Source organism: Nitrosomonas sp. TNE100 (assembly GCF_055387135.1).
Window position 1 is genome coordinate 641280 of the sequence record NZ_AP040997.1, and the last position, 57250, is coordinate 698529.

The 57250-nt window shown below is 47.6% G+C and carries 57 protein-coding genes and 1 pseudogene (2 of these 58 only partly in view); 28 read left to right on the top strand and 30 right to left on the bottom strand.

Going from position 1 to position 57250, the window contains the following annotated elements:
• The 3 genes from flhC to ACZ5EJ_RS03135 all read left to right on the top strand — a co-directional run.
• Positions 1 to 370: the 3' portion of a flagellar transcriptional regulator FlhC gene (gene flhC / locus ACZ5EJ_RS03125; protein WP_011633827.1), read on the top strand. 206 nt of this gene lie to the left of the window's left edge; only the last 370 of its 576 coding nucleotides appear in the window; the start codon falls outside the window, past its left edge; it ends in the stop codon at positions 368 to 370.
• A gap of 278 nt (positions 371 to 648) precedes the next feature.
• On the top strand, positions 649 to 2178 hold the full coding sequence (gene murJ / locus ACZ5EJ_RS03130) for a murein biosynthesis integral membrane protein MurJ (RefSeq protein WP_464557436.1): 1530 nt from the start codon (positions 649 to 651) through the stop codon (positions 2176 to 2178).
• 182 nt (positions 2179 to 2360) lie between these two features.
• Positions 2361 to 2588, top strand: a complete 228-nt coding sequence (locus ACZ5EJ_RS03135) for a hypothetical protein (RefSeq protein ID WP_074927350.1) — start codon at positions 2361 to 2363, stop codon at positions 2586 to 2588.
• A 322-nt stretch (positions 2589 to 2910) separates the two neighbouring features.
• On the opposite strand, the gene bamC is transcribed toward ACZ5EJ_RS03135, so the two are convergent.
• The 5 genes from bamC to ACZ5EJ_RS03160 form a co-directional block, all read right to left on the bottom strand.
• The gene (gene bamC, locus ACZ5EJ_RS03140; RefSeq protein ID WP_464557439.1) at positions 2911 to 4071 is read right to left on the bottom strand and encodes an outer membrane protein assembly factor BamC; all 1161 of its coding nucleotides are present in this window, start codon (positions 4069 to 4071) and stop codon (positions 2911 to 2913) included.
• Positions 4072 to 4080: 9 nt separating this feature from the next.
• Entirely contained in the window at positions 4081 to 4959 is an 879-nt protein-coding gene (gene dapA / locus ACZ5EJ_RS03145; RefSeq protein WP_011633830.1) for a 4-hydroxy-tetrahydrodipicolinate synthase, read from the bottom strand.
• Between the two features lie 90 nt (positions 4960 to 5049).
• A complete protein-coding gene (gene clpB, locus ACZ5EJ_RS03150; RefSeq protein ID WP_074456237.1) occupies positions 5050 to 7641 on the bottom strand; it encodes an ATP-dependent chaperone ClpB in 2592 nt (863 codons plus the stop codon).
• Between the two features lie 318 nt (positions 7642 to 7959).
• Positions 7960 to 8118, bottom strand: coding sequence for a hypothetical protein (locus ACZ5EJ_RS03155; RefSeq protein ID WP_176752604.1), 159 nt, complete (start codon positions 8116 to 8118; stop codon positions 7960 to 7962).
• 16 nt (positions 8119 to 8134) lie between these two features.
• Positions 8135 to 9628, bottom strand: a complete 1494-nt coding sequence (locus tag ACZ5EJ_RS03160) for an FMN-binding glutamate synthase family protein (RefSeq protein WP_464557442.1) — start codon at positions 9626 to 9628, stop codon at positions 8135 to 8137.
• A gap of 39 nt (positions 9629 to 9667) precedes the next feature.
• Here ACZ5EJ_RS03160 and nadC point away from each other — a divergent pair, with 39 nt between their 5' ends.
• The gene (gene nadC, locus ACZ5EJ_RS03165; RefSeq protein WP_049753086.1) at positions 9668 to 10564 is read left to right on the top strand and encodes a carboxylating nicotinate-nucleotide diphosphorylase; all 897 of its coding nucleotides are present in this window, start codon (positions 9668 to 9670) and stop codon (positions 10562 to 10564) included.
• On the opposite strand, the gene ACZ5EJ_RS03170 is transcribed toward nadC, so the two are convergent.
• Positions 10504 to 11130: a phosphoribosyltransferase gene (locus ACZ5EJ_RS03170; protein ID WP_074710534.1), complete on the bottom strand. Its 627-nt coding sequence runs from the start codon at positions 11128 to 11130 to the stop codon at positions 10504 to 10506. The genes nadC and ACZ5EJ_RS03170 overlap by 61 nt on opposite strands.
• A 197-nt stretch (positions 11131 to 11327) precedes the next feature.
• Between ACZ5EJ_RS03170 and ACZ5EJ_RS03175 the strand changes: the two genes are divergently transcribed.
• The gene (locus ACZ5EJ_RS03175) at positions 11328 to 12827 is read left to right on the top strand and encodes an MBOAT family O-acyltransferase (RefSeq protein WP_464557444.1); all 1500 of its coding nucleotides are present in this window, start codon (positions 11328 to 11330) and stop codon (positions 12825 to 12827) included.
• An 11-nt stretch (positions 12828 to 12838) separates the two neighbouring features.
• Positions 12839 to 14368: an alginate O-acetyltransferase AlgX-related protein gene (locus ACZ5EJ_RS03180; RefSeq protein WP_464557446.1), complete on the top strand. Its 1530-nt coding sequence runs from the start codon at positions 12839 to 12841 to the stop codon at positions 14366 to 14368.
• A 136-nt stretch (positions 14369 to 14504) separates the two neighbouring features.
• Here ACZ5EJ_RS03180 and ACZ5EJ_RS03185 read toward each other — a convergent pair whose 3' ends face one another.
• The 6 genes from ACZ5EJ_RS03185 to fliF form a co-directional block, all read right to left on the bottom strand.
• Entirely contained in the window at positions 14505 to 15779 is a 1275-nt protein-coding gene (locus tag ACZ5EJ_RS03185; protein WP_011633835.1) for a flagellar hook-length control protein FliK, read from the bottom strand.
• Between the two features lie 57 nt (positions 15780 to 15836).
• Positions 15837 to 16289 carry a flagellar export protein FliJ gene (gene fliJ, locus ACZ5EJ_RS03190; protein WP_074684860.1) on the bottom strand — a complete coding sequence of 151 codons (453 nt, stop codon included), beginning with the start codon at positions 16287 to 16289 and terminating at the stop codon, positions 15837 to 15839.
• 16 nt (positions 16290 to 16305) lie between these two features.
• The gene (gene fliI, locus ACZ5EJ_RS03195) at positions 16306 to 17712 is read right to left on the bottom strand and encodes a flagellar protein export ATPase FliI (protein WP_464557449.1); all 1407 of its coding nucleotides are present in this window, start codon (positions 17710 to 17712) and stop codon (positions 16306 to 16308) included.
• Positions 17713 to 17733: 21 nt separating this feature from the next.
• On the bottom strand, positions 17734 to 18453 hold the full coding sequence (locus ACZ5EJ_RS03200) for a FliH/SctL family protein (protein ID WP_464557451.1): 720 nt from the start codon (positions 18451 to 18453) through the stop codon (positions 17734 to 17736).
• 191 nt (positions 18454 to 18644) lie between these two features.
• A complete protein-coding gene (gene fliG / locus ACZ5EJ_RS03205) occupies positions 18645 to 19640 on the bottom strand; it encodes a flagellar motor switch protein FliG (protein WP_011633839.1) in 996 nt (331 codons plus the stop codon).
• A complete protein-coding gene (gene fliF, locus ACZ5EJ_RS03210; RefSeq protein ID WP_464557453.1) occupies positions 19630 to 21273 on the bottom strand; it encodes a flagellar basal-body MS-ring/collar protein FliF in 1644 nt (547 codons plus the stop codon). The genes fliG and fliF overlap by 11 nt, the downstream gene beginning before the upstream one ends.
• 230 nt (positions 21274 to 21503) lie before the next feature.
• Between fliF and ACZ5EJ_RS03215 the strand changes: the two genes are divergently transcribed.
• The 4 genes from ACZ5EJ_RS03215 to ACZ5EJ_RS03230 are packed head-to-tail and all read left to right on the top strand — an operon-like array spanning position 21504 to position 25266.
• Complete coding sequence (locus ACZ5EJ_RS03215) at positions 21504 to 22748, top strand: sensor histidine kinase (protein ID WP_464557455.1); 1245 nt, start codon at positions 21504 to 21506, stop codon at positions 22746 to 22748.
• Between the two features lie 3 nt (positions 22749 to 22751).
• A complete protein-coding gene (locus ACZ5EJ_RS03220) occupies positions 22752 to 24065 on the top strand; it encodes a sigma-54-dependent transcriptional regulator (RefSeq protein WP_464557457.1) in 1314 nt (437 codons plus the stop codon).
• A 27-nt stretch (positions 24066 to 24092) separates the two neighbouring features.
• A complete protein-coding gene (gene fliE / locus ACZ5EJ_RS03225) occupies positions 24093 to 24422 on the top strand; it encodes a flagellar hook-basal body complex protein FliE (protein ID WP_074456230.1) in 330 nt (109 codons plus the stop codon).
• Positions 24423 to 24456: 34 nt separating this feature from the next.
• Positions 24457 to 25266: a flagellar brake protein gene (locus tag ACZ5EJ_RS03230; RefSeq protein ID WP_074456229.1), complete on the top strand. Its 810-nt coding sequence runs from the start codon at positions 24457 to 24459 to the stop codon at positions 25264 to 25266.
• Positions 25267 to 25286: 20 nt separating this feature from the next.
• Here ACZ5EJ_RS03230 and ACZ5EJ_RS03235 read toward each other — a convergent pair whose 3' ends face one another.
• A complete protein-coding gene (locus tag ACZ5EJ_RS03235; protein WP_464557460.1) occupies positions 25287 to 25628 on the bottom strand; it encodes an EscU/YscU/HrcU family type III secretion system export apparatus switch protein in 342 nt (113 codons plus the stop codon).
• On the bottom strand, positions 25615 to 26640 hold the full coding sequence (gene fliK, locus ACZ5EJ_RS03240; protein WP_464557462.1) for a flagellar hook-length control protein FliK: 1026 nt from the start codon (positions 26638 to 26640) through the stop codon (positions 25615 to 25617). The genes ACZ5EJ_RS03235 and fliK overlap by 14 nt, the downstream gene beginning before the upstream one ends.
• Before the next feature lie 356 nt (positions 26641 to 26996).
• On the opposite strand from fliK, the gene ACZ5EJ_RS03245 reads away from it, so the two are divergent.
• Together ACZ5EJ_RS03245 and ACZ5EJ_RS03250 are read left to right on the top strand one after the other, a co-directional pair.
• Entirely contained in the window at positions 26997 to 27389 is a 393-nt protein-coding gene (locus ACZ5EJ_RS03245) for a helix-turn-helix domain-containing protein (protein ID WP_464557464.1), read from the top strand.
• Between the two features lie 21 nt (positions 27390 to 27410).
• Positions 27411 to 27683: pseudogene (locus tag ACZ5EJ_RS03250) on the top strand (transposase); the annotation flags it as partial.
• A 47-nt stretch (positions 27684 to 27730) separates the two neighbouring features.
• Here the strand turns inward: ACZ5EJ_RS03250 and ACZ5EJ_RS03255 are convergent.
• Together ACZ5EJ_RS03255 and ACZ5EJ_RS03260 are read right to left on the bottom strand one after the other, a co-directional pair.
• On the bottom strand, positions 27731 to 28189 hold the full coding sequence (locus tag ACZ5EJ_RS03255) for a c-type cytochrome (protein WP_011633849.1): 459 nt from the start codon (positions 28187 to 28189) through the stop codon (positions 27731 to 27733).
• Positions 28190 to 28217: 28 nt separating this feature from the next.
• A complete protein-coding gene (locus ACZ5EJ_RS03260) occupies positions 28218 to 28742 on the bottom strand; it encodes a DUF411 domain-containing protein (protein ID WP_464557466.1) in 525 nt (174 codons plus the stop codon).
• Positions 28743 to 29140: 398 nt separating this feature from the next.
• On the opposite strand from ACZ5EJ_RS03260, the gene ttcA reads away from it, so the two are divergent.
• The gene (gene ttcA, locus ACZ5EJ_RS03265; RefSeq protein ID WP_464557468.1) at positions 29141 to 30082 is read left to right on the top strand and encodes a tRNA 2-thiocytidine(32) synthetase TtcA; all 942 of its coding nucleotides are present in this window, start codon (positions 29141 to 29143) and stop codon (positions 30080 to 30082) included.
• 26 nt (positions 30083 to 30108) lie between these two features.
• On the opposite strand, the gene lipA is transcribed toward ttcA, so the two are convergent.
• From lipA to ACZ5EJ_RS03290, 5 genes are all read right to left on the bottom strand, one after another.
• Positions 30109 to 31053: a lipoyl synthase gene (gene lipA, locus ACZ5EJ_RS03270; RefSeq protein ID WP_074455562.1), complete on the bottom strand. Its 945-nt coding sequence runs from the start codon at positions 31051 to 31053 to the stop codon at positions 30109 to 30111.
• Complete coding sequence (gene lipB, locus ACZ5EJ_RS03275) at positions 31043 to 31720, bottom strand: lipoyl(octanoyl) transferase LipB (protein ID WP_464557470.1); 678 nt, start codon at positions 31718 to 31720, stop codon at positions 31043 to 31045. Before lipB ends, lipA begins: the two co-directional genes overlap by 11 nt.
• A gap of 87 nt (positions 31721 to 31807) precedes the next feature.
• A complete protein-coding gene (locus tag ACZ5EJ_RS03280) occupies positions 31808 to 32071 on the bottom strand; it encodes an HP0495 family protein (RefSeq protein WP_074455560.1) in 264 nt (87 codons plus the stop codon).
• Between the two features lie 9 nt (positions 32072 to 32080).
• On the bottom strand, positions 32081 to 32941 hold the full coding sequence (locus ACZ5EJ_RS03285; protein ID WP_074455559.1) for a D-amino acid aminotransferase: 861 nt from the start codon (positions 32939 to 32941) through the stop codon (positions 32081 to 32083).
• 19 nt (positions 32942 to 32960) lie between these two features.
• The gene (locus ACZ5EJ_RS03290) at positions 32961 to 34082 is read right to left on the bottom strand and encodes a D-alanyl-D-alanine carboxypeptidase family protein (protein WP_041353704.1); all 1122 of its coding nucleotides are present in this window, start codon (positions 34080 to 34082) and stop codon (positions 32961 to 32963) included.
• Between the two features lie 143 nt (positions 34083 to 34225).
• On the opposite strand from ACZ5EJ_RS03290, the gene rplM reads away from it, so the two are divergent.
• The 5 genes from rplM to ACZ5EJ_RS03315 all read left to right on the top strand — a co-directional run bounded on the left by rplM (position 34226) and on the right by ACZ5EJ_RS03315 (position 37499).
• On the top strand, positions 34226 to 34660 hold the full coding sequence (gene rplM / locus ACZ5EJ_RS03295; protein ID WP_011633857.1) for a 50S ribosomal protein L13: 435 nt from the start codon (positions 34226 to 34228) through the stop codon (positions 34658 to 34660).
• 11 nt (positions 34661 to 34671) lie between these two features.
• Positions 34672 to 35064 carry a 30S ribosomal protein S9 gene (gene rpsI / locus ACZ5EJ_RS03300; RefSeq protein WP_074455558.1) on the top strand — a complete coding sequence of 131 codons (393 nt, stop codon included), beginning with the start codon at positions 34672 to 34674 and terminating at the stop codon, positions 35062 to 35064.
• 132 nt (positions 35065 to 35196) lie between these two features.
• A complete protein-coding gene (gene argC / locus ACZ5EJ_RS03305) occupies positions 35197 to 36225 on the top strand; it encodes an N-acetyl-gamma-glutamyl-phosphate reductase (protein ID WP_074684855.1) in 1029 nt (342 codons plus the stop codon).
• A 100-nt stretch (positions 36226 to 36325) separates the two neighbouring features.
• Positions 36326 to 37093 (top strand): DUF6776 family protein, encoded by a 768-nt coding sequence (locus ACZ5EJ_RS03310; protein ID WP_074684854.1) that lies wholly within the window; start codon positions 36326 to 36328, stop codon positions 37091 to 37093.
• On the top strand, positions 37074 to 37499 hold the full coding sequence (locus ACZ5EJ_RS03315; protein WP_074684853.1) for a bactofilin family protein: 426 nt from the start codon (positions 37074 to 37076) through the stop codon (positions 37497 to 37499). Before ACZ5EJ_RS03310 ends, ACZ5EJ_RS03315 begins: the two co-directional genes overlap by 20 nt.
• A gap of 27 nt (positions 37500 to 37526) precedes the next feature.
• Here the strand turns inward: ACZ5EJ_RS03315 and recN are convergent, their stop codons facing one another.
• Positions 37527 to 39188 (bottom strand): DNA repair protein RecN, encoded by a 1662-nt coding sequence (gene recN / locus ACZ5EJ_RS03320; RefSeq protein ID WP_074684852.1) that lies wholly within the window; start codon positions 39186 to 39188, stop codon positions 37527 to 37529.
• 9 nt (positions 39189 to 39197) lie between these two features.
• The gene (locus ACZ5EJ_RS03325; protein WP_011633863.1) at positions 39198 to 40088 is read right to left on the bottom strand and encodes an NAD kinase; all 891 of its coding nucleotides are present in this window, start codon (positions 40086 to 40088) and stop codon (positions 39198 to 39200) included.
• A 216-nt stretch (positions 40089 to 40304) separates the two neighbouring features.
• Here ACZ5EJ_RS03325 and hrcA point away from each other — a divergent pair, with 216 nt between their 5' ends.
• The 5 genes from hrcA (at position 40305) to ACZ5EJ_RS03350 (ending at position 46642) form a co-directional block, all read left to right on the top strand.
• A complete protein-coding gene (hrcA, locus tag ACZ5EJ_RS03330) occupies positions 40305 to 41321 on the top strand; it encodes a heat-inducible transcriptional repressor HrcA (protein WP_011633864.1) in 1017 nt (338 codons plus the stop codon).
• Positions 41322 to 41340: 19 nt separating this feature from the next.
• Complete coding sequence (gene hemH / locus ACZ5EJ_RS03335) at positions 41341 to 42438, top strand: ferrochelatase (protein ID WP_464557475.1); 1098 nt, start codon at positions 41341 to 41343, stop codon at positions 42436 to 42438.
• Positions 42439 to 42548: 110 nt separating this feature from the next.
• Positions 42549 to 43340, top strand: a complete 792-nt coding sequence (locus ACZ5EJ_RS03340; protein ID WP_011633866.1) for a M48 family metallopeptidase — start codon at positions 42549 to 42551, stop codon at positions 43338 to 43340.
• 119 nt (positions 43341 to 43459) lie between these two features.
• Entirely contained in the window at positions 43460 to 44332 is an 873-nt protein-coding gene (locus ACZ5EJ_RS03345; protein WP_011633867.1) for a phosphoribulokinase, read from the top strand.
• 63 nt (positions 44333 to 44395) lie between these two features.
• On the top strand, positions 44396 to 46642 hold the full coding sequence (locus ACZ5EJ_RS03350) for a UvrD-helicase domain-containing protein (protein WP_464557478.1): 2247 nt from the start codon (positions 44396 to 44398) through the stop codon (positions 46640 to 46642).
• Between the two features lie 6 nt (positions 46643 to 46648).
• On the opposite strand, the gene ACZ5EJ_RS03355 is transcribed toward ACZ5EJ_RS03350, so the two are convergent.
• The 4 genes from ACZ5EJ_RS03355 to ACZ5EJ_RS03370 all read right to left on the bottom strand — a co-directional run bounded on the left by ACZ5EJ_RS03355 (position 46649) and on the right by ACZ5EJ_RS03370 (position 49735).
• Entirely contained in the window at positions 46649 to 47440 is a 792-nt protein-coding gene (locus ACZ5EJ_RS03355; RefSeq protein WP_011633869.1) for a BPSS1780 family membrane protein, read from the bottom strand.
• Between the two features lie 90 nt (positions 47441 to 47530).
• Complete coding sequence (locus tag ACZ5EJ_RS03360) at positions 47531 to 48481, bottom strand: homoserine kinase (protein ID WP_074455550.1); 951 nt, start codon at positions 48479 to 48481, stop codon at positions 47531 to 47533.
• Positions 48482 to 48574: 93 nt separating this feature from the next.
• On the bottom strand, positions 48575 to 48955 hold the full coding sequence (locus ACZ5EJ_RS03365) for a DUF2782 domain-containing protein (protein ID WP_074455549.1): 381 nt from the start codon (positions 48953 to 48955) through the stop codon (positions 48575 to 48577).
• A gap of 60 nt (positions 48956 to 49015) precedes the next feature.
• A complete protein-coding gene (locus ACZ5EJ_RS03370; protein ID WP_011633872.1) occupies positions 49016 to 49735 on the bottom strand; it encodes an LOG family protein in 720 nt (239 codons plus the stop codon).
• 15 nt (positions 49736 to 49750) lie between these two features.
• Between ACZ5EJ_RS03370 and polA the strand changes: the two genes are divergently transcribed.
• Both polA and ACZ5EJ_RS03380 read left to right on the top strand, forming a co-directional pair.
• Positions 49751 to 52471: a DNA polymerase I gene (polA, locus tag ACZ5EJ_RS03375; RefSeq protein ID WP_464557481.1), complete on the top strand. Its 2721-nt coding sequence runs from the start codon at positions 49751 to 49753 to the stop codon at positions 52469 to 52471.
• 122 nt (positions 52472 to 52593) lie between these two features.
• Positions 52594 to 53781 carry a DesA family fatty acid desaturase gene (locus ACZ5EJ_RS03380; RefSeq protein WP_074684847.1) on the top strand — a complete coding sequence of 396 codons (1188 nt, stop codon included), beginning with the start codon at positions 52594 to 52596 and terminating at the stop codon, positions 53779 to 53781.
• 82 nt (positions 53782 to 53863) lie between these two features.
• On the opposite strand, the gene rpmG is transcribed toward ACZ5EJ_RS03380, so the two are convergent.
• The 3 genes from rpmG to radC form a co-directional block, all read right to left on the bottom strand.
• Positions 53864 to 54019 carry a 50S ribosomal protein L33 gene (gene rpmG, locus ACZ5EJ_RS03385; protein WP_011633875.1) on the bottom strand — a complete coding sequence of 52 codons (156 nt, stop codon included), beginning with the start codon at positions 54017 to 54019 and terminating at the stop codon, positions 53864 to 53866.
• 40 nt (positions 54020 to 54059) lie between these two features.
• Complete coding sequence (gene rpmB, locus ACZ5EJ_RS03390; protein ID WP_011633876.1) at positions 54060 to 54296, bottom strand: 50S ribosomal protein L28; 237 nt, start codon at positions 54294 to 54296, stop codon at positions 54060 to 54062.
• Between the two features lie 68 nt (positions 54297 to 54364).
• A complete protein-coding gene (gene radC / locus ACZ5EJ_RS03395) occupies positions 54365 to 55039 on the bottom strand; it encodes a RadC family protein (RefSeq protein ID WP_011633877.1) in 675 nt (224 codons plus the stop codon).
• A gap of 133 nt (positions 55040 to 55172) precedes the next feature.
• Between radC and coaBC the strand changes: the two genes are divergently transcribed.
• The 3 genes from coaBC to ACZ5EJ_RS03410 form a co-directional block, all read left to right on the top strand.
• The gene (gene coaBC / locus ACZ5EJ_RS03400; RefSeq protein ID WP_011633878.1) at positions 55173 to 56378 is read left to right on the top strand and encodes a bifunctional phosphopantothenoylcysteine decarboxylase/phosphopantothenate--cysteine ligase CoaBC; all 1206 of its coding nucleotides are present in this window, start codon (positions 55173 to 55175) and stop codon (positions 56376 to 56378) included.
• A gap of 9 nt (positions 56379 to 56387) precedes the next feature.
• Entirely contained in the window at positions 56388 to 56837 is a 450-nt protein-coding gene (gene dut / locus ACZ5EJ_RS03405) for a dUTP diphosphatase (RefSeq protein WP_011633879.1), read from the top strand.
• Between the two features lie 74 nt (positions 56838 to 56911).
• Positions 56912 to 57250: the 5' portion of a DUF192 domain-containing protein gene (locus tag ACZ5EJ_RS03410; RefSeq protein ID WP_242500200.1), read on the top strand. The gene runs 6 nt beyond the window's last position; the window shows 339 of its 345 coding nt (coding positions 1-339); it begins with the start codon at positions 56912 to 56914; its stop codon lies off the right edge, out of view.

Sequence of the window (57250 nt, forward strand, 5' to 3'; positions counted from 1 at the left end):
TAACATGCATTCATCATTATTCATCAATATTTACAATTACATTACCCAGTACACGAATGTTCGGGACATTGATGCCATTATCAAGAGCTATCAGCTGTATCTGGAACATATCGAGGTTAACCACCTGCAGTGTATATTGAGTTTCACACGCGCATGGACATTGGTGCGTTTTGTGGAGAGTAAGGTGCTTTCTGTTACATCCTGCGTTAAATGTACCGGGAATTTCCTGGTTCACAGCCTGGATATTCAATCCAACCATGTATGTGGGCTTTGTCATGTTCCTTCACGTGCTGGTAAAACTAAGCGAGCAGCTGCGCAGAAGGCCAAAGAGGCTCAGGAAGTTGAGATCAGAGAAGCGTGTGCGGTCTGATATCTTTTTACAGCGGTTTCTGATCCGGTTTCATTGATTTTCCACAAATAGTCAGCACTTGGTTTCCCTGAATGGAGCCAGGTGCTTTACTTCAAGATCAGCCCTGAAAAGAATAGTAGAGCTTCTCTAACTATCCTTCATTCACGGTGTCAGTAAATTTCTGGTATCTCTGCATAAAATCCGGGATAATCGGCTAAAGTTAATCTTGCCTGGCCACCTGGAATCATTTCCGAAACTCAGATTCTCTAGCACTACCAATCCTGGAAACATTCTGACAATTGAACCTGCTTAAAACACTTGCCACTGTCAGTGGTATGACATTGGTTTCGCGTATCCTCGGTTTTGTACGAGATCTGATCATTGCAAGGATATTTGGCGCAGGGATAGCGACTGATGCTTTCTTCGTTGCTTTTCGCATTCCAAATCTGCTCAGGCGCTTGTTTGCGGAAGGCGCTTTCTCCCAGGCATTTGTCCCTGTTCTGGCGGAGTACAAGAATAACCGCACCAATGAACAGACCCGTGAACTCATCGATCACGTAGCCACTTTGCTCGGCGCGGCATTGTTTGTAGTGACATTGCTGGGTATTCTGGCGGCACCGCTGATTATTTATATCAGTGCCCCAGGATTTGCAGCAGCGCCGGATAAATTTACACTGACAGTCGAACTGCTTCGGGTTACCTTTCCTTATATTTTGTTTATTTCGCTGGTGGCATTGGCAGGCGGTATCCTGAATACCTACAGCCATTTTTCTGTGCCCGCTTTGACGCCGGTTTTGCTGAATCTTTCCTTTATCGGTTGTGCATTGTGGCTTGCGCCGCTGATGGATCCTCCTGTGCTGGCACTGGCCTGGGCGGTATTCATCGGCGGCATTTTGCAGCTGGCTTTTCAGATACCCTTTCTGCTGCGCTTGAAAAGAATGCCACGATTGCGTTTCAGGTTTCGTAACAGCGGAGCATGGCGTGTGCTTAAACTTATGGGGCCGGCAGTATTTGGCGTTTCCATTGGGCAAATCAGCCTGTTAATCAATACCATTTTTGCATCATTGCTGATAACCGGGAGTGTTTCATGGCTGTACTATGCTGATCGGCTGATGGAGTTTCCGGCAGGCATGCTGGGTGTGGCATTGGGTACCGTTATTCTGCCTTCATTATCACGTCACTATACGGAGAATAGCTCGGAGGAATTTTCCCATCTGCTGGACTGGGGGCTGCGTCTAACTTTTTTATTAACGCTGCCAGCCGCTGTAGCACTGGCGTTGCTTGCCATACCCCTTATAACGACATTGTTTTACTATGGTGCCTTCTCCATGGAGGATGTCTGGATGACCCGGGAAGCGCTGATCGCCTACAGCATTGGTTTGCTCGGATTGATACTGGTAAAAGTGTTGGCGCCAGGTTTTTATGCCCGGCAGAATATCAGAACTCCAGTCAAGATCGCGATTTTGACGCTTGTTGCTACACAGCTCATGAATCTTGCGTTCATTATTCCACTAAAACATGCCGGGCTCGCGCTGGCGATTGGCTTGGGTGCATGTCTTAATGCGGGCGTACTTTATTCCAAATTGCGTTCCTACGGCATTTATCAGCCTTTACCTGGATGGGGATTATTTATACTCAAAATTCTGATTGCCTTGATCGTGATGAGTATGGGGTTATGGCTGACAGCCGGGAGTAATACCGAGTGGTTTGTGCTTACAGCAACTGAGCGAGTGGTGAAACTGGGGCTAATGGTAGTGCAGGGTGGCATCAGCTATTTTGCGTGTCTATGGATATTAGGATTTCGATTACATGATTTCTCGCGGCAATAACCCAATGTATCGCTGACATACCCTGTTTTGTTTGTAGGAGTGATGTTTCAATGGGCATCCCCTCTATGGGATGCGTAAGAAGCAGATGCTTTTAACCCATTCAACTCAAGCAATAACAGTTTTATTCTACTGCTTGAGCTGAGAGATATTTTTGTTATATACTGCCGTTCGCAGCAAGGTTTATGAAATTTTTTAAAGGAACTTTAATAATGAAATTTGCTTACGCAGCTGTTATCGCTACCGCAGTTCTGCTGGTAGCATGCGGACGTCCTCATCAAGCTGTTCAAGAGTCGGAAAGAGAGAACTATGAAAAAATCATATCCGGCCAAAAAATAGAATGCGAACATGGGGTTGACGCAAATGGCAAGTGCTTGAAAGAAGGTGATACTGGTATCCCGGAAGCGCACTAAGCTAAAAAATGTATCTGTACAAAAAAACCGCCTAAAAGGCGGTTTTTTTGTACAGATACAAACTTCACCATGGAAAAATTGCAGTGAAAAACCCCCTATAAGTATCATGGTATTTTCAGATATTCACTATGTAAGCATTTTATTCTCCACGAGACGGGGGATTAAATTCGTGGAGAATAAAGGGATATACTGCACCAATCGTAGTCAAGCCAACCAAGTATGGGGTAAGTAAATATATACCTACTTGTTATGCTTGCTGTCCATTTGTATAGGATGAGCAGCGCGATCAGCTGGGTAATACTGTCGCTCTATTTACTTTACTTTACTTAAGTTGTTCGTATAACAAATTAAGAATACGTTTAGCTGTTTCTGATTCTTCAGCGATTCCATCCGTGTTAAGTACACTAACTTCACTATTTAAACTGACTTCACTTATCTTGATCTGATATTTCTCCGCTGTAGAATCTTTATCAGTGTCATTGGACCAGAAAGCCAGTTTGGAAAGTAAGCCTTTTCCCTTATCCGCTTTGTGGATTTCCTCACCGGGGCTGATATAGCGGACAAAGTAAATCCCGCTCGAACGATCCCGATCTTCCACCGTAAAGCCGATCCGATCAAGCTCAAGGCCAACTCGCCGCCACGCGCGGTCAAACGGTTCCCTTATAATCAATATACCTTTCCGGGTTTTATCCAGGAACGCCCGTTCTTCAGCTGCACTACTTGCAGCAATTTCAGCCGTTGCACGTTCTTCATCCACACCGAAACGTTGCATCAGGCGGTTCAGCATCTCTGCTTCCAGTTCGGGATCTGATTTGCGTGGCTGCCAGATAGTGCGATTGGTATTGCGATCTGCCAGCACTTCAATCATGCCCCGGTGACTGATAAAAATTTCGGTTGCGCCGGATTGATCCTGCTCCAGGCGGGTACGAAACTTGTCACGTTCAGCGGTGGAATAAAGGCTGTCAAGGAAAGTTGATAGTGCACTTCGGATAATATCCTGGGGTATTTTGGCACGGTTTTCTGCCCAGTCAGTTTCCATGATTCCCAGATCGGGTGCTTCCACCTTGAGCAGAAATCCCATATCTTGCCAGAATTCTTTGATAACCGGCCATACTGCGGCGGGTTCGCGTGGCACAACCAGCCAGCGCTGAGTACCGGAGCGTTCGATATGAATTCCATTCTGCAGCGCAGTGGCAGAGAGTACGGGTAAATTTGCCCGCTCCCTTAATAGTCCGCTCCGGGTGCTGTTGTAAGTCGAGAATGTAGCGCTGCCGGACGCATCAACATCCGGAATGGCAAATCGTTCGTTGGTTTCGGGACTGGTCAGATCAGGCGGGACTTCAAGTGGAGGAAGTTTCCCTGCCGACTTGTAATCAATCTTTTTATTTTCGGGTAGCAGGTTGCAGCCTGAAACGAGGATCGCCAGCGTAATATTTACAATCAGAAATTTTCTCAGACGTCTGTTCGGACGCTTCTTAAGCATGGTAAACCTTTAAACCGTGATACCAGCCTGCAGCATCGCTTTTCTGATCAGTTCGTGATGCTGGCTGGATAAAGCCGTCAATGGCAGGCGTATGTTTTCGTTGATCAATCCCATTTTTGCCACCGCCCATTTGACCGGGATGGGATTGGCCTCGACAAACAAATCGATATGCAGCTTGAATAATCGGGCATTGATTGCCCGTGCCTGGGCCAGATCGCCGGACAGAGCAGCAGTACACATTTCGTGCATCAATCGCGGGGCGACGTTGGCGGTAACCGAAATAATGCCGTGTCCACCGAGCAACAGCAGCGCCAGTGCTGTGGCATCATCGCCACTGTAAACAGCAAAATTATCTGGTACACGCTGCACCAAATCACATCCGCGTGCAATATTGCCAGTGGCATCCTTGATGCCAACGATACCAGGAATCTGCGCCAGCCGTAATGTGGTTTCATTACTGATATCTGCTACAGTCCGCCCCGGTACGTTATATAAAATCATCGGAATATCTACTGCTTCGGCGATTGCCTTGAAATGCTGGTACAACCCTTCCTGAGTCGGCTTGTTATAGTAAGGTGCGACGGACAGGCAGGCATCTGCGCCGGCATTCTTCGAAAACACGGTGAGCTCGATTGCTTCTCGGGTCGAATTGGCACCAGTGCCGGCGATGATCGGAATACGTCCGTCTGCATAGGAAACAGCTGTTCGAATCAGCAGATCGTGCTCATCAAAATCTACGGTGGGAGACTCCCCTGTGGTACCGACTACGACGATGCCATCCGTTCCCTGTTCGATATGAAAGTCGATCAAGGCACAGAATCTATCCAGATCCAATGCCCCGTCTTCCAACATGGGAGTGACGATCGCTACATGACTACCTCTGAACATGGCACTTTGTCTATATAAATAATAATAATCATTATTCTACCCGAAACAATCTGCTTTCATTCAATTTCAGCGATTGGCCATAAGCCAGGCTTAATGCTGTTTCGAGAACTGCATACTACCGTCACCATATTTAACCAGGATAGTATCTCCAGCAGAGAAATGACCCTCCAGCAATTCTCTGGACAGCGGATTTTCGATCTGAGACTGAATGGCACGTTTCAGAGGCCGTGCACCAAATATCGGATCAAAACCAGCCTCAGCCAGTTTTGCCAGAGCTGATTCTGAAACTACCAGTTTCATCTCCATTTGCGCCAATCGGGCTCCCAGATTACTCAACTGAATTTTGGCAATCGACTTGATGTGCGCTTCATCCAGCGAATGGAAAACAACCACCTCATCAATACGGTTAATAAACTCTGGTCGGAAATAGGTTTTAACCTCTCCCATTACTGCTTGCTTGATGGCTTGGTAATCATCGCCGCTCATCTGCTGGATCATTTGTGAACCTAAGTTGGAAGTCATGACGATGACCGTGTTTTTGAAGTCTACAGTGCGTCCCTGGCCATCCGTCATCCGACCGTCGTCCAGCACCTGCAGTAACACATTAAACACGTCCGGATGTGCTTTTTCTACTTCATCGAGCAGAATGACGGAATAAGGCTTACGTCGTATCTGTTCAGTCAGATAACCGCCTTCTTCATAGCCAACATAGCCTGGCGGCGCGCCAATCAGGCGCGCGACTGAATGCTTCTCCATGAATTCAGACATATCCACCCGGATGAGATGTTCCTCGGAATCAAACAGGAATCCTGCCAGTGCCTTGCACAACTCGGTTTTACCTACCCCAGTCGGTCCCAGAAACAAGAAAGATCCATAGGGTCGGTTGGGGTCGGATAACCCGGAACGAGAGCGCCGGATTGCGTCAGAAACCAGCCGGACAGCCTCATCCTGACCAATGACCCGTTCATGCAATTTATCTTCCATGAACAACAGTTTTTCGCGCTCGCCCTGCATCATTTTGGAAACCGGGATACCGGTTGCACGCGAAACAACCTCAGCAATTTCCTCAGCGCCCACCTGGGTTCGGAATAATTTTGGCTGTGTAGCCTCCTCGGCTGATTCATCGTGGTGCAATTGCTCTGCAAGCTGTGTTTCCAATTGCGGAATACGGCCGTATAGTAACTCTGATGCTTTTTGCAAGTCCCCCTTACGCCGTGCGGCTTCTTCTTCCCGACGCAGTTTCTCAAGCTCTTCCTTAATTTCCTGTGAACCTTTCGCGCGGGACTTTTCCGCTTTCAGTATTTCGTCCAGATCAGCGTATTCACGTTCCAGTTTTTCAATTTCCTCTTCAAGCAGTGCCAGACGTTTTTTCGAGGCCTCATCCTTTTCCTTTTTTACGGCTTCACGCTCGATCTTCAGCTGAATAAGGCGCCGATCAAGTTTATCCATGACTTCCGGCTTGGAATCCTGCTCCATGCGAATGCGTGCTGCCGCCTCGTCGATCAGATCGATTGCCTTGTCTGGCAGAAAACGGTCGGTAATGTAACGATGGGAGAGTTCGGCAGCCGCAACAATAGCTGGATCAGTAATTTCCACACCATGATGCAATTCGTATTTTTCCTGCAGCCCGCGCAGGATGGCGATCGTCGCTTCGACGCCGGGTTCGTCCACCAGTACTTTCTGGAAACGGCGTTCCAATGCGGCATCCTTTTCAACGTATTTACGGTATTCATCCAGCGTGGTTGCACCCACGCAATGCAGCTCACCGCGTGCCAATGCTGGTTTGAGCATGTTGCCGGCATCTATCGCGCCTTCTGCCTTACCAGCACCGACCATCGTATGCAGTTCATCAATGAACACGATAGTACGGCCTTCATCTTGCGCCAGCTCTTTCAGTACAGTCTTCAATCGTTCTTCAAACTCGCCACGATATTTGGCGCCGGCCAGCAGTGCTGCCATGTCCAGCGATAACACTCGCTTGTTTTTCAGTGTTTCGGGCACTTCACCATTGACGATACGTTGCGCCAACCCTTCCACAATGGCTGTTTTACCGACGCCCGGCTCACCAATCAGGACAGGGTTGTTCTTGGTACGCCGTTGCAATACCTGAATTGTCCGCCGGATTTCGTCATCCCGTCCGATCACGGGATCGAGCTTGCCCGAGCGGGCACGTTCAGTCAGATCCAGCGTGTATTTCTTCAGGGCTTCCCGGCTACCTTCTGCTTCAGCATCGGTTACCTGTTCTCCGCCGCGTACAGAATCGATCGTCTGTTCCAGTGCAGCGCGTGTAACACCGTATTGTTTCAGCAATCGTCCGGTCTCGCCTTTGTCTTCCAGTACAGCCAGCAGAAACATTTCTGAAGCAATGTACTGATCTCCTCTTTTCTGCGCCTCCTTGTCGGTCAGGTTGAGCAGATTGCCCAGATCACGAGAAATATTGATCTCCCCGCCTGTTCCTTCCACTTTTGGCAAAAGTTTCAGGCTTTGTGTCAATGCCTGGCGCAATGGTTGAACATTCACTCCGGCACGTTGCAGCAACGAGGCAATACTGCCGTCTTCTTGCTGCATCAGTGCGAGCAGAAGATGCTGCGGTTCAATATAGGGATGATCCTGCCCCAGCGCCATGCTTTGCGCATCGGCGAGAGCCTGCTGAAACTTGGTGGTGAATTTGTCGAACCGCATGTCATCTCCTGAAGTGAAGTAAAGATTGGAATGCCCTTACTATATGGCGTGGTGGCGAAATTTCAACCCAGTGGAGCGATTTGATTTTTTAACTGAAGATGAACTGGTGAAGTATTGGTTGCTGGCTGGCTAGTGATTACGGGGGGAGGCGGAAGTGATCGTCCCTTCAATTCGAATTGAAATGGTGGCTATTTGATAATTAGCCAAGAGAGGTAATTCCTTAATTTTAAGAGTGTTTCTTGATGAGCTCTCTGCCGATCCAGATGAGAGAAATCGCTCCACTACTGCTGGAAGCAGTGGAGCTGGTGATGGGCAGGTTTAATCAATTTTATTTTTGATTTCAGAAGCCTTATCTTTGGCTGCATCATAGGTTTCATTTGCTCGATTCTCGGCTGTTTGTTTCAAGCATTCAGCTTCGCTGTCCGTGCATGCTGCTTCTTTGGCGCGGTTAATTGCCTTATTGGTGGATCGTTTCACATTGTCTGTCAAGGTGCTAATGAGAGCGTTGATTTCTTATCTCCGGGTAAGGATATAGCATGTTCAGCGCAATGCTCTTCCCGGCCGTTTCCACGATGCGGATATGTTCCCGACGTAGTTCACGGGCATGCCGCAATCCGCAAGCATGGGCAATCATGCTGATTTCGTGATTAACGTTGATGGCGTAATTGGCCACTCGCAGATATTTCTCTTCCACGACCAGGCCACGTTGCAGGCGCGGGTTATTGGTAGTGATACCGGTCGGGCAGGTGTTCAGGTGACAGCGCATGGCCTGAATGCAGCCCAGGGAAAACATGAATCCCCGAGCGGTATTGACGAAATCTGCACCCGCACATAATGCCCATGCACATTTGGCAGAAGTAACCAGTTTCCCTGCGGCAACGACGCGGATACGCTGTCTCAGGCCGGATTCGATCAGAGCATCGACCACCCGCGGCAGTGCCTCGGTAATCGGCAGCCCGGCATAATCGATCAGCGCCTGTGGAGCTGCGCCGCTGCCACCTTCACCGCCATCAATTGTCAGGAAATCGGGGGCATATTCCAGCCCTCTACGCAGGATGACATCGCACAACTCATTGATGAAATGCCAGCCACCAATAGCAGTTTTGATGCCAACTGGTCGTCCGGTCAGTTCCCGGATAAAGGCAATTTGATCCAGCAGTTCTTCAATATTACCAACATCGTGATGCCGGTTGGGACTGATAGAATCCTGCCAGGGGGGAATGCCCCGGATAGCGGCAATTTCCGGGCTGACTTTGCATGCCGGCAGCATGCCGCCTTTACCTGGTTTTGCCCCTTGCGAAAGTTTGATTTCAAATGCCTTGACGGATTGGGCAATTTCCCGTGCACGGGTGGCAGAAAACTTTCCTTGCTCATCCCGGATACCGTATTTGGCTGTGCCGATTTGCATGATGATGTCGCATTTCCCTTCCAGGTGAAAAGGAGCTAATCCCCCTTCGCCTGTGCTTAGCCAGCATCCGGCCTTAGCCGCACCAAGCGAAAGCGCGCGCACAGCTGGTGCGGAAATGGCACCATAGCTCATACCGCTGATGTTGATGATGGATTGCGCCAGAAAGGGCTGGTCGCAGTAACCTTCACCAATGGACAGGGCGGGGATGGGCAGCTGATCTTCTTCCAGTATGGGAAAAGCGGCATTGACAAAAATGAGCGCCCCGGGTTCGCACAGATCGTACGAGGAGCCAAAGCCAACAGTACTTTCCATATTTTTGGCATTTTTATAGATCCAGCTCCGAGTAGCGCGATTGAATGGCATTTCATCACGATCTCCGGTAAAGAAATATTGGCGGAAATACTTTCCCTGAGTTTCAAAAAAATAGCGCAATCGCCCGATGATGGGATAATTGCGCAATATGGTGTGCTTTTTCTGGGTGGCATCGCGGATGAAAAAGATGACTATGGCACCCACGATAATTAGCCCTAAAATAGTGGCAGTACTGAAAATAATTAGATTGATCAGGCTGTCTGACATGGTGTCTGGAATGATGTTCTAAATAGATGAGTGTGAAGCATGTTGCAAAGTGAAGCAATCAGCAAGCAGGTTCGACAAGCGCTGGATGAAGATATTGGCAGTGGTGATCTGACAGCTACTCTGATCCAATCTGATCGATGTCTGCGTGCACAGGTGATCACCCGGGAAGCCATTATCATTTGTGGCATTCCGTGGTTTGATGAAAGTTTCCATCAACTATCTCCGGCCGCCAGGATTGACTGGCGTGTCAGCGAAGGGCAGCAGGTTGGCAGTGATCAAGTGTTGTGCGTACTCAATGGCAATGCGCGGGCTTTGTTGACAGCAGAGCGCACTGCCTTGAATTTTTTGCAGATGCTCTCTGCGGTGGCGACGCGTACTCGACAGTTTGTCGATGCAACTGAAGGTACGGGTGTACAGGTTGTCGATACTCGCAAAACCTTGCCAGGATTACGCTTGGCGCAGAAATATGCCGTGCGCTGCGGAGGAGGAGTCAATCATCGTGCCGGGTTGTATGACGGGATTCTGATCAAGGAAAATCACATTATTGCGGCCGGCAGTATTGAAGCTGCTTTGCGCAGAGCTGCTGAAATTGCGCCTCCAGGAGTATTCATCCAGATTGAAGTGGAAACACGGAATGAATTCATACAAGCCCTGTCTGCCGGAGCACGCATGGTTCTGCTGGATAACTTTGATCTGCCTGATCTGCGGGATGCCGTTACCTATAATCGACAATTCCTGGGCAAGCCTGCTGTACTTGAAGCCTCCGGCAACGTTACGCTTGATACTGTACGAGCGATTGCTGAAACGGGTGTGGACCGGATCTCAATCGGCAGCCTGACCAAGGATATACAGGCGACAGATTTGTCGATGCGTTTTTACGATGAAGCTTCCAGTGCAGCGATGACTTCATCGTCATTGATCTGCGGAAACAAGTGATAAAACTGGCCGACTGAATAAAATATTGCAGGTGTTTCCAGGCAGATAACCTCATCTGCAAACGGAGTAATATCAGCCAGTGTTTTGGCTGGCGCGACCGGCACAGCGCAGATCAGTTTACGCGGTTGCTGGAGGCGGACAGCGTGCAATGCTGCAATCATGGTGGATCCGGTCGCCAAGCCATCATCCACTACAATTACGATTCGGTCATGCGGATCAATTGCCGGACGAGCAGGCGTATAACGTATCCGCCGCTCATGTAACAATTCGAGCTGAGTAGCTTTTTCGGTTGCAATGTATTCGCGAGTGGCGCCACTCCGGGCGGCATGGTCAGCCAGATAAACTTGTCCATTTTCATCGATAGCGCCAATTGCAAACTCTGGATTTCCTGGTGCGCGCAGCTTGCGGACCAGCACAACATCCAGTTCACCTTCCAGTTTATTGGCAATGATGCGGGACATAGGCACCGCACCCCGTGGAATTGCCAGTATCAGCGGATTTTGTCCCTGATAAGCCTTGAGCTGCTCTGCCAACCGGATGGCGGCTGCTGTACGATCCTCAAACATTTTTTGCACCCCCACAGTACACTGGTTTTGTATCCTACATCGACAGATGTTGATTGGCGATAGTGTTGCTTGTTGCTACCTTGGCTTACTGATCAGTCGTGAAGATGGTGATAATAACGGTGAGGGTGAAAAAAGATGAAGTGCCTTTGTCTCATAGATTATAAAATGGCTCCATTTTTTGATCAGCTTGACCACAAATGATTTTTAGCTCATGGCAATTTATTCTTGTTTTTTTGCCGTTTTCTTTTTTTGTCTATTTCTGGCTTAATTACAGGCGCCTAGTTATTGCCGGAAAAATCTGGTTAGTTGTTGCGAGCTTGTTTTTCTATGCTTACTGGGATATTAGGTATCTGCCTTTAATCTTGGTATCAATTTTCCTGAATTTTGCAATTGGGACCGGGCTTGCTCAGGCACATGAGCAATCTCTACAGCGGAAGCAAAAAGTACGCCATAGAATCAATAGGAAAGTTGTGCTTGCTACGGGAATAACTGCCAATCTCCTATTACTTGGGTACTATAAATATACTGATTTCTTGCTCAGTAACGTTAATTTAACTTTCGGAACAGATTTAGAACTGCCACAAATCGTTCTTCCTTTGGCGATTAGCTTCTTTACATTTACGCAAATTGTTTATTTGGTAGATAGTTATAAAGGTGAGACGGCCGAGTATGATTTGCTGAATTACTCACTATTTGTAACCTTTTTCCCACATCTTATTGCCGGGCCAATTGTCCATCACCGGCAAATCATGCCGCAATTTTCTTCACAGTGGACTTTGATATGTAGATATTCGAATATTTTGAAAGGTTTATTTATTTTTTCAATTGGACTTTTCAAAAAGGTTGTGATTGCGGATAGCTTGGCTATCTGGGCAACCGCAGGGTTTGATGGTGGCCAGCATCTCGATTTTTTTGCTGCATGGGCAACAAGCTTATCCTACACTTTCCAGCTTTATTTTGATTTTAGTGGGTATTGTGACATGGCGATTGGCGCCTCGTTACTATTCAATATATGGCTGCCGATAAACTTTAATTCTCCTTATAAGGCGCTAGATATACAGGATTTCTGGCGACGTTGGCATATTACACTCAGTAATTTTCTTCGAGATTATCTATATATTCCTTTGGGTGGAAATCGATGTGGGAAATATCGCACTTATCTTAATATTTTTATTACATTCGTTCTGGGAGGTTTATGGCACGGTGCGACCTGGATGTTTGTAATATGGGGTGCTATGCATGGTTGTGCTCTTGTTATTCATCGGCTCTGGAAACTACTTAAATATCCATTACATTCCGCTTTGGCGTGGATTTTAACTTTTACATTTGTAAATGTTACTTGGGTATTTTTTCGCGCCAAGACTTTAGATGATGCATTTCGTGTACTACGTGGAATGGTTGATTTTTCTTCCGTGTTAGGCCATACCACAGGTGGAATTCCTGTAGCAGACTTGGCTTGGGGAGGTTGGCTGTCTGACATTTTATTGAAGTTTATGCCCGCGAGTTTTATCGGGCAATTTCCCATTTATCTGGCAATCTTCGCCACATTCATGCTAATTCCTCAAAAAAATTCAGTGGAAATGGTGAGCGAAGCCATTGGAATGAGGGAGCTTGCTTTTAGTATTGTTCTTTCTGTAACGGCAATGTATTTCATGTTGGCTGCGACTAGCTCGGTATTTCTTTACTTCAATTTTTGATTGCACAGATCGTGAAACGTAGTGTATTCATTTTCTTATCTGTAGTTTTATTTAGTCTTCTGGTTGTTCCAGCAATCAACATTTTTACTGCACCAAGTCGCGAAGCTATCAAATGGGGAGAGAGATCTTTCCTGTATAACATGGATTTCATATCAAGATGGGTAGCACTACTTCTTTACCCGGTTGGTATAAGTACAGATTCAAACCAAGTAATAATTGGTTACGATGGTTGGCTTTTCTTGGGGGATATATATGAAGAAACTCGAACAATAGATCGCCGCCCTCCATCCGCAGCGGACTATGTTTCCAGCCAAAAAATCGGAAGTGCTATAGAGTCTTGGAATGCTTATCTTTCGAGTAAGGGGGTAAAACTTTTTAGAATTATGATTGGCCCCAATAAAGGGACTATTTATCCTGAGAATTTGCCACTTTGGGCCAAGACATCCATACCTAACGCTACTGATGCCTTGCTTATCGGAGCAAATACAATTCATTGCGTTGATTTTAGAAATACTTTGTTGGAGGCCAAGGCAAACTACTCTGAGCTCTTATATTATAAAACGGACACACACTGGAATGCTCTGGGAGCAGGAATTGCTTTTCGAGCTTTTGCGCAGCAGATAGGTAAGGTTGCTCCAGAGATCCAATGGCCACCACAAAAAACCTATAAACTCAAACGAGTTGATTCTCGTGCTGGGGGCGATTTGGCAAATTTTCTCAGGCTTACCACTTATCTTTCTGATTTAGAACCTGTAATTTACACATCAAGTTTAGCGGTGGAAACTACACAATTGGACTATGACACTGGACATATCCTTCGACAAGGAGGGAATCCTCAAGTTAATGCACCGAATAAGCCGCTTCTGATTCAATCTTGTAGTGCCCTCAATCAAAAAAAAGTGCTTTGGTTAAGAGATTCTTTTGGTACTGCAATGTCACCTTTGATGGCTGCAACATTTAGTGAAGTACTTCAATTGCATTGGGCTGAAGCAATAAAACCAGGTGGAAAGTTTGTCCAATTAGTCGAGGAGTGGGAGCCGGACTATGTTTTTTTTACAGTGGTTGAACGCACCTCAAGAAATCCACAGTTTGCCTTGTACCCTCCTCCAGTTTTTGTTCCGTTAGGAAGTAAATTTAAACCAATTCAGACTACGACAGCTGTTGGATTAAATCATTTGTTACAGGGTACAACGACTGATGAGTTCCAAATTATTGGAAGTGACCCTTTCTTTGATTTTACGGTATCAGAAATAATTAAGCCTAAAGAGGTGGATTACCTCAGTATTAGTCTGAGTTGTGCTGATGGGTCACAATCGGTACCCTTACAGCTTTTCTGGTTGGTAGATGATCAACCTTATTTTGATGAAGAACACAGTACAAGGTTTTTATTTCGGACTGGACAAAATTTAATTAATCTTCATACACTGCCAAAATGGGATTCTGCTAAATCCATTACCCGAATTCGAATTGATATTGATGCTCTGGATTCTTGTACCCATTTTAAACTGGACAATCCGACTTTTGGGGAGGAAATAAGTTGACGGTCAGCTTCAGAGATTCCGGGTCGGTTTTGATAATCAGGTAAGACATATAGATACTTGAGTGTTGCTTGTGATTACTTATTGCTTCAGTAATCTTCTGTTTTGTCAGAAATTACTCAGCCTAACCAGTATCTCCCTAAGCGAACGTGTCAATGATTCCTGAGTGCCTGGTGATCAATGAAACCGGTGTATGTGTTCCGATGGAGTTGTTCGGGAAGCGGTTATTCCCGGAGGAACGAGAGGAGTTGTCCCGTTCACTTTCTGCCTGTTGCTGCGGGGTATCCGCGCTAACTGAGGTATCTGCCAGCGTAATACCGTTTTCTGCCATGATTTCGCGCAATCTGGGTAAATTGGCTTCGATGGCTTCACGTACGGCAGTATGATGCGAAACAAATTGTGCCGTAAGCTGGTGATCGTCGGATAATTGCAGTGAGATTTCTATCGGACCGAGGTGCGCCGGGTGTAATTTCAATTCTGCTGCCTGCATTCGCTGCGTTGCCAGCCAGGTGATTTTCCGGCCGAATTCTTCAGGCCAATCCGGATGTCCAAATTCTGCGGCGATAGCCGGGGCATTATTCATGGCATCAGCAGTAGCAGTATCAGTGATGCTGGTATGCATTGCTACAGGCATCATTGAAGTTGACAAGGCTTTACTACTGTCGACGAAGTTTGCCGCATCAATTGCCTGATCAAAATTAGGGGTGGAAATAGGAGCCGTATTGCTGATGCTCCTGTTTCCGTCCGACAGTTCGATGGAAGGGGTTGTGGTATTAACCTGGTTGATCGTCTGTAGCGAGCTGGCTAGGTGCTGACCATTGGAAATCCTGTTTTCTGGTTCGGCGGATGACGGATTGCCTCTCGTCAATATATCAGGCTCACTTGTAACCAGTTGCCCAGTATTTGAAATCATATACGTCATTGAGGCCGGCTGGATTCTGTCACTATCGGCAAAATCTGCCGCATCAATTACTTGATTAAAGCCATTTGTAGAAGTAGATGCCAGATTGCTGATGCCCTTGGTTACATCTGTCAGCTCAATAGGGTCAGTTGTCAATAGTAAGCTGGCTGAGTACTGCCCGGCATTCGAGGCTGTGCTTGTCGGTGGCCTAGATAATAGTTCTGCCGTTTGAATATCCGGTGTGGGCTGAGGTAGATTGATCCATTGGCTAACCGGGATAGACATCATGCCTGGCATAAGTGCATCAGTCGGTAATGCAAGCTCCAGATTTTCAGTATCGTCTTCTTCAGCGGTCGGCTTATTCTCCATCACGCTGGTCAGGATGTTGCCAAATGCCTGTTCAACCGGTTGACCGGGAGCAGAAGGGATGGAAGCACCCGGCAAAATGGTCGTCATGAGATCACTTGTTGTGACGCGCAGACCCATGTCAGGAATGGCGGGTAAATTCGGCATAGCTATCCTCGGAGAAATTTGTGCTTGTATAACAAATATCAAGCAATTTTGATGCCACTATTCCACGTTCTTTGGCCGTTTGCTGAGTGTGTGTGAAGTGTGTTCATCCAGCTGATGTTGCTCCTGCTTTTGCAGGCGCAGTTGATAATGAAGCTCGGCACGTTGCGATAAGGTGTCATATGATTTCAGTTTTTTTCGCTGATGGTGGTATTGCATGCTGCCTGCTTCCGTATGCTGTTGTGTCACCGCAACAAGGTTTTGCTGTGCCTGAATGGCGGTATCAAGCTTGCAGATAAATGCCTTGAAATTACGCCACTCGGTGGGTGTCACGCCATTACCGGCAGATTCCGTGAATTGCACCTGGTAGTTTTCCCGGTATTCGATCAGCAGCCGCAGGGTTTTTTCAGCCTCCTGTTGCTTGAAATTTAACTTTCCCAGATTAATGGCGGCATCATCCGTCTGCTTACGGGCATGTTCCAGTAACAGTTTGAGTGAATGAGAAGTGGCCATGATTCATCTTATCCGGTTACAGATTCAGGGTAGTTAGTTTGTCCATGCTTCTGGCATAGTTTTCCTGTTCGAACATGCCTTGCTGCAGGAAAGATTCGAGTGCCGGATAAAGCGCGATAGCCTGATCCAGTTGAGGATCAGTGCCACTGATATATGCGCCAACACTGATCAGATCATGGCTGCGCTGGTAGCGAGAGTACAGCGCCTTGAAACGCTGCGCCTGACCAAGCTGCTCGCGTGTTACCAAGCTGGCCATCACCCGGCTGATCGAGGACTCTATATCTATCGCCGGGTAATGACCGGCGTCGGCCAAGTGTCGTGAAAGAACAATGTGACCATCGAGAATGGCGCGTGCATTATCAGCGATGGGATCGTTTGGATCATCATTTTCGGCCAGCACGGTATAAAAGGCGGTAATTGATCCACTGCCCCGTCGGCCATTGCCAGCGCGTTCTACCAGTTGGGGCAAGCGAGCAAATACCGAGGGAGGATAACCTTTAGTGGCAGGCGGCTCGCCAATGGCAAGTGAAATCTCGCGTTGTGCCATGGCAAAGCGGGTGAGTGAATCCATGATCAGCAGCACATGCTTACCTTCATCGCGGAAATATTCAGCTATCGCTGTCGCGTAGGCAGCGCCATGCAGCCGCATTAGTGGTGAGGTATCAGCTGGAGCAGCCACGACTACCGAGCGTGCCAGACCTTCCTCGCCCAGAATGGTTTCGATGAATTCCTGTACTTCCCGGCCTCGTTCCCCGATCAGTGCTACCACGATAACATCCGCGCTGGTATAACGCGCCATCATGCCGAGCAAGACACTTTTACCCACACCACTACCGGCAAACAATCCCATGCGCTGGCCACGACCCACGCTTAATAGGGTGTTAATCGCACGCACGCCAACATCCAGTATTTTTTCGATGGGTGCCCGTTCCAGTGGATTGAATGGACGGCTGTAAAGTGGAACGTTGTGCCCGCACTGGAGTGGACCGAGCCGATCAAGTGGTTCACCGGCTCCGTTCAGGACACGTCCCAGCAGTTCCGGGCCGACACTGATGTGCTTTGCCCGGTCAGCTGCACGTCGTCGCGGATGCTGTGTCGCCCCGATGCGGGGAGGTGTACCGGTATATTCAACTGGAACTACTTTTGCGCCGGGAGTCAGCCCGTAGATATCGCCGGATGGCATCAGGAAAAGCCGTTCTCCGGAAAAGCCGACTACCTCCGCTGTAACACTGGTGCCATTTGGCAGAAAAACAATACAACTGGTCCCCACTGCCAGTTTGAGGCCGACTGCCTCCATCACTAACCCGGCCACACGGGTCAGTGTACCGCTGATGAGCAGAGGGTTGACAGGCTCAATCAGTTGTTGGCAATTCTGAATGAAGCCGCGCCAGAGCGAGGTATGTGTCGGCCCGATGGTGTCCATGATGGTGCCCGCCAGATAGCGTTATGTCAGCCAGTCTGGATCCTGGCTGAGAGCGGCCAGGGTGCGTTGCCAGCGAATAGACAGTGTAGCGTCCACTTCACAACCACCTGATTCAACCCGGCAACCACCAGGTTCAATTTGTGCATCTTCCTGGATATGCCATTTGGGGTGTGCCGGATGATCTTCCAGATGCGTGCGGATGCGGGCAGCATCATCAGGATGCAAGGTTAGCTGGATTGGCTGTGAAACAGAAGTTAGCTGACGAATTGCATCTTCAACAATCGGAAGGATCAGTTCCGGTTTGATCTGCAAAGCCTGGCCGGTGATTTTTCTGGCCAGATCAACGGCTAATGCCAGCAAATCCTGCGCCATGGTCTGGTCAATGTCTTTCACCTCCCGTGCAAACGTATTTGCCAGTGCTTGAAAGCGTTGTGCTTCTGCTGTGACTGTTTGCTTTGCCTGTTCCATGCCTTCCTGATAACCCGCTGTTTTTCCTTCCTCGTGAGCTTGCTGATAAATCTGTTCGATCTGCTCGGCAGTTGGTAAAACAATAGTGTCCTGTCTGGTTACTTCCTGATCAGATATCATCTGCTTTTCAGGCTGGTTAACTGGTTTTGTGGCCTGAGGTGTTTTTTGTGAAGATTCCGTTTTCTGTCTGGATTTAAGTGGATCAAGCGAGCCGAATTCCCACTTTTGCCAGGAGGAAAGATCTTTCTTGGGGATGACGTAGGCTGCTTCCATATCTTTGCATTTCCTTTTTCATATATGCGGTATCTGAAAAATCTGCTGCCTACCCTGTGTGGCCAGATAGATAGCAGCGCCTTTTAGTCGTGATGCCAGATGATTTCAGCCTTTTCAAGGCTTGACAGGATAAAAGGGAGAGGATTCGTAACGACGCACAATTTTCTGTTATTCACAATAAATACAGGCATCTAAAGGAAACCATCTTCTCCTCTTCCACCCAGCGCGACACGACCATCATCGGCAAGCTGGCGTAAAATCTTGAGAATTTTCTTCTGTTCAGCTTCCACTTCGGAGACACGAACCGGCCCTTTACTTTCAAGGTCTTCACGCAGCACTTCAGCGGCACGTTGCGACATGTTCCTGAAAATCTTGCTGCGCAGTTCCTCTTTTGCGCCTTTGAGTGCCGTGATGAGCGAATCCGACTGAATTTCCCGCAGCAGCAGCTGTATACCCTGGTCGTCAACCTTTAACAGATCATCGAAGACAAACATCTCATCCATGATGCGTTGCGCGATTTCTTCGTCATACTGGGTGAAATTTTCAATAACACTGTTTTCCAGGGCAGTGGGCATAAAGTTCAGGATCTCTGCCGTGGTACGGACACCGCCCATACGCGGCTTTTTGATGCTATCAGTCCCTGACAGCAGTTTACTTAGCACGCCATTTAATTCACGCAATGCAATCGGCTGCACACTGTCTAGCGTGGCAATGCGCAGCAGGACATCGTTACGCAGCCGTTCGGCAAACTGTGCGAGAATTGTGCTGGATTGATCGCGCTCCAAGTGGACTAGAATTGTGGCGATAATTTGTGGATGTTCATTCTTGATCAGCTCTGCAGCGGCAATAGCATCCATCCACTTCAGACTTTCTATGCCGCTGGTGTCATCTCCCTGGTTGATACGATCCAGCAGATTGGCTGCTTTCTCCTCTCCCAGAGCCCTGATCAGCACGTTACGCAGATAGTCGAGTCCGTCCTGTCCCAGCGAGGTTCTGTCATCAGCTTGCTGGCAGAACTCTTCCAGTACCAGTTCTATTTTTTCCCGCTTGATGTCGTTGAGAGCGGCCATGGCCTCACTCAGTTTCTGTACTTCCTTGGGGCCAAGATAGCGAAAAACCCGGGAAGCTTCTTCTTCTCCCAGCGACATCAACAGGATTGCACTTTTTAATATTCCTTCATCGTTCATTGCCGGATACCCATCCCTTGACGACGTTGGCCACAATGGCCGGTTCATTGGCAGCCAGTAATCTGGCCTTTTCCAGATTTTGTTCCAGAGTCATTACCTTGATCGTATTGATCGCAGCTTCATCCTGTTCTGAATCCTTGGTAGTTAATGCCGGAACAGGAGCAGGCGGTGGAGGAGGCAACAGATTTTTCAGAAATGGCCGGAAGATTTTTTGCAGGAAGAACAGCACAATGGCGGCAATTAGCAACTGTTTGCCAATATCTTTGGCGAGCAGAACAGTATCCGGATCTTTCCAGAGCGGCAGTTCTTCCAAAATTTCCTCTTTCAACCTGAATTGACTGTTGGTGACGGTCAATGTGTCGCCGCGAGCCTCGCTGAAACCGATGGCCTGCTTGACCAACGCCGTAATCTTTTCAATTTCTTCGCCAGAAAGCGGTTCGTTGATCGGGTTGCCTTCTTCATTCATCCTTGTGCGGTAATTGACTACCACGGCTGCTGAAAGCCGGTTGATCTGCCCGGTTGACTGGCGGATATGTGAAATGGTTTTATCCACTTCGTAGTTAGTGGTGGATTCCTTCCGGGTATCGGTAGGCGTTGTCTGAGCAGTTTCCTCCTGACCTTCTTTGGTTTCTACCGGTGCCTGGGCCGGGGCAGGGGGGCGATTTGACAGCGCACCAGGCACGCCGCCATCGGGTTGTGAAATAGAAACCGATTCGGATTTCTGCTGGCTACGAACGGCTGCAGATTCTTCTGGATTGTTGTTGGGTCGGTAAGTTTCTTCGGAACGTTCAATGCGGGAAAAATCGATATCCGCAGTCACCTGTGCATGTACATTATCCTGGCCGGTGACAGGCGTCAGAATAGCTTCAATGCGCCGGACGAAATTCTGTTCCATATCCTGTACATATTTAAGCTGGCCGGGGTCAAGCCCGGTTTCCATCTGATTTTCTTTCTGGCCGCTTAACAAATTGCCCTGCTGATCAACAACTGTGACATTTTTGACCGTCAGATCGGGAATGCTGCTGGAAACCAGATGGACGATGGCACTGACCTGTTCGGGGCTCAGCATGCGTCCATGGTGCAGGTTCAGCAGTACAGAAACACTTGGTTGTTGGCGTTCCCGGGTAAACACGCTTGGCCTGGCAATGGCCAGGTGCACTCGTGCTCCCTGCACGGCTGACAAGGACTGGATCGAGCGGGCTAGTTCGCCTTCCAGTGCGCGCTGGTAATTGACTTGTTCCAGAAACTGACTGGAGCCAAATTTCTGGTTTTCCAATATCTCGAAACCAGATAGATTGCCCTTGGGTAATCCCTGTCCTGCCAGATGCAGACGGACTTCATGCACCTGATTGACCGGAACCAGAATCGAGCCACCACTCTCGCTGAATTGGTATGGAACGTTCATCTTTTGCAGGGCATCGATGATTGCACCGCCTTCCTGTTCCGATAAGTTTGCATAAAGCACGCGGTAATCCGGTGTCTGACTCCACAGCCATGTTCCTGCGAATAGTGCGATCACGGCAGCTGCTGCCACCATCAATCCCAGCTTCTTTTGGGCCGGCAGTTGTTTGATTTTATCCAGCTGACTAAATGCCTTTTTCTCTCTCTGGATTTCTTCTTGAATAGTTGCCATGAAATCACCTCCTGCCCGGTTGATCGGGATTGACACAGCTTAACGAATATTTGAGCTGATTCTGGTTTGGCATATGAATATCGAACGTGGTTAAACGAATACCGGAATTATCAGGATATTCACCAAGCCTGAATTCCGGAACAGAGAACATTTGTTTGTGCTATTCCAACCGTAATCCGGGTAGGGGGTGGTGCTAAGCTGAGCAACGTCGAAATTGGGTTTGTTTTTCCATGAAAACAGAAGTTACTGCTACATCACTAGCCAACCATGAACAGCTCAGGCAGGCGTTTACTGTATTCAGCCAGGCCTCCAGCCAGCTTTCCGGAATCTATCGCGAATTACAGCAGCAGGTTTCCCGGTTGACTGAAGAGCTGGCGCTGGCCAATGGAGAATTGCAACGTGAGCTGGTTGCCAAGGAAGCACTTTCGCAACAGCTGGGTCAGTTGTTGACAGCACTGCCTGGTGGTGTTGTTGTGCTGGATCATCAGGACCGTATCAGCCGGGTAAATCCGGCGGCGATTCGTTTTCTGGGAGAACCATTACTGGGGATAACGTGGCAGCGGATCGAGCAGGAACGTCTGCAGCCAACTGGTCTGGCCGGGGAATGGTTGGCAGTAAAAACTGCTACTGCCGCACCTGATTTATGCAGGATCTTTATCGAAAACAGCCTCTCGGAAACCACCAGAGAAAGTATTTTGCTGCTGCATGACATCACAGAAGCCCATGTGCTACGCGAACAAAATCGCCGTAACCAGCGGCTGGCAGCAATGGGCGAGGTGGCTGCCGGCCTGGCGCATCAGTTGCGCACGCCTTTATCAACCGCATTGCTATATGCCGGACACTTGAGTGTTGAAACACTTGATGCTCAGGAACGAAGCAGCTTTGCCGCTAAAACGATAGAGCGGCTCCATTATCTTGAACATCTGATCCGTAACATGCTCCAGTTTGTAAAAGGAGAGTCTGTGCCTGCGGGGAAAGTGAAATTATCTGTGCTGTTACGTAAATTACAGCAGGTGATGGCACCTCAGATGCAGCAACGTCAGCTTCGCTTCGTGGTGGAGGATAACAGCATGGGGTCCAGCCTGAATGTGAATCGGGATGCGCTGAGTAATGCCGTAATGAATCTGCTTGATAACGCCGTGCAGATTGCGCCTGCGGGCAGCCTGATCACGCTGGTTTGTGAAACAACAATGAATGAAGCGAGGCTGATCATCAGTGACGAAGGCCCGGGAATTGATCCGGTGTTACACGAACGGGTGTTTGAGCCGTTTTTTACTACCCGGACAGAAGGAACCGGCCTGGGGTTGGCTATCGTGCATAACCTGATTCAGTCGATGCAGGGTGAAATCCGGATTGATTCAACGCCTGGTATTGGAACCCAGTTTACGATCTGCCTACCAAGAGCGGCAAAGGCACGAGCCAATAAATTTGTCCCGGCAGGTGAAATGGCAACAACTAAAAATGAGGACAGATAAAAGATGCAAAATTTGCCTGTACTGATTGTAGAAGATGATCCGGATTTGCTGGAAGCGTTGTGTGCAACCCTCAAATTGAAGGGTTACGCCAGTCTTGCCGCCAGCGGAGGTGAGCGGGCTCTTGATCTGTTACGCAGCCATCCAGTAGGGTTGGTTATCAGTGATGTACAAATGCGTCCGATGGATGGCCATACGCTGTTGCAGAATATCAGGCGAAGTCATCCGTGGATTCCGGTTGTGCTGATGACCGCTCATGGTGAGGTAGACAAGGCCGTAGCTGCAATGCGTGCTGGAGCGAGGGATTATCTGCCTAAGCCGTTTGATCCGCACAACTTGTTGGCGTATGTCGAACGTTACTTGCTGACGATCAGCAATGAGGATGAACCGAAAATTGTGGCGGAAGATCCCCGTACCTTGACATTGTTGTCATTGGCAAAGAAAGTAGCTGCGACTGATGCGACCGTAATGCTGATGGGGGAAAGTGGCAGTGGCAAGGAGGTGTTGGCCCGGTTTGTGCATCGTCATTCGTCGCGTGTATCTCAACCTTTTGTCGCAATCAATTGTGCTGCCATTCCCGAAAATCTGCTGGAAGCAACCCTGTTCGGTTATGAAAAAGGAGCGTTTACTGGCGCATTTCAGGGGCAGGCAGGAAAGTTTGAGCAGGCCAATGGTGGCACTTTGCTGCTGGATGAAATTTCGGAAATGCCACTTAGCCTTCAGGTAAAACTATTGCGTGTATTGCAAGAGCGTGAAGTGGAGCGGGTGGGCAGCAATAAAGCTGTCAAGCTCGATATTCGTCTGATTGCCACTTCCAACCGGGATATGCAGGCGTATGTGCGGGCAAGCCAATTTCGTGAGGATTTGTACTACCGGCTGAATGTTTTTCCACTAGAGATTCCTCCGTTGCGTGAACGCGTGCAGGATATTGTGCCATTGGCGCAGTATATTCTGGATAAATCCACCCAACCTGGCTGTACGTTGACAAAATCAGCCATGCTGTCTCTGGAACGGTACACCTGGCCGGGAAATGTTCGTGAGCTGGAGAATGTGATGCAACGTGCCATGATTCTAGCGACAGGGCCAATTGAGCCTGCGCATCTGAACTTACCGGAGTCGCCGATGAACAAGTCTTCCCAGGAGAATGTGCAAGGAGTAGCTGAATCCTCTCTGTGTGACATCAAATCACTTGAGCGAGATCATATTCTGCAAACACTGGCGGCTGTGAACGGTTCACGCAAACTGGCTGTACAAAAACTCGGTATTTCCGAGCGGACATTGCGTTACAAGCTGCAGCAATACCGGCTTGCCGAATGCTGATCAATTTTACAAAAGCGGAGAACAAATATGAATATTGCATCAGGGATGGATCAGATGCTGGCGCAGCTCAAGGCAACCTCGGATCTGGCAGCGGGCGGCAATAAGCCCGCCACGGTTGCGCCTGCAGCTTCCCAGGCAGATTTTGGCCAATTACTTAAGTCGGCGGTTGATCAGGTTAATACAGTGCAGCAGACTGCCAATCAACTCAGTCAGGAATTTGTGCGCGGCAATCAGGATGTCGAGCTGCACGATGTCATGATTTCCCTGCAGAAAGCCAATGTTTCCTTTCAATCCATGATTCAGGTACGCAACCGGCTGGTAACGGCTTATCAGGAAATAATGAATATGCAAGTGTAAGATCCTGGGCTGATAAAGAACAAAGGGACAGACTATGGCCATACTCCAAACATTTTCCGAGCAGGCGATCTCGCCAGCAAGAGCAAGCGATATAAAAGAGCCAGATTACAGCGTGAATTCCCGGCCGGAAATATGTTTTTTTCTGAATGGGATCATGGAGGAAAAATCTCTGATTTCACTGTACCTTGCGCGGGACAGTCACTCCGCTATTCTCTCATCCATTCTGGCGATTGATCCGCAGCAGAAGCTGTTGATAATGGATTACGGTATTAATGAAACACTCAATCAGATAGCGCTCAAAAGGGGATATCTGCGGTGTATTACCAGCCATAACCAGATCCGGATCGAATTTGATTGCGATAATCTGCAACGTGTCCAGTTTGAAGGTCGTCATGCATTCAGTGCTGATATTCCGGAATCACTGAAACGTTTGCAGCGGCGCAATTTTTACCGGGTCACTACGCCCATCACCAATCCTGCAGTTTGTACTATTCCTTTATTGCGGGCAGCAGACGAAGCGCCAGTTGTCTACAGCCTGCTGGATATCAGCTGTGGTGGCATGGCGTTGATAGATCAGCCAGATACCGATACGCTTCTGAAAGCTGGCGCAACGCTTGAACACTGCCGGATTGATTTACCAGGAGACGGTAACTTGTTCAGTTCAATTGAAGCCTCCATCCAGATCGCGTACGTCGGTACGGTTATTCTGAATAACGGAAATACTTGCCCGCGCATTGGTTGTGAATTTATCAATCTACCCGAGAAATCAAGGCTATTGATACAGCGTTACATTACAAAACTGGAGCAGCAGGCAAGAAAACTTGAAACTGAATCCGGTATTTGAAACCAGTGCCGCCGGTGTCATCAGGTGGGTGTTGTCACCATGCCGTTTTCCAGCCGATAGAGCCATGCCAGAAGCTCGGCTATGGCTACGTATAACTCCGGGGGGATGTGTTCGTCCAGGTCAACCTGCATCAGCAATGCTACCAGTTCTGCCGATTCATGCACGTATACTCCGGCTTCCTGCGCTCGGCGGATAATTTCCTCTGCAATTAGTCCTTGTCCCTTGGCAACTACCTGGGGGGCTGTCATGCCACTGTGGTAAGTGAGTGCTACCGCTCCGGGGGTGATCGCCCGTCCCGTTGTGGTGAGTGAGTCGATCGGCTCGCTTTGATTTTCTTGCTGATTCAATTCAGGATTCTTCATGCCGCTGGATCTCCATTGCGCGAATTGTTAGCCCGGTTACTTGCATGGCGTTGGCCAGTGCCATCTGTTCTTTTTTGAGTTGCTGCGTAATATTGTCAGAATCAGCATCTAGCCGGATGCGCATGCCTTGTGGATCAATCATAAGCGTGGCGGTAATTTTTCCCAGATTCGGTAAGTGCAAGTGGATACGAGTCTGCCAACGGCCGGATTTCCCGGTTATTTCGCCGTCAGCCTGCTCTTTTTCCTGATGATTACTGGGGTACTCGGTGATGTCCCATTCCATGGCCTGCCCCGGCCAGACTTCTCCTCGCCATTGGATGGTTCCAGTTTCCAGCGTGTGCAACTGTTGTTGCACCAGTGAAGCTGCCTCTGGCGTAACCAGCACTGTTGACGTTGAAGCGGTGGCTATTGTGGGGCCAGGTAATTTTCCTTGTGGTTCCTGCTGAAGTTGCTGCAATGATCGCTTGCCATTTAGCCATCTAGCTAAATGTGCTTCATAAAATAATCCACTGATTGCCAGTGCCTGCTGCAATTGGCCTGGCAGTTGTGCTTTATCTGCACTGATAACGGGTGGAGTCGGTAGTAGAGGAGCGGGGTTGCCTGCTGCTTTAGAGGTAGGCAGGCTGGGTTGACTCAGCAATTGTGCGATGAGTTTTCCGGCCGGGCTAAGCGTTGCCGGGTTACTGTTACTACCTGCTGGTGTATCAGTGTGTAACAGAAATTTTAAGCGTGGAGATTGCTCGATCAGTGTCAGTTCCAGAAGATCTCCGGTATCGACTGCAGCGGGCATACGCATTTGTAGCCATCTGCCCGCAACATTGACCATGGAATGACCATTTGCCAGCCGTTCCCCCATTTGCGCCATATACTTCTGACCCAGCGTAAAAGCTGGCGTATCGGATTGCGTTGCATCCGGCACCGGATTAACGGCACTAATCGGCCGGATCTGTGAAACCGTATCGGTAGGTGTGGCAGAAAGAATAACGGCAGGATTGACCGGGTGAGAAATCATAATGCTGCTCCGTCGTGACTGGTTTTTAAATCGGATTCAAAGAGTTCGTGCTCCAATCATATCCTGTCAGAGCAAAAAATTGCTCAACTGGTTATTGGCACTGCCGGTGGCCATGAAGATTATTATCACTTTGCGGGCTGCTTTTATTTTCACCTGCCGCATTTTTGCGAATGGTACACTTTAACCGCGGGTGCAGCGTGGCGGGTAAGGCAACGCATGGCTGACGGAACAAGGTGCTCTGCAAAAAAATTACTGAATATGGCCAATGCTCGCGCAGATGTGAGGCATTGGCTAGAGAATTTTGATTTAAATTGCATGTAATAGACTATTTTCTATCACAACTGATGGGGAAGGTTATGCATGCCTATTCACAAGATCTTCGAGATCGTATTCTGGGTGCGTTGGATCGTGGCGAAGGTCCAACGGCAATTGCCCGGCGCTTTGAGGTGAGTCGCATGTGGGTGTATCAGGTACGCAAGCGATGGAAAGAAGAGGGCCAGCGCCCTAGCTTGCCGATGGGAGGTTATCGGCGATCCCGCATTGCGCACAAGGAAGCGCAGATTCGGCAATGGATAGAAGCCACGCCGGATCTAACGCTTGTCGAGCTTAGTGAACGTTTGGCTGCGGAAGGCACTCAGATCAAAGTGCCGGCGCTATGGTATCAACTGAACAAATGGGGGTTGAGTTTTAAAAAAAACCCTGCACGCCAGCGAGCAATCGCGCACAGACGTACGTCAGGCACGAACTGAGTGGGCCCGCGAGCAAGCAGCATTATGGTGGCCGACAACCTGTCTTGTCACAAGATTTAAGGCGTCCGCGCAGCCATTGAAGCGGCAGGTGCCACGCTGCTCTACTTACCGCCGTATTCATCACCTGATCTGAATCCAATCGAGAAAATGTTCTCCAAACTCAAAGCCCTATTATGCAAAGCCGCCAAACGAACCATGGATGCCTTATGGGCGCAGATCGGCAAAGTGTTGGATCTGTTCACTCCCGAGGAGTGTGCCAACTACTTCGCTTCATGTGGATATGTAAACAAGTAAACTAAAAATGCTCTAGGGTATGAAATAGCTGAGCAGTATTACGTCTACTATTTTGGCCTGTTCTCGATTCTGGTGTACCAGCCCTGATAGACTTCATCCGGCCACAGGGATTTTATCCAGATCAGGATGTCATCAATTTCCTGATCTGTAAGGATCCCTTCCCAACCAGGCATACGACCTTCTCCCGGAGGGCCGCCGTTTAGTATAAAGCGTTTCAGTTCTTCGGTGGAATGGTGCCAGGCGTGTGCAGTGCCATTCAGTGGTGGTGGTGGGTATCTGCCATTTTCCAGTGGTTTGCGCCAATCCGGAGTGCCTTCCGCATTCTGACCGTGACACACCGCACAGTTTTTCTGGAAAAGTGTTTGGCCATGCGCAACTTGATCGGGGTCAAAATCGCGTGTGATCTGTTCCGGAGATATATCCCTGCCCAAAATACGATCTAAGGCGCTGCCTGCCGAGCGAGTGTCAGTTTGCTCTGAGCAGGCAGCAATAAGTAACAATGACATGAGCGCTACGGCTCTTGCAGGTATCACGTTATTTAAGTCTTAGAATTGATTTGGTTGTACTGTTTTCAGGTATTTTATCTGTCTGTGATTTGCCCGGACCATATCGGTTGTAGATTTCTGCTGCGCTGCGTTTGTCTCCAGGTTTTCTGATTAGCAGCACGTTATAGGCATCAACACGTCCGGTTTCCATACCCGGGGAGCCATGTGGCATTCCGGGGGCTGACAGGCCAACTGCTCTCGGGCGTTCTTTCAGTAATTGTTTGATGTCATCAACCGGAACATGCCCTTCTATGGCATAGCCATTAACCAGGGCGGTATGACACGACCCCAGTTCGGTGGAGATGCCAGCTTCTGCTCTGGCATTATCGTTACCGACATCATGGATGTTAACGGTGAATCCGTTGTCGCGCATGATATCCACCCATTTGGCACAACAGCCACAAGTTGGGCTTTTATACACTTCCATGGTTGCAGCCATTGCCGTGCTGGCGACGCCTGTTAGTGCGATGGTTAGCAGGGAACGGGTAAAGAATTTATTGAGTTGTTTTTTCATGTGCTCTCCGATATGGTTTTGCCTTGTATTCGCTTGAATTGGTTGGGACTGAACAATTAATGATAAGCGCGTATCCTGGGCATTTAGAAAAATGGAATTGTTTCTTGCGCGGTTGGACATTGATAGCGTGTATAACGTTCTCCCTGATCCCTGGCTGGCAGTCGTTACATTGTTATAATTTTTTGCTTGAGTGGTGTCGTTATTCAACAAATATGAAACCTTGAAGATATAACTATAACCGACTTTCTCATATATCCGTGATAGACAGCAGAAACAACTAATTATTGTATTGTTCAAGTGTTAATTTATACAAATGTTCTTTCCTTAACTTTGTGTGAAATAGTTACCTGGCTGATTTTTTTTGATAGCTTTCTTATTTTATTTTTCTATAAATTCATATGATTACGGATACATTTTCCAGAAAATCCGAATACAACACTAATAAGTTGCGTAAAAGGCTGAGGCGGCTTGTTGGCACGGCCATTGCCGATTTTAATATGATTGAGAGCGGTGACCGGATTATGGTGTGTTTGTCCGGTGGAAAGGATAGCTATGCGCTGCTGGATATTTTGCGCAATTTGCAAGCACATGCGCCACTGGATTTCGAACTGATTGCAGTTAATCTGGACCAGAAGCAGCCGGGTTTTCCTGAGCATGTATTGCCTGGTTATTTGTCAGAAATAAATATGCCCTTTCGTATTGTTGAACAGGATACCTATAGTGTTGTAAAACGAGTGATTGCTGAGGGGAAAACGACCTGTAGCCTGTGTTCCCGTTTGCGCAGAGGGGTGCTTTACCGGGTGGCAACCGAGCTGGGGGCAACCAAGATTGCCCTGGGACACCATCGCGACGATATTCTGGAGACTTTTTTTCTGAATATGTTTTATGGGGGCAAACTGAAAGCAATGCCTCCCAAACTGGTAAGTGATGACGGGTGTCATGTGGTAATCCGACCGCTGGCATATTGCAAGGAAAAAGATCTGGCGGCTTATGCCCAGCTTGTCCAGTTTCCTATTATTCCTTGCAATTTATGTGGTTCGCAGCCGAACCTGCAGCGGCAGGTAATTAAGGAAATGATGCAGCAATGGGATAAGAAATACCCCGGTCGGCTTGAAACGATGTTTACAGCTTTACAAAATATTCAGCTTTCACACTTGGCGGATACCAGCCGCTATGATTTTGTCGGAATCAAACCACATGGTATTGCGACGGAAGAAGGGGACAAGGCATTTGATGAGGAGTCACTTCCTGACAGCCCGGTTGGTATGAATCATGATGATGTCGCATCCGAGCTGGATGAAGCATGCAGTATCGAGGCTGTCCAGGGTGGCGCTATATAGCATGTCTTCTTCAGTATATCTCTGCTTTACTCAATCCCGGCTTCGTGCGCTTGTTGATCAGCATGATAGCTGGAGCGTACCATTGGACCGCAAGCAGCGTGGCTGAATCCAAGATTGGTGGCAATGCGTTCGAAGGTTTTAAAATCTTCGGGTGAAACATAGCGCATGACCGGGTGGTGACCAATGCTGGGTTGCAAATATTGGCCAATGGTCAGCATATTGACTTGATGTGCGCGTAAATCCTGCATAACCCCGATAATTTCTTCATCGGTTTCCCCCAGCCCCAGCATCAGACCGGATTTGGTCGGAATATGAGGGAAAGCTGCTTTGAAATCCTTGAGCAATTGCAATGAATGTACGTAGTCTGCGCCCGGCCGGCATTGCTTATATAAGCGCGGCACAGTTTCCAGGTTATGGTTCATCACATCAGGTGGACAGGCAGATAGTTTCTCCAGTGCGATTTCCAGTCGGCCACGAAAATCCGGGACCAGGATTTCAATCCGTGTTTGTGGAGATTGAGCGCGAATTGCGCGGATGCAATCTGCAAAGTGTTGTGCCCCTCCGTCTCTAAGATCATCGCGATCCACGCTTGTGATGACGACATAATTGAGTTTCAGCACTGCGATAGATTTGGCCAGATGCATAGGTTCATCCGGATCGGGGGCATGGGGCCGTCCATGCGCTACATCACAGAACGGACAACGCCTGGTACATAAGTCACCGAGTATCATGAAGGTTGCCGTACCGCGCCCGAAACATTCCCCAATATTCGGGCAGGAGGCTTCCTCGCAGACGGTATGTAATTTATTCTCGCGCAGCAGGCGTTTTACTTCCTGGTATCTCTGGCTGTTGGGCGAACGCACGCGAATCCAGGAGGGTTTGCGCAATAGCTGGCCGGATTGTTCTAGATCAATTTTAATTGGGTTGCGTGCCGTTTTGGCAGTGCCTCTTTGGTGGGTATCAGCGACCATGGGGGGTGATTATCCTATGGGTTAGTTGAGCAATAAAATTCTGTGCCAGTTTGTCAGCAAGTACTTCTTTGTTATCCGATATGCCGAGCTCTTTTGCCTGTGTGACACGCAAGCCGGGATAACCGCAAGGATTGATTGCAACAAAGGGAGCAAGATCCATGTCAGCATTAAAGGCGATGCCGTGGTAGCACGCGCCGCGTCTTATTTTCAGTCCCAACGAGGCAATTTTGGCGCCGTTGACGTACACTCCGGGCGCATCTTGGCTGCCGTTTGCAACGATATCGTATTCATCCATTAAGTTTATCACGGCCCCTTCCATTTTTCTGACCAGTTGTCTGATACTAAGCTGCCAGCGATGTAAGTCCAGCAATAGATACATGATTATCTGCCCGGGGCCGTGATAGGTTATTTGCCCCCCTCGGTCGGTTTTGATGACGGGGATGTTGTTAGGGAAAAGCAGGTGCTCAGGTTTCCCAGCAATTCCCTGAGTGTAAACTGGAGGGTGTTCCAATAGCCAGATCTCATCAGGAGTTTCACGAGTACGCTGCTGCGTAAAATCTTTCATGGCCTGCCAGGCTGTGAGGTATTCCGTAATCCCCATGTTTTTTACTGTGACGGTAAACATATAGCCTGTTTTCGGAGCGTGATTCAGTTTTTTAGTTTGCATGCCCGTTGTTCAGGGTGGGACATGTGTTTTTCTACAGAATGGGCTTATTACTCGTGGTGAGTATGATGATATCGAACACTGATCAGCCTACAGAAGCATCGTTACCATTGGGTGGTTATGCAGTGTCTGATAGAGAGAATCCAGCTGTGTGCGTGAAGTTGCGCGGATTGTGCAGGTAAGGCTCAGGTAAGTTCCACTTTTACTGGTACGAACTTCGAGAGTTGTATCGTCAAAGTCAGGGGCATATGTTTTGACAATGGCCAGCATGGATTGAGTGAATCCCTGCTGTGCCTTCCCCATAATTTTTATTGGGAAATCACAAGGATATTCAATAAGCGATTCTTCTGTCATGAGATTGTATTACTGGGACGAGGTGTGTCCGCGCATGACTGTCTGTTTATATGCTTGATAGTGCCGATTGAGTTGCTGAAATATGGGGCCGGGCACACCATTGCCAACTGACTGCCCATCGAGTCGGGTAATGGGAAGGATCTCTTTGGTGGAAGAGGTGAGCATAACTTCCTGAGCGGTACGTAATTCAGTCTCTGAGACATCTCTTATTGCGTGAGGAATGTCATGAGTTACGGCCAGTTCCAGTACCACATCGTAGGTGGTACCAGGCAATATACGATGATCTTTGGGGGGGGTCAGCAGCTGGTTGCCTTTCACAATAAAAATATTGCTGGCTGCTCCCTCGGTCAGCAATCCATTGCGCAGCAGGATGGTTTCCATGGCATGCTCATCCACCGAAAGCTGGCGTAATAATATATTAGGCAAGAGAGAAATGGTCTTGATATCGCAGCGACCCCAGCGATTGTCTTGTGCAGTGACAGCCGATGCTCCGGATGCGAGCAATCCTTCGGGCGGCGTCAGTAGAGGGCTGCTCATCATAAAGACGGTTGGTGTTATTCCGTGAGGGAATGCGTGATCACGTTTCGCTACGCCACGAGTAATATGCAAGTAAAGATACTGGTCATCGTATTCGTTCAGCTCAATTATGCGTGTAACCAGATCAATCCATTGTTTTTCAGTATGTGGATTCTGGAGGCGTATCCCATCAAGGCTGTACTGCAGGCGGGAAAGATGTTCGTTCAGCCGGAACGGTTTGCGCGAATAGACCGGTATAAGCTCATAGACCCCATCTCCAAAAATGAAACCTCTATCCAGTACCGGAACCGTAGCTTGTTCTATTGGTAGAAATTTTCCGTTGAGATAAATCATGCTTTTATTGTCCGCGAGATTAGTTGAACAGCATTTTCAGATTATCCCATGCGCGCCCGAAGAAATTGGCTGTATCAACAGCTTCCAGCGCAACCAGGGGGTAAGTGGCCACTTCCAATCCATCCAGGACAAATTTTACCTTTCCTATTTCCTGGCCTTGATCAATGGGTGCAATAAGTGGCTGGCGATATTCCATTCGAGCCTTTACCCCTTCGACCTTACCTTTAGGGAGTGAAAAATAGATATCCTGATTAAAGCCGACTTTTATTTTATTTTGTGTGCCTTTCCAGATTTGAACATTTGCGACCGGCTGGTTCTTTTTGTAAGGGTGTGCCGTATCGAAAAACTGGAACCCATAATTTAGCAGGCGTTGGCTTTCAATGCTGCGTGCATTAGGTGAAGCGGTACCCATCACCACAGAGATAAGGCGCCGATGATCACGTTTTGCTGAGGTAACCAGGCAGTATCCGGCAGCTTCCGTCCACCCTGTTTTCATGCCGTCAACATTAGGATCCGTCCATAGAAGGCGGTTACGGTTTTGCTGGGTAATGCCGTTGTAGGTATATTCGCGTAAGGAGTAGAGTGGGTAGTATTCTGGAAAATCCCTAATAATGGCGCCTGCCAATAATGCCAGATCATTAGCTGTGCTGTAGTGATCAGGATGAGTCAGACCAGTTGAGTTGGTGAAATGCGTGTTGTGCATGCCCAAGCGTTTTGCTTCTTCATTCATCATGTGCACAAGCAGATCCTCTGAACCGGCGATCAGCTCTGCTAGGGCAACGCAGGCATCGTTCCCTGATTGTACAATTACCCCATGAATTAACTCATCAACAGTTACTGGTTTGTTTGGCTCGATAAACATACGTGATCCTGCCATGCGCCAGGCTTTTTTGGATACGGGCACGACCTGGTCCAGCTTTATACGTTCCTGCTTCAGCGCGGAGAAGACAACGTAGGCTGTCATCAGCTTGGTGAGCGAAGCAGGATCCAGTCGTTCATGCGGGTTGGAGCTGGCGAGTGTCTGGCCGCTGTGAAAATCGGTCAGAGTAAAGGATTTGGCAGCAATTGACAGTTCCGGCTGTTGTGACCATGCCGGAAAAACGGGCATCAATAAGAACAGGAAGAGGATAAACTGTTTCATGAGGGTCAGCAAAAGCTTCATTATACTCTGACTTTGCAGCATGTATTTCTTGAATCCAGCTTGCCTGGATGCAAATTTGACATTCTTAATGCGCTAACTCATAATTCGCGGTTATCTTGTACTACAAAAACAAAGGATATTCAGTGAAAACCTTTTCTGCCAAGCCACATGAAGTAAAGCACGAGTGGTTTGTGGTTGACGCAACCGATAAAGTTCTGGGTAGATTGGCGGCAGCTATTGCTCATCGCTTGCGTGGCAAACATAAGCCTATTTATACACCGCACGTAGATACTGGTGATTATATTGTGGTTATCAACGTGGATAAATTGAGAGTCACTGGTAATAAGGCGGAAGATAAAATATATTATCGTCACAGTGGCTATCCCGGGGGGCTCTATGAGACCACCTTTAAAAAGATGCATGCGCGTTTTCCTGCCAGGCCACTTGAAAAAGCTGTGAAAGGTATGTTACCCAAGGGTCCACTTGGGTATGCCATGATAAAGAAATTGAAAATTTATGCCGGGGATATACATCCTCACGCGGCTCAGCAACCGCAGTCACTGGAAATTAACGCTTAATCTTATAAATTATGGCTATTCAATATAACTACGGAACCGGCCGTAGAAAAAGTGCAGTTGCACGGGTTTTTATTAAATCAGGTACAGGTGTTATCACGGTAAATCACAAACCTGCCGATGAGTATTTTTCTCGTGAAACAGGGCGTATGATTATCCGTCAGCCATTGGAGCTGACTGGGAACAGTACTAATCTGGATATTATGGTCAACATACACGGGGGTGGAGAATCCGGGCAGGCTGGTGCAGTCAGGCATGGCATTACCCGTGCGTTGATCGATTATGATGAAACGCTAAAGTCGGTTCTAAGTAAAGCAGGTTTTGTAACAAGAGATGCACGTGAAGTAGAGCGGAAGAAAGTTGGTTTTCGTAAAGCAAGACGTCGCAAACAGTTTTCTAAACGGTGATTGTTGTTGTTTTCTGGACAATACGAAAAAGCCGCCCTCTTTGTTGGGCGGCTTTTTCGTATTAGGTTCACAACACAAGATACCGACTGCTTTTTGATAAAAAATTAATTTTTTAGCTGTTGTTTCCTAGAGATGATTAATGTTGGTATTGTAGGTGGGACAGGTTATACGGGTGTCGAGTTATTACGTATTCTCGCACAGCACCCGAAAGCCAAGCTTAAAGTTATTACCTCTCGTCAAGAGGCTGGAATAGGAGTTGACGATCTTTTTTCCAGTTTGCGCGGACAGATTACGCTTAAATTCAGTGATCCGCTCAAGGTAGACTTTGGAAAATGTGATGTCGTCTTTTTCGCAACGCCAAATGGTATTGCTATGCAACAGGCAAGTGCATTACTTGGATCTGGAATAAAAGTTATTGATCTGTCTGCTGATTTCAGGATTAAAGACGTTGCGGAATGGGAGGAATGGTATGGCATGTCGCACACAGCTCCTGAATTGGTGGCTGAAGCAGTCTATGGTTTACCCGAAGTTAACCGTGAAAAAATCAGGAATGCAAGATTGATTGCTAATCCCGGTTGCTATCCAACAGCGGTGCAGCTGGGTTTTATCCCGCTGATCGAAGCAGGGGCCGTTGATGAAAATCATCTGATAGCCGATACCAAATCAGGTGTTTCCGGAGCAGGGCGCAAGGCCGAAATACACACACTATATGCAGAAGCATCAGACAATTTCAAGTCTTATGCCGTAGCGGGTCACCGTCATTTACCTGAAATCAGACAAGGCTTATCCGAAAGATCAGGTAAGCCGATTGACCTGACTTTCGTGCCTCATCTAACCCCAATGATTCGGGGCATTCATGCCACATTGTATGCAAGACTGACCCAAAATGTTGATTTACAAGCTTTATATGAAAGCCGTTACGCTAATGAACCCTTTGTTGATGTTCTTCCAGCAGGCAGCCATCCGGAAACACGTTCTGTACGTGGTTCAAATTTCTGCCGGATTGCAGTTCATCGTCCCCGGAATGGCGATACTGCAGTAATACTCTCGGTTACTGACAACTTGGTTAAAGGGGCTGCCGGACAGGCTGTTCAAAATATGAATATTATGTATGGGCTGCCAGAGAAGATGGGCATTCAGCATATTCCGTTGCTACCCTAGCAGTTTGTGATTAAAGAGTGAAGTGACTGAAAGAACGTCATATTGCAGATAATATATGCATAGTAATACCCCGGGAATTTCTGAAGAATAAGGGAACGAATTGCTGCATAACAAAAAAAATATTAATGCACCCAGGGTGGTTATACGTCCTCATGTTCCCTGGTATCGACGTTTGCTGATAGCGGCTATTGGGATATTACTGGTAGCCTTGCTTGCTTATGGAATGTACATGGTTGGGCAGGGAGCGGCTCAACCAGCCAGTAACGTTGTAGCCGATCCAGTTCTTGAACAGATACTGGAATCGAACAGTTGTCTAGAGAAATATGACTCTGCTCTTTGCTCACAGCTTGCAGAGCTTGTCAGGCAGCTGCAGATCAGCAACGCGACCCGCGCTGATCTGGTAAAGCAGGTTAAGTCTCTGGATGAGGAAAATGAGCGCCTGAGAGAGGACCTGAGCTTATTTCAGCAGATGGTTTCCGGTAATGAGGATTTACCTGGCGTCGAACTGGTTATTCATCGTTTTACGCTTGAACAAGGTCAGCTTCCTGGTGAATACCTGTATACACTATTACTTGCCCAAGGTAGTCAGCGTTCAAAAGAATTCAACGGTAAACTGGAGTTTGTGGTTGGGTTGCTTCAGAATGGTGAAGAAAAATTCATTTCTCTTGTAGACGAGAATGCATCCAAAGAATTTCCAATAAACTTTCGCTTCTACCACAGACTGGAGAAAAGCTTCCAAATACCAGCTGATACGGTAGTGAAAAATTTGCAGGTTTTTATCTATGAGAATGGTTTAAATGAAGCAGTGCTGACAAAAACGATTCAGTTATCTCAAAAGGAATCGGGGAATGTTCGGAAAAAAACGTAGGGTAGTCAGTGATATCGATACGTTAATCGGGGAAAATACCGTGATTACCGGTGATATCCAGTTTGCTGGCGGATTGCGGGTTGATGGCCGTATCAGCGGTAGCATCATGGCGGCGGGCAATAAGCAGCATTCCTTGCTTGTGTTGAGTGAACAAGGGGTGATTGAAGGAAAAATCAAGGTGCCGTATCTGGTGATTAATGGAATCGTCAAAGGACCGATTCACTCCGATGAGAGTCTTGAACTACAGCCTGGTGCAAAAATCACCGGGGATATTTACTACAAAACTATAAAAATTCACCAAGGTGCTGTAGTTGAAGGAAAAATGGTTTGTCATGAGAACTCGCAACCGGAGAAGCTGATTACCTACGTCGCATCAGCCGAGGAGCAGAAAGAAAAAGCGGAATAAAATTCTATTGCGGTTGATTTGACCTGTCTAACCCAGTATTTCTGTTGCGTGCTGAAGTGTGGCAGCGGTCAGATTTTCACCACCCAGCATACGAGCAATTTCCTCAACTCTTTCTGCTGCATCAAGTTCTGCAATATGGCTAGCTGGCAGTTGGTTATCATCTATTCCGGCAGTTTTAGATACACGCCAATGATGATCGCCTTTGGCCGCTACCTGCGGAAGATGAGTAATACTGATTACCTGCCGCGTTTCTCCCAGTTGATGCAGCAATTTACCGATTATTTCAGCGATGCGTCCACCTATTCCGGTGTCTATTTCGTCAAAAATAAGAGTGGGAGTGGTGCCAATCTTGCTTGTAATAACCTGAATCGCCAGGCTGATACGCGATAACTCACCGCCAGAGGCTACTTTATTCAGTGGCCGCAATGGCAGATCTTTGTGGGCGGATACCTGAAATTCGATCTGCTCCAGGCCATGCAGATTGCCCGATGGCACTGGTATCAATGCCACATTGAAGCGACCACCGTCCATTGCCAGCGCCTGCATGGATTCTGTGACTTGCTCGGACAGCTGATTTGCCGCACTCTGCCTTGCCTGACTTAATTTGTCTGCAAGATTTTTATAATCATTGCGAGCAGATTTCTCTGCTTCTGCCAACATTTCGTTGTTTGAAATGTTTCCCACTATCTCCAGATGCTGTCTGGTTGTTTCCAATAGCTCCGGTAGCATTTCCGGAGAGACGCGATATTTCCTGGCCGTTCCATGGATAGCAGCAATACGTGTCTCGATTTCCTGCAGCTTGCGGGGATCAATGTCCAGATGTTGCTGATAGTATTTCAGTTCATATACTGCTTCCTGAAGTTGTATTTGTGATGATTGTAACTGGCTGCAAATTGGTTCAAGTGTTTTGTCAATATTCGACAAGCTGTGCAAGTGGGCGATCACTGCGCTGAGTTGTGGCAATACCGCAGCTTCACTTTCCGATAATGCTTCCAGACTGGACTGAGCAGTTTCCAGCAGGCTGGCTGTATGCGTCAGCCGGTTGTGTTCTGCTTGCAGGGTTTCCCATTCTTCAGATGAAAAGTGCAGAGCAGTCAGTTCCTGCAGTTGCCATGACAGAAGTTCGTGCTCTCGTATATTTTGCTCGCTTTGCTGTTTCCACGAGAGTCTTTGCTGACATAGATCTTGCCAGTGCCGATAGGAGGAGGCGACTCGCCGAGCAAGATCTGATTCACCGGCCCAGGTGTCCAGCAGTTCGCGCTGTTTGTGGCCCTGCATCAGCAACTGGTGTGCATGTTGACCATGGATATCAACCAGCCATTCACCTGCTGTTCGCAATTGTTGCAGGGTGGCAGCGTGTCCATTGATGAAATTACGCGAACGTCCGCTGGTTTCCATGATTCTGCGCAGCAGACAAATGCCGGTTTCGTCTTCCAGTGCATTCTCCTGTAACCATGTCTGTAGCGCAGGAATGGCGCTTACATCAAATTGTGCGGTGATTTCGGCACGTTTACAGCCATGCCTGATTTGACTTGTGTCGGCGCGTCTGCCTAATACAAGTTCCAGTGCGTCGATTAGAATGGATTTTCCTGCACCTGTCTCACCTGTCAGAACGGTAAAACCGGGTTTGAAGAGCAGATCAATGTAATCAACTATAACGAAATTCTGAATAGATAGATTTTGCAACATGGATACTAACTAACGGCTGTTTTTCTGAAGGATGCTGCTCCAACCGAGTTTTTCCCGCAGCATACGGTAGTAACTGTGATGGACGGGATGCAGAAGTTTTATTGTTTCCGGACAGCGCCGAACCAATACTCTGTCATGCTCGCCCAGATCAAACCAGGAATGGCTATCTGTATAGATCTTTGTCTCAGTTGTATAATGAATTTTGATTTCAATGACTGCATCTGCACCGATTACGATCGGACGGTTGCTAAGTGTATGCGGACAGACAGGAACCAATATCATCAGGTTGAGTCCTGGGTGCAGGATCGGCCCACCGGAGGAAAGTGCATAGGCTGTTGATCCGGTAGGGGTTGCAATAATGAGGCCATCTGATCTTAAAGAATAAACATATTCTCCATTGATATGGACCTCAAGCTCGATCATGCCACTGCTGATGCCGCGATGAAGCACTACATCGTTGAAAGCCAGTTCTTTAAAGACGCTTTCCCCATGACGTGTGACTTCGGTGGTGAGCAGCATCCTGTTCTCTACAATAAATTGGCCCGCTAGCATGTCATTCAGGGTTGCATACATGGTATCGACGGTAAGATCTGTCAGAAATCCTAATCTGCCCTGATTGATACCGATCAACGGAACACTAAATGGAACGAGTGTACGAGCAATATTAAGCATGGTGCCATCTCCCCCCAGCACAATTGCAAGATCAGCCTGTCTGCCGATTTCTTCCAGAGCCACTACGGGATATTGGTTTTTGCCAATATGCGCGGCTGTTAAATCATCCAGTACCACGCTGGTGCCCCGATCAGTCAGATATTCTGCCAGATTCAGCAGAGGCGTCATGATATCGGGATTTTTGTGTTTCCCGATCAATGCGATTGTTTTGAATAAAGTGCTGCCCATGTATGAAAAGGGAGGTGGAACAGTAAAAATATCCGGATTCCTGCTGCAGGTGATCAGGATGAATTCAAGTGATTGTAAGTACTGGATATTACCGTAGCCTATCCCAAAAAAGTAAAAATGAGTTGAAAAACTGTATTCCACTTATATGTAGCATTTGAAATCCCCGCTTTAGGCTGTCTCTGCTCGTGGCAGGACCGATTCGTGTAAAATAAATATATGCTTAACGAACGCGCGAAAATTCTGCTTAAAACCTTGGTTGAACGGTATATCCATGAAGGCCAACCTGTTGGTTCGCGTTCGCTCGCCAAGTTTTCAGGACTGGATCTGAGTCCGGCCACGATTCGTAATGTAATGACTGATCTGGAGGAAATGGGGTTTGTTTCCAGCCCGCATACATCTGCCGGGCGTATGCCAACCACACTTGGCTACCGTTTTTTTGTTGATACCTTGTTGGTGGTGCAATCTCTGGATAATGAACAGATTACTCTACTGGAAAACCGGATGCACCCAAATAACCCATCGCATTTGATTAATGTTACCTCTCGCTTGCTTTCAGATTTGACTCAGTTTGTTGGTGTGGTGGTAACACCCAAGCGAATGGGAGGGGCGGTATTTCGCCATATTGAATTTGTGCCATTATCTGAAAAACGGATTCTCCTGATTCTGGTAACGCCAGAGGGGGATGTTCAGAACCGGATTATTTTTACTGAAACGGTTTATAACCAGTCTGACCTAATTGAGGCTGGGAATTTTCTCAATCAGCACTATGCTGGTTGCGCGCTGGAAGAAATTCGTTCCGGGTTACAGCACGAATTGACACAGTTGCGCCGGAATATGACAGATCTTATGAATGCGGCAATAGAAATAGGTAATGCTGCGCTGCAGGAAAGCAGTGAAGCAGTGGTGATTGCCGGAGAACACAAACTGTTTGATGTTCGTGATTTATCGGAAAATCTGTCTAGTTTGAAACAATTATTCGAGCTGTTTGAGCGAAAATCAAAGTTGTTGCAGTTAATGGAATTAAGTCGCCAGGCGTGCGGCGTTAAAATCTTTATTGGTGGTGAGTCTGATGAAACCATGCTGGAAGAGATCAGTGTGGTAACTGCACCCTATGAAATGGAAGGTAAAATTGTAGGTACTGTGGGGGTGATCGGTCCACGACGTATGGCTTATGAGCGCATTATCCCTATTGTTGATATAACTGCCCGCCTGCTTTCAAATAATCTGTCGTAATATCCCGTCCTCTATTTTTATGTCACGAATAATATTACCGGAGCCGGCTTATCAACACGGTTCAATTGATAGAGTCGGTGTTCTGCTGATTAATCTGGGTACGCCAGATGCTCCGAATGCCAAGTCCCTGCGAATCTATCTAAGACAATTTCTGAGTGAGCCTCGTATTGTGGAGTTCCCGCGCTGGTTGTGGTGGCTTATTCTGAACGGTATTATTTTGAATATCCGGCCAGGTAAATCAGCAAAGAAGTATGCGCAAATCTGGACGCCAGAAGGTTCTCCACTGAAAATACATACCGAGCGTCAGACAGAACTTGTCGCAGCTTTACTGAAGAAACAGCTCAATTCGGTTCCGATAGTTGAATATGCAATGATTGTCGGCAATCCATCTATCGCAGAGAGGTTACAGCGGATGAGAGAGCAGGGTTGCAGCCGGATTTTGGTGATGTCATTATTTCCCCAGTATGCTGCCAGTAGCGCCGGTTGTGCATTGGATAGTGTTTTTACTGAGTTGAGAAAGATGCGTAATATCCCTGATATTCGCACCGTCAAGCACTACCACGATGATCCGGGCTATATTGCAGCATTGGCGCAGAATGTTCGTGATTACTGGGAGAAACACGGGAGACCTGACAAGCTGGTTATCAGCTTTCACGGTGTGCCGCGTAAAACGCTGGAGATGGGCGATCCTTATCATTGTGAATGTCAAAAAACCGGGCGATTACTGGCTGAAGCACTGGAACTAACGAATGACCAGTATCAAGTATGCTTTCAGTCGCGTTTTGGCTTTTCTCAGTGGTTGAGTCCCTATACTTCAGAAGTTCTAAAAGAATTAGGCAAACAGGAAACCGGGCGGGTGGATGTTGTCTGCCCAGGATTCGTCTCGGACTGTCTGGAAACACTCGAGGAAATCGCAATGGAAGGTAAAACAACCTTTACCGAGGCCGGAGGGGGGGAATTTCACTACATTCCCAGCCTCAATGAACATCCGGAGTGGATTAAAGCGATGAGAGACATGATTCAAGCACACTTAACAGGCTGGGTTGTCCGGCAACCTTCCGAAGAGGATGCTGAGCAGTCGCGTAAACGGGCGCTGGAGCTGGGAGCAGAAGAATGATTAGTGCATCATTTGTATTCTTGTTGATTGATAATCCGCGCAGGGGATTTGCTCTGAATTGGAGCTGAAGATATGATCGATTTATATCTGGTTATGGTCGGGGGAGAAGAATGAGTACATTAATGATGAAGCTATTGTTCGCCTTCCTGTGGATCAACTTTCTGACAGCCTGTGCAACTTCTCCTACCGGCCGAACGCAGCTTGTATTTATGCCGGATACAGAGGTAAACAGCATGGGTCTACAGGCATTTGATACTTTGAAGCGTGAAAAGCAGATCAGTCATGATGCGGTGAGTAATCGGTTTGTCAGTTGTGTTGCCAGCGCAATTACCCGGGAAGTGGGGGGTGAATGGGAAGTGGTCGTATTTAAAGACCAGTCACTGAATGCATTTGCGTTGCCTGGTGGGAAAATTGGTGTGCATACTGGCTTACTCAATCTGGTGGATAACCAGGATCAGCTGGCAGTTATCATTGGTCATGAAGTCGGGCATGTGATGGCTCGCCATAGTAATGAACGTTTATCTCAACAGGTTGGAACAAACCTGGGAATATCGCTTGTCCAGGCAGTTGCTGCACCTCAATCTACGTTGGGGCAAACTGCAATCGGTTTGCTGGGGATTGGGGCACAGTATGGGATTATTATGCCGTATAGCAGATTACAGGAATCCGAGGCGGATATGATTGGTCTGGACTTGATGGCCAAGGCAGGATTCAACCCGTCGGAAAGTGTAAAACTGTGGCAAAAGATGGAGCAGGCCAGCCAGGATGCACCGATAGAATTCCTTTCCACCCACCCTTCGCACGCGTCCCGTATCCAGAATCTGCAGGCATATTTACCAAAAGCGCAACAATTACAGAAACAAGCGAATATTGCAGGGAAAAATCCACATTGTACTAAATGAAGAATATCGAATTCATTGGTAACTGCAGGCTGATGAGCAGCATCATTCGCTATGCGGTGACTGAATAGCTGTCTACTAATTGCTGGAAATTATTTTTTATATTTAGGAGATAAAAACAAATGTCGCAGAAACACCCTGTTATCGCTGTAACTGGATCTTCCGGAGCCGGAACATCTACTGTCAAGGCAAGTTTTGAGCATATTTTTCGGCGTGAACGACTGAATGTTGCTGTGGTAGAAGGTGACAGCTTCCATCGTTATGACCGTGAATCCATGAAGCGAGTGGTTGAAGAATCGGAAAAGAGTGGCGGGCGGCCTATCAGCCATTTTGGTCCGGAAGCCAATGAGTTTGAAAAGTTGGAAACCTTATTCCGGACATATGGAGAAAGTGGATCTGGAGAAATTCGTCTTTATCTGCATAATGAAGAGGAAGCCAAACCCTACAATCAGAAACCCGGTACATTTACTTCCTGGAAGACAATTGCACCTGGCACAAACCTGTTGTTCTATGAAGGTCTGCATGGCGGAGTGAAGAGTGATACAGCGGATGTCGGCCAGTATGTAGATCTGCTGGTGGGTGTGGTTCCAATTGTTAACTTGGAATGGATTCAAAAAATATACCGTGATACTGCTGCGAGAGGGTATTCGTGCGAAGCGGTGACACATACCATTCTGCGTCGCATGCACGATTACGTTCATTACATTACCCCTCAGTTCTCACGTACACACATTAATTTCCAGCGTGTGCCAACAGTTGATACTTCCAATCCATTCATTGCACGGGATATTCCTGCACTGGATGAAAGTATGGTCGTTATCCGTTTTCGTGATTATCACGGTGCTGATTTTTTCCCTTATCTACTTAGCATGCTAAACGGATCGTTTATGTCCCGTCCCAATACTATCGTTGTTCCTGGTGGCAAAATGGGTATGGCAATTGAATTGATTCTAACGCCGCTGATTCTGGATCTGGTGGCAAAAAGCAAGAAATAGTTTTTCTGATATCCCCCCGTCTGGCTCTGATAGCAGACGGGAAATTCGGCTGTTCCCTCTTATATGACTGCTCTACTTACTGATCTCAACCCGGAACAGCTGGAAGCCGTAACCTGGCCACACCAGTCCGCTCTGATACTGGCGGGTGCCGGAAGTGGCAAAACCCGAGTGCTGACTACACGGATTGCGTATTTACTGCAATCAGGCCTTACTCAGCCGCAGAATCTTCTGGCAGTTACATTCACTAATAAAGCGGCACGTGAAATGGTCGCGCGTATCAGCACGATGCTGCCTATCAATATTCGTGGCATGTGGATTGGCACATTTCATGGTTTGTGTCATCGCATGCTGCGTGCCCATTATGAAGATGCAGGGCTGCCGCAGGCATTCCAAATACTGGATATGGCCGATCAGCTGGCTGTTATCAAGCGAATACTGAAAGAGCGTTCGTTGGATGAAAAAGTGCTGGCACCCAGACAACTGCAATGGTTTATCAATAACGCCAAGGAAGAAGGATTACGAGCCTCACAGGTTGATACGCGTGGCAGTTTCAATCGGACTCTGGCTGAATGCTATCAGGTGTACGAAGCTGTCAGTATGCGGGGAGGTACTGTTGATTTTGCAGAACTGTTGCTGCGTTGCTATGAGTTGTTGAGTCGCAATGAAATTCTACGGGACCATTATCGTGGCCGTTTCGAACATATATTGGTAGATGAATTTCAGGATACCAACCAATTGCAATATCAATGGATCAAATTACTGGCAGGCTCGGGCTCACAACAACATGCTGCTATTTTTGCTGTCGGGGATGATGATCAAAGCATCTATGCATTCCGAGGAGCGCATGTTGGAAATATGCGTGATCTTGAGAAAGATTTCAGTGTACCCAAAATTATCAGACTGGAACAGAATTATCGCTCGCAAGGCAATATTCTGGACGCAGCCAATGCACTGATCGAGAATAACAAAGGGCGTCTAGGTAAGAATCTGTGGACTGCTGCGGGGAAAGGTGAGTCTGTGCGGATTTATTACGCCGCTACGGATGTGGATGAAACCAGCTTTATTGTTGATGAAATCAAGGCTCTGCACGCTGAAGGATTGTCCCTCTCCGAGATAGCTCTGCTTTATCGTTCCAATGCGCAATCACGGGTGCTGGAACACGGTTTGTTCAATGCATCTATTTCTTACCGTGTTTACGGTGGTATGCGTTTTTTTGATCGGCAGGAAGTAAAGCATGCACTGGCTTATTTGCGACTGGTTGCTTCGCCGGATGATGACAATGCTCTACTACGGGTTATCAATTTTCCTCCCAGAGGAATTGGTGCACGCACATTGGAGCAATTGCAGGACCAGGCGGAAATACTTGGAACCAGTCTTTGGCAAGCGGCACTTAAGGCATGCGAGGGAAGGAAAGCTGTTACCACCAGGGGTGACCAGCCAGGAAGAGGGATAGCAGGTTTTGTTAATCTGATTCTATCCATGCAGCAGGCATGTGAAGGCCAGCCGTTGCCGGAAATAATCCGGCGTGTAGTGGATCAGAGTGGGTTGGTGGCACATTACCAGGCTGAGCGTGAGGATAACAATGAGCGCCTGGAAAATCTTAAAGAGCTGGTCAATGCTGCGACCAGTTTTGTGCATGAAGCCGAAGATGACAGTCTCACGGCTTTTCTGGCACATGCCTCACTTGAAGGTGGTGAGCATCAGGCGAAGGGCTATCAGGATGCAGTTCAATTGATGACAGTGCATGCTGCAAAAGGATTGGAATTTCATTCAGTATTTATCAGTGGCCTGGAGGAAGGGTTGTTTCCTCATGGAAACAGTCGTAATGAGCCGAATGGGCTGGAAGAAGAAAGACGTCTGATGTATGTGGCAATGACGCGCGCGCGTCAACGCTTGTATCTGAGCTATTCAGAGAGCCGTATGTTACACGGCCAGGTACGGGTGAATGTGCCTTCCAGGTTTGTTGATGAAATTCCGGAGGAGCTGCTGAAAAGGTTGCGATCATCCGGTTTTTCTGGAGCAGGGTATCGGCAGGGGCTGTCAGGAACCGGACTAAATACTGTTAGCACTGCCTATTCTCGCCAGGGAAGAGGGAAGCATACACCAGTTCCAGCGGCAGCCAGGGTGGCCCCGCAAGGACTGAATACGGCGGGGTTGCATATTGGTCAGCAGGTATCACACACAAAATTTGGTACGGGCACTATTGTAAATTATGAGGGCAGTGGATCTGATATGCGGGTTCAGGTGAATTTCCGCCAGACAGGTACAAAATGGCTCTCACTTACCTATGCAAAACTGGTTCCTTTATAAATTGGATTATTTTGGTTCATCGTTCTCAATCTGGCTGATATTTTCCTTGTTTCCACCTGTGTCCTGATCAGATCTGGTGTTTTCGTCTTGTTCGTAGTGAAAAATATCCTTGTAGCTGACGTATGCTGAGGCGAATGCAACCGGGAACCATACGATGAAACCAAGTCCGTAGAGCATAGCTGAAAGCATGGCAAGAATAAACAGGACAATAAAGTAAATCTGGAAAGCAAAGAGATTTTTCAGGCACGCAAAAAAACTTTTGCGTATGGCGATGAGAGGGGGCATTTTCTCAAAGATCACCAGCATGGGAGCAAACCAGATTGCCATCAGTAGCGGAATAGTTAGTAGCAGGGAAAATAAAGTAGCAGATAATATGTCGTTCATGACCCCGGCCAGCTCAGTTTCATCAAATCGTTTGCCATGCAGCCACATGTCAATGGCGGCATCTCCTCCACGCAGCATGAAGAACCCAGTAATCAGAACATCACCGACCAGGTAAATTCCACCGATCGTAATAAGGGGTAGGGTATATTTCTTGAATCCGTAAAACAGATATTCTAGTTCCAGTTTACCGTTTAGATCCAGCTGCCTGCATCCAGCCATAATGCCGGCCACAAAGACAGGTACGGTCAATATGCCGACAAGACTCCCCAGGTAAGGGATAAGCCCCAGCGTCGTTCCGATCAGCAAATAAGTAAAACATAGAAAGATCCAGTTAAGGGGTGCCTGGCGGAAAAAGTAAAAACCACTCAAAATCCACTGCAATCCCTGTTTTCCGCGTACATATCGTGCTTCCATCGTATTTCTCCAGTAATTAAAGTACGCCCGGCCAGAATTTTAATTGTTTATAGAGCGTATGTGAAAAGGATAACGATAATCTGTTTGGCTTCAAGCCTGAAGAGAGGGTAGTACACTCGGATTGGTCAGATGGTATTCCAGAATTTTTCTGAAGTATTCTGGATCCTTTTTATGTGTCAACTCACCCGGGCGAGGCAGATAATAGTCATATAGACGTGATAACCAAAAACGCAGTGCACCTGCCCGTAGCATAGCAGGCCAGGCAGGGTATTCTTCCGCTGTTAATGGTCGGGCGGCTTGGTAGGCCTTCACGAGGGCATGCATGCGCGCTTTGTCCATTACTCCGTCCCCAAGCGTACACCAGTCGTTTGCAGTAATAGCCAAATCGTATAGTAAAGCATCATTACAGGCAAAGTAGAAGTCGATAATTCCGCCAATGCCGGTGGATGTAAATAAAACGTTATCACGGAAAAGATCGGCATGGATAATGCCTTGAGGAAGGTTGGTTGTGCGCTGCTTTATCTGGAATTGCAATTCCTCACCGAGCAGGTTTTGCTCCGAGCGGGAAAGGAAGGGCATGACTGTTCCGGCAGCAGTTTGCCACCAATCCAGTCCGCGCGGGTTTCTGTTTTTACCATTGTAGTTTAGTCCTGCCAAGTGCATTTTGGCGAGTATTTCTCCGACCTGTGCACATTGTTCTTCTCTGATTTGTGTCATGGATTGCCCGGGTAGAAAGGTCACAATAGAGGCCGGTTTACCATTGAGCGTACCTAGCAAAGCGTGATCTTGTGATTCAATAGGTTTGGGGCAGGGAATACCCTGCTCGGAGAGATACGCCATCAGATTGAGATAAAAGGGCAATTCAGTGCTGGTTAGCTTCTCGAACAGAGTGAGAATAAATTTGCCTTGTGTCGTGGTGACAAAATAATTGGTATTTTCGATTCCGGATGAAATACCCTGCAAATCAGTCAGTGATCCAAGTGAGTAATTTTGCAGCCAGACGGCAAGTTGCTTTTTGGTAACCGGGGTGAAAACAGACATGAATGAAGTACTGAAAAGGCAGTTTGTAAAGGATGAGATGGCAAATAAACCAGCAAGTTTACTGGAGATCGCTCAGGTTCCGGTGAATCTTGCTCAAAAGCGGTAAATCTCCCACATTGGAACACTTACACCAGATCCCATATCCCCGGGGTGAGTTATGCCGGCAGCACTGCGCCGGTTCAGGAGGTAATAAGGTTTTCCGATTCGAGGGGTGATTTTGATCATGTATAACTCACCATTAACACGATATTCCTCGATTGTTCTGTCTTTTCCTTCGTGGATTGTTATTTCTGGCTCAAGAGATGGATCCAGCCCCAGTTCGGGGGGAAGGGCACTCTCTTCGCCGCTAGAAGGAGGTTCTGGAATTTCTGGTAATGGAATCAGGTTATCCGGTTGCGGTTTGTTTTGTGCGAATACCAAAGAGGATATCCAGACCAGATTGCTGCAGAAAAATAAAATAATTACTGGCCTCATGCTGATATCCGGATGGTTGGAATATTCTGGTATTTGTCTGATGAAATAAATCTGTCGATGTCAAAGATTGAGTTGTATGTTACGTTCAGTAGCTGAAGGCTCAAACCCGGAAGTTTCGTAGTAACGGAAAATTGCGTCTACGACTTGAGCGGGTTCATCAACAATTTGAATGAGATCCATATCTTCTGGAGAGATGAAATTATCCTGGACGAGTACCTGGCGAAACCAGTCTATTATTCCCTGCCAGAAATCTGAGCAGACCAGAATGATTGGCATCTTGCGAGTTTTTCCAGTTTGGACTAGGGTCAGTGCTTCCATTAGTTCATCTAGTGTGCCGAATCCACCTGGCATCACGACGTAGGCAGTTGCAAACTTGATGAACATATACTTGCGAGCAAAGAAATGGCGGAAAGTCTGGCTGATATCCTGATAAACGTTGCGGCGTTGTTCGTGTGGTAGCTGAATGTTTAGCCCTACACTGGGAGATTTGCCATAAAAAGCGCCTTTGTTGGCAGCTTCCATAATGCCTGGCCCTCCACCGGATATGACTGAGAATCCAGCATCCGACAATTGTCTTGCAATTGCTTCGGTTAATTTATAATGCGGATGGTCGGGATGAGTTCTGGCGCTGCCAAAAATACTGATGGCGGGCTGGATACATTCGAGTCGCTCCGTGCCTTCAACAAATTCTGCCACAATACCGAAAACCCGCCATGATTCTCTGGCTGACCAGGGTTTTTCCAGGGTAAGGGCATCCCCCAACTTTGCTTGTAAACTCATAAAGGTCCTTATTTGATGAAAACACTCGTGCTGGTTGATGGCTCTTCTTACCTGTATCGTGCCTTTCATGCGTTGCCCGATTTACGTAATCGCCTGAATGAACCGACTGGTGCAATTTATGGCGTACTGAATATGCTGCGTCGCTTGTATAAGGAATACCAGCCAGATTATAGCGCGTGTGTGTTTGACGCAAAAGGTAAAACGTTCCGGGAAGAGATTTATCCGCAATATAAAGCAAACCGTCCGCCGATGCCGGCAGATTTGGCTGGCCAGATAGATCCCTTGTATGCCTGTATCCGGGCAATGGGCTGGCCGCTGCTGGTGGAAGAGCAGGTCGAGGCGGATGATGTCATCGGTACGCTGGCCAGACGTGCAGCAGGTGAACGGATACAATGTGTTATATCGACGGGTGACAAGGATATTGCGCAATTGGTTGCGCCAGGTATACGACTGGTAAATACCATGAATAGTGAATCACTGGATGAGGCGGGTGTGCTGCAAAAATTCGGTGTGATGCCTGCGCAAATCATCGATTTTCTGGCGTTGGTGGGGGATAGTGTAGATAACATTCCCGGCGTAGAAAAAGTAGGCCCCAAAACTGCGGTGAAATGGCTTAATCAATATGGCTCGTTGAATAATCTGATCGTACATGCACATGAAATAAAGGGTGTGGTGGGTGAAAATTTGCGCAAGGCACTGGATTGGTTACAGGTTTCAAGAGAGTTGCTAACAATCAAGTGCGATGTTCCGCTTGCAATGGGTTGGCAGGATCTGGTTGCTGCTCCTCTTGATGTTGCCCGGTTGATGGCGCTTTATGAGCATCTTGAATTCCGAAGTTGGTTACGTGAACTCAGGCAATCAGATTCTGAAACAGGCCCAGCAACTATATCTATGTATGATCCATTAGTGCCGGGAGAAAGAAACAACGATAGCCGGGATTATCAAATCATCCTGACTGATTCCCAATTTGAAGAATGGGTCCAGCAATGCGAGTCTGCTGAACTGGTTTCGATTGATACCGAAACAACCAGCCTGAATCCAATGGAGGCTGAACTAGTGGGGCTTTCGTTATGTATGGAGCCGGGACACGCGGCTTATATACCGCTGGCACATCATTATCAGGGTGTGCCTTCGCAGCTAAATCGTGAACAGGTACTGCAACGGTTGAAGCCCTGGCTGGAGAATAGTGATATACCCAAGGTAGGGCAGAATCTGAAATACGATCGGCATGTGTTTGCTAACCATGGGGTCATGCTGAACGGAATCGCGCACGATACGCTGTTGCAATCGTATGTGCTGGAATCCCATCTGTCACACGATCTAGACAGTCTGGCCCGCCGACATTTGGATATCCAGACCATCAGCTATGATGATGTAACCGGGAAGGGCGCAAAGCGTATCGGGTTTGAACAGGTGGAAATTCAACAAGCGGGGATTTATGCTGCTGAAGATGCTGATATTCCCTTGCGTCTGCATCATTTTTTGTATCCAATCATCAGTAAGGATGCTCATCTTGGGCATATTTATCAGCAGATTGAAATACCATTGCTGGAAGTTCTGTTCCGGATAGAGCGTAATGGTGTGTTGCTTGATACCGATCTTCTACGGGAGCAAAGTGGTGAACTGGCACGGCAACTGGTCATACTTGAGCAGCAGGCCCATTCCCTGGCTGGCCATGCTTTTAATCTGAACTCAACTAAACAGATACAAGAGATTTTATTTGGGCAGCATAAGTTGCCAGTCATTAAAAAAACACCAAAAGGTGCGCCATCCACAGATGAAGAAGTTTTACAACAACTGGCTCTGGATTATCCGTTACCCAAGATCTTGCTGGATTACCGGAGTCTTGCCAAGCTCAGATCGACTTATATTGATAAGCTACCGCAAATGGTGAATAGACAGACCGGTCGTGTCCATACAAATTATGCGCAGGCGGTGGCAGTTACCGGTCGCCTGGCGAGCAATGATCCCAATTTGCAGAATATTCCGGTACGCACACCAGAAGGCAGGCGTATCCGTGAGGCATTTATTGCTCCGAGTGGCTGGTATATTATTTCAGCAGATTATTCCCAGATTGAGTTGCGTATCATGGCGCATATTTCCCAGGACGCTGGGTTGATACGGGCATTTTTAGGAGGGCAGGACATTCATAGCGCTACTGCTGCCGAGGTATTTGGCATTTCTGTTGGTCAGGTGAATGCAGAGCAGCGCCGCTACGCTAAAGTCATCAATTTTGGTCTGATTTATGGTATGTCGGAATTTGGGCTGGCCACACAGCTAGGTATTGATCGTAGCGCTGCGCGAGCGTTTATTGATCGTTATTTTGCGCGTTACCCAGGAGTGGCAGATTACATGCAACGTACAAGAGAGCTTGCGAGACAGAATGGATATGTTGAAACTGTGCTGGGAAGAAGACTGCAGCTACCTGATATTCGCAGTAGCCAGCATAATCGCCGGATGGGAGCTGAACGGGCGGCGATTAATGCCCCAATGCAGGGTACAGCTGCTGATATTATTAAATTAGCAATGATTTCCGTACATCAATGGCTGGTAAAAGCGCAGCTTCAAAGTAAATTGATCATGCAGGTACATGATGAATTGGTGTTGGAGGTGATTGAGGATGAACTATTTGTAGTTAAGGAAAATCTAATAATGTTGATGGAAAATACGTTTAAGTTGGATGTGCCATTAAAGGTTGAGGTCGGGGTTGGGAAAAATTGGGATCAGGCGCATTAACTTTCTATTTGATCCACCTTCTTTTCGAGAATCTTATGAAATTTCTTGACTAATAAGTAGCATCTATTTAGATTGAGCTGTTATAGAATAATTTATGATTACAAAGGAGAACATTTACAGATATGGATATCGCATCGGTATTGTTAACTGGACTTATTGATCTGCCGTGGTGGGGATATATTATTGTGACACTGGTGTTTACCCACATAACGATTGCCAGTATTACTATCTTTTTGCATCGTCATCAGGCACATCGGGCATTGGATTTGCACCCCATACCTAGCCATTTTTTCCGTTTCTGGCTGTGGTTATCGTCTGGGATGGTAACTAAGGAGTGGGCGGCAATCCATCGGAAGCATCATGCAAAATGTGAAACTGTGGATGATCCTCACAGTCCGCAAATTTTTGGGATTAGAAAGGTATTGAGTGAAGGAGCAGAGCTCTACAAGATCGAGGCCAAAAATCAGGAAACACTTGATCGCTACGGGCATGGTACCCCGGATGATTGGATGGAGCGTAATGTGTATTCCAAACATAGTGTGGCAGGTATCGTATTAATGCTAATCATCAATGTGGTATTGTTCGGTCCGATCGGTTTATCGATCTGGGCTGTACAAATGATGTGGACACCGGTATTTGCAGCGGGTGTCATCAACGGCATTGGCCACTACTGGGGTTATCGCAATTTCCGTCCTGGGGATGCGAGTCGCAATATTAGCCCATGGGGGATATTGATTGGTGGGGAAGAGTTGCATAATAATCACCATGCCTACCCAACCTCTGCCAGATTGTCCAACAAGTGGTATGAGTTTGATATCGGTTGGATGTATATCCGCATACTGGAAATGATGGGATTGGCGAAGGTGAAAAAAACAGCTCCCAAGCTGCAACTTAATAAAGCCAAAACCCAGTGTGATCTGGAGACATTGCAGGCGGTTATTTCCCATCGATATGAGGTGTTAGCGAAATATACCAAATCATTGAAAATTGCATTCAAGAATGAGCTGTCATCTTTACAGCAAGCAGCGGTTGAGCTTGGTGTAGATGGCTCAACTCTGAAAAACTGGATACTGGCTGATGCGAAAACCTTGAAGGAAGAGGAACGTACCAAGCTGGATCAGGTGTTGAGCCATACTCAGAAGCTGGATACGCTTTATCGTATGAGAGAAGAACTGTCTGCGATATGGGAACGGTCAGCGGCAACCAAGGATGAGTTGCTCAAGCAACTTGAAGATTGGTGTCGTCGCGCAGAAGAAAGTGGTATTGAGCTGCTGGAGAATTTTTCACGCAGACTAAGATGCTATGCATAATACTTTCTTTCTGCTTCGGAAGGATGTAAGTTAAGCAATAAAAAAACCCGCTAAAAGCGGGTTTTTTATTGCTGGTAATAATTTATTTTAGTTTTGTTTCTTTGTACATAACATGTTTTCTTGCTACCGGATCAAACTTTTTGAGCTCCAACTTTTCCGGGTTGGCACGCTTGTTTTTGGTCGTGGTATAAAAGTGACCAGTACCTGCTGAGGATTCCAGTTTTATTTTTTCACGCATAAATACACCTTCCTTGGTTCGTCGTCTTGCCGAGTGTCAATCAGATACGTTCTCCGCGCGCACGCATGTCGGCAATTACTACATCGATGCCGTTTTTATCTATGGTACGTAACGCGGCATTGGTAAGACGTAAACGTATCCAGCGATTTTCACTTTCTAACCAAAAGCGGCGTGACTGAAGGTTGGGCAGAAAGCGGCGTTTGGTTTTGTTGTTTGCATGAGAGACATGATGGCCGCTCATGGGACGCTTTCCCGTGACTTGACATACACGCGCCATGTTACTAACTCCTGTCATTAAAATACTGAAGCCTTGCATTATAGCTTGTAGAGATATGTTTTTTCAATTTAAATCAAGCCCCGTTCTGCAAATGATACGGTTTCATTGTTACCAATTACAAAGTGATCAAGCACTTTCACATCTACCAGCGCAAGCGCCTGTTTGAGAGATTGGGTCAACATTTCATCTGCCCTGCTGGGTTCGGCGACTCCGGAAGGGTGATTATGCGCGAAAATCATGGCAGCTGCGTTATGATACAGGGCGCGCTTGACTACTTCACGTGGATAAACACTGGCTTGGGTGAGTGTGCCACGAAATAGTTCTTCGATCATTATGGTTCGGTGTCTGGCATCCAGAAAAATACCGACAAAAACTTCATGTGGCTTTCCTCCCAGGCTAAGACGGAGATAACTGCGCACAGACTGTGGTGAATCCATAATGTCACCGCTTTTGAGCTCTTCTGCCAGTGCACGTCTTGCCATTTCCATAACTGCCTGCAATTGTGCAAATTTTGCCGGCCCCATTCCAGGCAATTTACTGAATTCGTGTAAATTCGCTGCACATAGTTTTGTCAGGCTGCCAAAATGAGTCAACAGATTGCGTGCCAGCTCAACTGCACTTTTTCCGGTAATCCCGGTACGCAGAAAAATAGCCAGTAATTCCGCATCGGAAAGTACGGTTGCACCTTTCTGGATTAACTTTTCCCGTGGACGTTCGGCTTCCGGCCAGTCTGAGATTGCCATATTTAAATGAATCCTGTAAAAATGAGTGTGTTTAATTTAGTGATACGAATGAACGGTCATTCTGGGTAAAAATGAATAGCTATTTGTTTTTATTCAAAAATATATCTAACCAACTGAATATAGATTTATTGTCATGATTTCAACTTGCTCGCTTGCAGGAAAGCGCCTGTTATTGGGAGTAACAGGCGGTATTGCTGCCTATAAGGTAGCAGAACTGACCCGGTTGCTGATGCAGGAAGGAGTGGAGGTACAGGTTGTAATGACTGAATCTGCTTGCCGGTTTGTCGGCATAGCCACGTTTCAGGGGTTAACAGGCAAAAAAGTATTTACTGAGCTTTGGGATACTGATGTACCAAACAGCATGGCACATATCAATCTTTCCCGGGAAGCAGATGCGATTTTGATTGCACCAGCGAGTGCGGATTTCATTGCCAAAATCACGCATGGCTTGGCTGATGATTTGCTTTCTACGCTTTGTTTAGCACGAAACTGTCCTTTGCTGATCGCCCCCGCCATGAACTTACAAATGTGGGAAAACGCTGCAACTCGACGTAATCTGGCTACCTTGCAACAGGATGGGATCACAGTACTCGGCCCGGGTAGTGGTTATCAGGCTTGTGGAGAAACCGGGACAGGGCGCATGCTGGAGCCGAAGAATTTGCTGGATGCGGTACAAAGTTTCTTCCAGCCCAAATATCTTGATGGTAGGCGGGTACTGATTACAGCCGGGCCTACTTTTGAAGCGATTGATACGGTCAGGGGGTTAACCAACCGGAGTTCCGGGAAAATGGGATTGGCAATTGCGCAAGCTGCGCTTGCAGCTGGAGCACAAGTGACGCTTGTATGCGGCCCAATCTGCCTGCCATTTCCGGCCGTCCACAAACTTATTCGTATTGTTAGTACTGAAGAAATGTTTGCTGCTGTCAAAGATGAAGTGAGCAGCAGTGATATCTTTATCAGTGTGGCAGCAGTTGCGGATTACCGTCCGGCTGAACAGCATTCTTTCAAGCTGAAAAAGACAGCGGCGGATATTACACTGACACTGATTCCCAATCCGGATATTTTGCAATATGTGGCCAGCCTGTCCAATCCTCCGTTTTGTGTCGGATTCGCGGCAGAAACGGATGCCGTCCAACAATATGCGGAAGAAAAAAGAAAAAGGAAAAAATTACCACTGATTGTTGCTAACAATGCTGTAGAAGCCATTGGCACAAATGAGAGTGCACTGATTCTACTGGATGATGACGGATCACATTATTTGCCAAGAGCTGACAAGAATGCACAAGCAAGGCTGGTGATGGCGCACATTGCCGGCCTCTACGATAAACACAAAGGATGAATTATCGCAATGAAACAAGTTGATATCAAACTGTTCGATCCACGTCTGAAAGATTGCTTTCCCGGTTATGCCACACCCGGATCGGCTGGCCTGGATTTGCGCGCCTGCATTGATGAACGCACTGAGATTCACCCGGGTGAGACACTCCTGATTCCCTCCGGGATAGCTATTCATCTAGCTAACCCTGGTTTCGCTGCCGTGGTTCTGCCACGTTCCGGCTTGGGGCATAAACATGGAATCGTGCTGGGCAATCTGGTGGGGCTGATTGATTCGGATTATCAGGGACAAATCCTGGTTTCCTGCTGGAATCGGGGACAGACTACATTTGCACTGGAGCCATTGGAGCGGATTGCGCAACTGGTCATCGTTCCGGTGATACAAGCCAGCTTTAATGTGGTGAATGATTTTCAGCACAGTCAGCGCGGAGAGCGGGGATTCGGTAGTACCGGCAAATGCTGAGAGCCTGTTTCACTGTACTGTTGATAATCAGTGTATTGAATACAGCCGGTGCCGAAAATCAACAATTGCCAATCATGAAGCTCAGTATTCTGGATCACGTAATTACTGTCGAGCTGGCGGATACTGCCTCGGCTCGCATGATTGGGCTGATGCATCGACGTAATCTGCCAAAAAATAGTGGTATGCTTTTTGTTTTTCCAGCTCCCGGTATTCATTGCATGTGGATGAAAGATACCGTTATCCCTTTGAGTGTCGCTTTCTTAGATAAAACGGGAAAGATCATCAATCTCGCTGAAATGGCATCTGAAACACTCGCTCCACACTGCTCGACCAGTGCAGCACGATATGCACTTGAAATGAATTCTGGTTGGTTTGCAGCACGAAAGATCAAAGTGGGTGATCGGATGATCGGA

Coding starts and splice junctions, on each gene's coding strand:
- ACZ5EJ_RS03135 (WP_074927350.1), top strand. CDS start 2,361: ATGAAATTTTTTAAAGGAACTTTAATAATGAAATTTGCTTACGCAGCT.
- bamC (WP_464557439.1), bottom strand. CDS start 4,071: ATGCTTAAGAAGCGTCCGAACAGACGTCTGAGAAAATTTCTGATTGTA.
- dapA (WP_011633830.1), bottom strand. CDS start 4,959: ATGTTCAGAGGTAGTCATGTAGCGATCGTCACTCCCATGTTGGAAGAC.
- clpB (WP_074456237.1), bottom strand. CDS start 7,641: ATGCGGTTCGACAAATTCACCACCAAGTTTCAGCAGGCTCTCGCCGAT.
- ACZ5EJ_RS03160 (WP_464557442.1), bottom strand. CDS start 9,628: ATGTCAGACAGCCTGATCAATCTAATTATTTTCAGTACTGCCACTATT.
- nadC (WP_049753086.1), top strand. CDS start 9,668: ATGTTGCAAAGTGAAGCAATCAGCAAGCAGGTTCGACAAGCGCTGGAT.
- ACZ5EJ_RS03170 (WP_074710534.1), bottom strand. CDS start 11,130: ATGTTTGAGGATCGTACAGCAGCCGCCATCCGGTTGGCAGAGCAGCTC.
- ACZ5EJ_RS03175 (WP_464557444.1), top strand. CDS start 11,328: ATGATTTTTAGCTCATGGCAATTTATTCTTGTTTTTTTGCCGTTTTCT.
- ACZ5EJ_RS03185 (WP_011633835.1), bottom strand. CDS start 15,779: ATGCCGAATTTACCCGCCATTCCTGACATGGGTCTGCGCGTCACAACA.
- fliJ (WP_074684860.1), bottom strand. CDS start 16,289: ATGGCCACTTCTCATTCACTCAAACTGTTACTGGAACATGCCCGTAAG.
- fliI (WP_464557449.1), bottom strand. CDS start 17,712: ATGGACACCATCGGGCCGACACATACCTCGCTCTGGCGCGGCTTCATT.
- ACZ5EJ_RS03200 (WP_464557451.1), bottom strand. CDS start 18,453: ATGGAAGCAGCCTACGTCATCCCCAAGAAAGATCTTTCCTCCTGGCAA.
- fliG (WP_011633839.1), bottom strand. CDS start 19,640: ATGAACGATGAAGGAATATTAAAAAGTGCAATCCTGTTGATGTCGCTG.
- fliF (WP_464557453.1), bottom strand. CDS start 21,273: ATGGCAACTATTCAAGAAGAAATCCAGAGAGAGAAAAAGGCATTTAGT.
- ACZ5EJ_RS03215 (WP_464557455.1), top strand. CDS start 21,504: ATGAAAACAGAAGTTACTGCTACATCACTAGCCAACCATGAACAGCTC.
- ACZ5EJ_RS03220 (WP_464557457.1), top strand. CDS start 22,752: ATGCAAAATTTGCCTGTACTGATTGTAGAAGATGATCCGGATTTGCTG.
- fliE (WP_074456230.1), top strand. CDS start 24,093: ATGAATATTGCATCAGGGATGGATCAGATGCTGGCGCAGCTCAAGGCA.
- ACZ5EJ_RS03230 (WP_074456229.1), top strand. CDS start 24,457: ATGGCCATACTCCAAACATTTTCCGAGCAGGCGATCTCGCCAGCAAGA.
- ACZ5EJ_RS03235 (WP_464557460.1), bottom strand. CDS start 25,628: ATGAAGAATCCTGAATTGAATCAGCAAGAAAATCAAAGCGAGCCGATC.
- fliK (WP_464557462.1), bottom strand. CDS start 26,640: ATGATTTCTCACCCGGTCAATCCTGCCGTTATTCTTTCTGCCACACCT.
- ACZ5EJ_RS03245 (WP_464557464.1), top strand. CDS start 26,997: ATGCATGCCTATTCACAAGATCTTCGAGATCGTATTCTGGGTGCGTTG.
- ACZ5EJ_RS03255 (WP_011633849.1), bottom strand. CDS start 28,189: ATGTCATTGTTACTTATTGCTGCCTGCTCAGAGCAAACTGACACTCGC.
- ACZ5EJ_RS03260 (WP_464557466.1), bottom strand. CDS start 28,742: ATGAAAAAACAACTCAATAAATTCTTTACCCGTTCCCTGCTAACCATC.
- ttcA (WP_464557468.1), top strand. CDS start 29,141: ATGATTACGGATACATTTTCCAGAAAATCCGAATACAACACTAATAAG.
- lipA (WP_074455562.1), bottom strand. CDS start 31,053: ATGGTCGCTGATACCCACCAAAGAGGCACTGCCAAAACGGCACGCAAC.
- lipB (WP_464557470.1), bottom strand. CDS start 31,720: ATGCAAACTAAAAAACTGAATCACGCTCCGAAAACAGGCTATATGTTT.
- ACZ5EJ_RS03280 (WP_074455560.1), bottom strand. CDS start 32,071: ATGACAGAAGAATCGCTTATTGAATATCCTTGTGATTTCCCAATAAAA.
- ACZ5EJ_RS03285 (WP_074455559.1), bottom strand. CDS start 32,941: ATGATTTATCTCAACGGAAAATTTCTACCAATAGAACAAGCTACGGTT.
- ACZ5EJ_RS03290 (WP_041353704.1), bottom strand. CDS start 34,082: ATGAAACAGTTTATCCTCTTCCTGTTCTTATTGATGCCCGTTTTTCCG.
- rpsI (WP_074455558.1), top strand. CDS start 34,672: ATGGCTATTCAATATAACTACGGAACCGGCCGTAGAAAAAGTGCAGTT.
- argC (WP_074684855.1), top strand. CDS start 35,197: ATGATTAATGTTGGTATTGTAGGTGGGACAGGTTATACGGGTGTCGAG.
- ACZ5EJ_RS03315 (WP_074684853.1), top strand. CDS start 37,074: ATGTTCGGAAAAAAACGTAGGGTAGTCAGTGATATCGATACGTTAATC.
- recN (WP_074684852.1), bottom strand. CDS start 39,188: ATGTTGCAAAATCTATCTATTCAGAATTTCGTTATAGTTGATTACATT.
- ACZ5EJ_RS03325 (WP_011633863.1), bottom strand. CDS start 40,088: ATGGGCAGCACTTTATTCAAAACAATCGCATTGATCGGGAAACACAAA.
- hrcA (WP_011633864.1), top strand. CDS start 40,305: ATGCTTAACGAACGCGCGAAAATTCTGCTTAAAACCTTGGTTGAACGG.
- hemH (WP_464557475.1), top strand. CDS start 41,341: ATGTCACGAATAATATTACCGGAGCCGGCTTATCAACACGGTTCAATT.
- ACZ5EJ_RS03340 (WP_011633866.1), top strand. CDS start 42,549: ATGAGTACATTAATGATGAAGCTATTGTTCGCCTTCCTGTGGATCAAC.
- ACZ5EJ_RS03345 (WP_011633867.1), top strand. CDS start 43,460: ATGTCGCAGAAACACCCTGTTATCGCTGTAACTGGATCTTCCGGAGCC.
- ACZ5EJ_RS03350 (WP_464557478.1), top strand. CDS start 44,396: ATGACTGCTCTACTTACTGATCTCAACCCGGAACAGCTGGAAGCCGTA.
- ACZ5EJ_RS03355 (WP_011633869.1), bottom strand. CDS start 47,440: ATGGAAGCACGATATGTACGCGGAAAACAGGGATTGCAGTGGATTTTG.
- ACZ5EJ_RS03360 (WP_074455550.1), bottom strand. CDS start 48,481: ATGTCTGTTTTCACCCCGGTTACCAAAAAGCAACTTGCCGTCTGGCTG.
- ACZ5EJ_RS03365 (WP_074455549.1), bottom strand. CDS start 48,955: ATGAGGCCAGTAATTATTTTATTTTTCTGCAGCAATCTGGTCTGGATA.
- ACZ5EJ_RS03370 (WP_011633872.1), bottom strand. CDS start 49,735: ATGAGTTTACAAGCAAAGTTGGGGGATGCCCTTACCCTGGAAAAACCC.
- polA (WP_464557481.1), top strand. CDS start 49,751: ATGAAAACACTCGTGCTGGTTGATGGCTCTTCTTACCTGTATCGTGCC.
- ACZ5EJ_RS03380 (WP_074684847.1), top strand. CDS start 52,594: ATGGATATCGCATCGGTATTGTTAACTGGACTTATTGATCTGCCGTGG.
- rpmG (WP_011633875.1), bottom strand. CDS start 54,019: ATGCGTGAAAAAATAAAACTGGAATCCTCAGCAGGTACTGGTCACTTT.
- rpmB (WP_011633876.1), bottom strand. CDS start 54,296: ATGGCGCGTGTATGTCAAGTCACGGGAAAGCGTCCCATGAGCGGCCAT.
- radC (WP_011633877.1), bottom strand. CDS start 55,039: ATGGCAATCTCAGACTGGCCGGAAGCCGAACGTCCACGGGAAAAGTTA.
- coaBC (WP_011633878.1), top strand. CDS start 55,173: ATGATTTCAACTTGCTCGCTTGCAGGAAAGCGCCTGTTATTGGGAGTA.
- dut (WP_011633879.1), top strand. CDS start 56,388: ATGAAACAAGTTGATATCAAACTGTTCGATCCACGTCTGAAAGATTGC.